A 55,563-nucleotide genomic window follows, 5' to 3' on the forward strand; every position below is an offset into this window, starting at 1 on the left:
CCGACATCGACGCCCTCGGACTGGAGCCGGGCGTGGACGTCGTCTACGCGTCCGACGGCCGCTCGCTGGCGGACGCTGATCTGATCGTGCTGCCCGGGTCGCGGGCGACGCTCGCGGACCTGGAGTGGCTGCGGTCGCGCGGGCTCGACCGCGCCGTGCTCGCCCACGCGGCAGCGGGCCGTCCCGTGCTCGGCATCTGCGGTGGCTTCCAGATGCTGGGCCGGACGGTGCGCGACCCCCACGGGGTCGAGGGCCCGGTCGGTGCCTCGGCCGAGGGACTCGGGCTGCTCGACGCCGACACCGTGTTCGACGCCGAGAAGGTGCTGCGACTCCCGCACGGGTCGGCGCTCGGGGCTCAGGTCGGTGGCTACGAGATCCACCACGGCCGGGTCACGGTCGGATCGGGAGAGTCCTTCCTGGGTGGTGCCCGCGACGGCCATGTCTTCGGCACCATGTGGCACGGGTGCCTGGAGCACGACGACTTCCGTCACGCGTTGCTGACCGAGGTCGCCCGGCTGACCGGGCACCTGTGGACGCCGTCGGGCGTCAGCTTCGCGGCGGCTCGCGAACGCCGCCTCGACCTGCTCGGGGATCTCGTCGAGCACCACCTCGATGTCGACACGCTGCTCGACCTCGCGGTCGCCGGAGCCCCGGCAGGGCTGTCGGTGCTGCCGCCGGGGGACCGGCGGTGAAGGTCCTGGTGCTGGGCGGTACGGCGGAGGCGCGAGCGCTCGCGTCGGCGCTGGTCGACGCCGGGGACGAGGTGACCACGTCGCTCGCGGGCCGGGTCGCCGAGCCGCGGCTCCCCGTCGGGGGTGTGCGGATCGGTGGGTTCGGCGGCGTGGCCGGGCTGGCGGCGTACGCGCTCGACTTCGACGCAGTCGTCGACGCGACGCATCCCTTCGCGGCGCAGATCTCGGCGCATGCGGCACAAGCGTGCGCCGGCGTACCTCTCCTGCGGCTGCAACGTCCCGGGTGGAGCGGCGACTGGGTCTGGGTCGACGACCACGACGGTGCCGCAGACGCCGCGGCCGGGTTGGGCGGACGTCCCTTCCTCACCGTGGGCCGGCAGTCGCTCGACCGGTTCGTGGGCCCGCTGGGCGACCGGGCAGCGTTGGTGCGGGTCGTCGACGAGCCGGACATCGCGCTGCCGACGGCGTGGGAGGTCCTGCGCGACCGCGGCCCCTACAGGGTGGAGGACGAGGTCGCGCTCATGCAGCAGCACGGCTCGGACGTCCTGGTCACCAAGGACTCCGGTGGGTCGCACACCTGGCCCAAGATGGAGGCGGCCGGCGCGCTCGGCATCCCCGCCGTCGTCGTACGCCGTCCGCCCGCGCCTGCCGGGGTCGAGACCGTCAGCGACGTCGACGCCGCAGCGCGATGGGTGCGATCGCGACCAGGGCGCCCAGGCCGACCCGGCTCGCCAGCCGCCGGGCGCGGGTGATGTCGTGGGTGTCCGGAGCGCGGCCGTCGCCGAGCACCTGCCGGTCCTCGACTCGGCCGGCATAGACGTTCACGCCACCGAGGCGCACCCCGAGCGCGCCGGCGAACGCCGCCTCGACCGGGCCGGCATTCGGGCTCGGATGGCCGGGTGCGTCCCGGCGCCAGGCGGCCCACGCGGCTCGGTGGTCCTCGCCGAGGAGTACGGCGAGGGTGGCGGTCAGTCTCGATCCCGGCAGGTTGAGCACGTCGTCCAGGCGGGCCGCCGCCCAGCCGAATCGCTCGTAGCGCGGACTGCGGTGCCCGATCATCGCGTCGAGGGTGTTGGCGGCGCGATAGGCGAGCAGGCCCGGCGTCCCGAGGACGGCGCCCCAGACGAGCGGCGCGACCACGGCGTCGGAGGTGTTCTCGGCGACCGACTCGATGACGGCTCGCGCGACGCCGGCCACGTCGAGCTCACTGGTGTCACGGCCGACCAGGTGGGTGAGTCGCTGACGGGCGCCCGCGAGGTCACCGGCCTCCAACAGGCGTTGCACGGCCTCGGCCTCACGGTCCAGCGAACGGCCGCCCAGCACCGCCCAGGTGCTGACAGCTGTGCCGATCACGCCGGTGCGTCGGACGCCCACGGCGGCTGCGGCACCGACCAGGATCGTCACGTGGACGACCCCGTTGAGCCGGCGGTCGGCGTACGTCCGGCGCTCGAGGGCGGCGGCCGTCGTACCGAACCCCGCGACCGGGTGCCAGCGCGCCGGGTCGCCCCACACGCGGTCGGCGGCGAAGCCGGCCACCAGGCCCAGCAGCCCGGACAAGGGAGTCATCGATGAAGGTCCTGGTCACCGGCGGCGTGCGATCCGGCAAGTCGCGGCACGCCGAGTCGTTGCTGGAGGGGGCGTCGACGGTGCGGTACGTCGCGCCCGGACCGATCCGTGACGACGCGGACTGGCAGGAGCGGATCGCCGCCCACCGGGCACGTCGGCCGTCGCACTGGTCCACTGTCGAGACCGGCGACCTGGCCTCGGCGTTGGCGACGGACGGTGCCGTCCTCGTCGACTGCCTGGGCACCTGGCTGACGCGCCTGGTCGACGACGAGGCGAAGTGGGACGCGGCGATGCCCGACCTGGCGGCGTACGTCGAGGCTGCCGTGGACCGCGCCCTCGAGGCACTGTCGGCGGCGCGTGGCACCGTGGTCATCGTGACCAACGAGGTCGGGATGGGGGTGGTGCCCGAACACAGATCGGGACGGGTCTTCCGGGACCTGCTCGGATCGGTCAACCAGCGGTTCGGGGCCGCGTGCGACGAGGTGCACCTGGTCGTGGCGGGCCGGGTGCTGCGGCTCTGACGTCACAGCCACGCCCAGGTGAGCAGTGTGGCCGCGAGGGCGAGCTCGATGGCGGCGCCGAAGACGTCGCCGGTGACCCCGCCGAAGCGAGCAGTGGTGCGGCGCACCAGCAGCAGCACGACGAGTCCGCCGGTGACGGACAGCAGCACGCCGCCGAGCGCCGCGAGTGGGAGCGGCACAGTGCGGGTGTAGGTGTCGCCGAGCCCACCGGGACGGGCTGACGGGACGCGCTTGCAGCAGGTGATCCAGAGTGCGCACCTCGACAGGCAGACGAGCCCGCCCGCGAGCAGGGCGAGGGCGGCGGTGTCGACGTACGCCGTGAGCGCGGCGGACTGGATGCCGGCGACCACCACGGTGGCCATCACACCTGCCGGGCCGCTGGTGCCGGTCTTCATGACGGCCAGGGAGCGCTCGCGGTCGTACGACGCCGTGAGCCCGTCAGCCACGTCGGAGAGCCCGTCCCAGTGCAGCGCGCGGGAGCCGGCGGCGAGTGCGCCGAGCGCGACGAAGGCGACGGCGAGCGGCGGCACGTCGGTCAGCCCTCCGAGCCACAGGATCGCGGCGACGAGCACGCCGAGGGGGAGCACCGCGAGCGGCGCCAGCAGCATGGCGGCGCGTGCGGTGGTGCGAGTGACCTCCCGAGGCGGTGCCACCGGGAGCGCCGTGAGCGTCCCGGTGGCGAGCCGCCAGGCGTCAGGCATCTGGCCCCGGGTCGGGCAGCAGCTCGGACAGCAGGGCGACGTCGCGCAGCAGGGCGACGGCGCCGCGCAGCACGGGAACGGCGGCGACGGCGCCGCTTCCCTCGCCGAGGCGCAACCCGAGGTCGAGCAGGGGCTCGACCCCGAGCTTGGCGAGCGCGAACGACTGTGCGGGCTCGGTGGACCGGTGTCCGGCCGCGAACCACGCGGCGGCGCCCGGTCCGATCCGGTCGGCGGTGAGCGCACAGGCCACCGCCATCAGGCCGTCGAGCAGCACCGGCACGCCCTGGCGGGCGGCTTCGAGCAGGTAGCCCGTGCTCGCGGCCAGGTCGGCGCTCCCGAGCGCGGTGAGGCAGTCGATCGGGTCGTCGACCCGATCGCCGGCTCGGTCGAGCGCCTGCTGGACCACCTGGGTCTTGTGCTCGAGTGCGGCGTCGTCGATCCCGGTCCCGCGTCCGACGACCTCGCTGGCCGGCAGCCCGAGCGCGGCAGCGACGAGCGCCGCCGCTGGGGTGGTGTTGCCGATGCCCATGTCGCCACTGAGCAGGAGCTGCGCACCGGCAGCGATCTCCTCGCGGGCTACGGTCGCTCCGACCTCGAGAGCCTGTCGGGTCTGCTCGGCCGTCAGCGCGTCTTCGAGGTGGATCGCCCCGGAGGACCGGCGCACCTTGTGCCGTCGTACGTCGTCGGGGACGCCGTCGAGCTCGTCGTCGACGCCGAGGTCGAGCACGCGCACGGCGACACCGTGCGCCTTCGCGAGTGCGGAGACCCCCGCGCGGCCCATCACGAAGGTGCGGACCATGGCGGCGGTGATCTCGGGTGGGTACGCCGAGACGCCGTGCGCGGCGACGCCGTGGTCACCGGCGAAGATCACCAGTCGCACGTTGTCGAGCTCCCGAGGCGGGACGGACCCTTGGGCGGCGGACAGCCAGACGGCGAGGTCGCCCAGTCGCCCCAGCGCCCCGGGAGGGGTCGCGAGGGCAGCCAGGCGCTCGGCGGCTGCTGCTGCCACGTCCGGGGACGGTGATGCGATGACCGGTCGGGTCACAGGCTGGCCGCCAGCTCGCGCCGCTCGGTCCGGGCCGTCTCGGCGCGGTAGAGACGGCCGATCAGACCCGTGAGGCCGATGGCGATCACGGCCCACATCGTCGTCATGGTGATCAACGAGGCTCGGCGGAAGTACCAGAGGACGTCGGCCGGGAAGTCGCCGATCTCGTTGACGGTCGGCATCAGCTGGCCGGTGACGACCATGGCGACGACGTACAGCCCGATGCCGGAGAGGACGCCTGCGTACGCACCGGAGTTGTCGGAGACCCGTACCGCCAGCAGGGTGGAGAGGGCGGCGAAGGCGAGGGAGACCAGCATGAAGGCGAAGTACCAACTGGTCCGGTCGCCGATGGTCTCGCCGTTGCCGACGGCCGGGGGAGTCGCGGGGTACTTCAAGAACGGCACCAGCGCGAACGACACGAAGCCGATCAGCGCGACGGTGGCCGTCGACTGACCCGGTGTCATCCGGCCGAGGCGGCCGACAGCGGCGGCCGCGAGCAGGGCCACGATGCCGCCCAGTGCGGTGCCGACGACCAGGCTCCCGGTGAGCAGGCCCCAGGTGCGCTGGTCGTGCCGCGAGACCGTGGTGCCTTCCTCCTCGTGGGTGTGGCCGTCGGTGGCGGCCTCGTGCTCGGGCTCGGCGGCGGCGCCGGCCTCTTCGAGGGCGATCGCGGTCTCGACGTGGGGTTCGCCGACCTGGTGGGCGACGAGGAACGTGGCGAATCCGGCGAGGAGGCCGACGAGCAGCCCCCTCACGAGCAGAGCTCGTGCGGTCATGTCAGGTACCTGCTCTCAGTGGCAGGGGTAGCCGAGCAGGTGCCGGCTGTCGTGGACCCACTCGTGGATCGCGTTGCCGGACGGGATGGAGACCGCGCCCTGGTCGGCGCTGATGAAGAAGATCGCCAGGATGGCGAGCAGTCCGAAGAAGACTGCCCACGGGGCGATCTCGCGGAAGGGGATCGAGGGAACCTCGACGGCGGACCCGGAGATGGGTGCGGTGGACGACTGCGACACGGTGCCTCCTCAGGGATACGTGCGTCCCTGTTCGAATGGGTGGAAGCGGACCTTTGGGTCTGACTTCACCGCACTCCGAACCAGCCAGTTCCTGGTCGCTCGGAGGCGATGTCACAGTAGCGCGACTGTGCCGGAGTCTCACCGGCTTCCTCGTGCCCGCGTGGTCAGCCTAGGGCATCTGGACCGAGTGCGGACAGAGCATCCAGGAGTGATCTGTTCCGCTCCGGCGGACGTACGGCGATCCGCACCCACGACGCGTCGAGACCGGGGAACGTGTCGGCGCGTCGTACGGCGACGCCGGCGTCTCGGAGGGCCCCGTGCGCGCCGACTCCGACCTGGGCGAGCACGAAGCTCGCCTGCGACGGAATGTGGTGGATCCCCATGGTGGACAGAGACTCCTCGAGATCGCGCCGCCACGTGGCGATCTGCCCAGAGCGTCGTCGCGACTCGACGGCGGCCTCGTCGGTGGAGCAGGCGATCATGGCGGCGGACGCCGTGCTGGCGACCGACCACGGCACCTGCCCGTCGCGGAGCTCGCGGACGAGTCGGGCATCCGCGAGGAGGTAGCCGGCCCGGACCCCGGGGATGCCCCAGTGTTTGGTCAGGCTCCGGATGACCAGCAGTCTCGGGTCGCGGTGCCGGGTCAGGGTGGCGGGTTCGCCGGGGACGGCGTCCATGAACGCCTCGTCGACGACCACTACCCGTCCCGGTCGCAGCAGCGCTGTGATGGCGGGCGCGGGGTGCAGGACGCCAGTCGGGTTGGTCGGATTGCCGATCACCACGAGATCGGCGTCGTCGGGCACGGCGCTGGGGTCGAGCTCGAACGGCTCGGCGAGCACCACCTCGGTGACCGCGTGCCCGGCTTGCAGGAGGGCGGCATGGGGTTCGGTGAACTGCGGGTGCACGACGACGGGTCGCCGCCAGGGCCGGAGCCGGGCGACCAGGGAGAAGGCCTCCGCGGCGCCAGCCGTCGCCAGCACCTCGGACGGATCCCGGCCGTGCCGGGCTGCGATGGCTGCCTCAGCGGCGCCGGCTGACGGATAGCTCGCGGCGTCGTCCAGGCCCGCGCGCAGGGCGGCGTCGAGCCACGCGGGACGCGGCCCGTCGTACACGTTGACGGCGAAGTCGACCAGGCCGGTGCCGACCTCGGCGTCGCCGTGGTGGCGCAGCGGGCGGTCTCCCGGGTCAGCCACGGGCATGGACCGCGTCGGCGAACCGCTGCGCGAGCTGCGGGTGGCCGGCCCAGTGGGTGTGCAGGTACGACGCGTGCAGGGTGTCCGAGGCGAAGCCGACGTCGTGCCCGTCGACCGTCCAGGCCGCCCGGCCGTTGCTCGACGGAGTGACCTGGGTCCGGTGGAACTCGTGGGCCGTCACCGTCTCGCCCGCACGGGTCAGCAGGTTGTCGGTGGCGGCGGTCATCGTGGGGTACCTCAACGTCAGCCGCTCGGTCATCGCGGCCTCCGCCGCGATCGCACCGACCATGGGGGAGGAGTCCAGTGCCTCGCACAGGTAGAGCAGCCCGGCGCACTCGGCCACGGTCGGGACGCCGTCCGCGAGCGCCGCCGCTAGCTCGCGCCGGAGCACCACGTTGTCGGTGAGCTCGCGGGCATGCACCTCGGGGAAGCCACCCCCGAGGTAGACCCCCGCGGTCCCGTCGGGCAGGCGCGGGTCGACCATCGGGTCGAAGCCCACCACCGTGCACCCGGCCGCCCGGAGCAGCTCCTCCGTCTCGGCGTACCGGAACGTGAACGCCCGTCCGCCCGCCATCGCCACCACCGGTGTCCCGGTGGTGGAGGTGCGAGCGAAGCGAGCCTCGAAACCACCTACCTCCGTGATGGGGTCCCATGCCTCGCTGTCCAGGTCAGGCGCGGACCGCGCCAGCGCCAGCACAGCCTCCAGGTCAACGAGCTCGGCGATCCGGTCGGCCAGCGCGTCCAGCGCGTGCCGGGCCTCGTCGCGCTCGGCGGCGGGGACCAGGCCGAGGTGCCGCGAGGGTACGGCGAGGTCGGGGTCGCGGCCGACGGTCCCGAGGATCGGCAGGTCGATCGAGTCGGCCACTTCGCGCGCATGCCGCGGCGAGCCCGCCTGGTTGAGCACGACGCCGGCGACGCGCACAGCGGGGTCCCAGGTCGCCATGCCGTGCACGACGGCCCCGATGGACCGTGACGAGCGCGAGATGTCGACGACCAGCACGACCGGCGAGCGGGTGAGCGTCGCGACGTGTGCGGTCGAGGCGAAGCCCTGTCCGCCGACCTTGCCGTCGAAGAGACCCATCACGCCCTCGACCACGGCGACGTCGGCGCCGACAGCTCCGTGCAGGAGCAGCGGCACGATGCGCTCCTCGCCGACCAGGTGCGGGTCCAGGTTGCGGCCCGGCCGTCCGCAGGCGAGCGCGTGGTAGCCGGGGTCGATGTAGTCGGGACCGACCTTGTGCCCGGACACGACGTGGCCCGCGCGGGTCAGCGCGGCCATCAGGCCCGTGGCGACGGTCGTCTTCCCCTGCCCGGTGGCGGGAGCGGCGACGACCACACGCGGGAGCGTCACCATCGGCGGGTCACCACTCGATGCCCTTCTGGCCCTTCTGGCCGCGGTCCATCTGGTGCTTGACCTTGGTCATCTCGGTGACCAGGTCGGCGGCTTCGATGAGACGCGGGTTCGCGCGGCGTCCGGTGACGACGACGTACTGCCGACCGGGTCGGTTGACCAGCGTCTCCACCACGTCGTCGACGTCGACCCAGCCCCACTCCATCGGGTAGGTGAACTCGTCGAGCACGTAGAGATCGTGGGTCTCCGTTGCCAGGCGGCGCTTGATCTCCGTCCATCCGGACGCGGCGTCCGCGGCATGGTCCTCAGCCTCGCCTGCCTTGCGCGACCAGGACCAGCCGGAGCCCATCTTGTGCCACTCGACCGGTCCGCCCTCGCCGGTCTGGGCGTGGAGCTCGCCGAGCCGTTCGAGCACGGTCTGCTCGCCGATGCGCCACTTGGCGGACTTCACGAACTGGAAGACACCGACGTTCCAGCCCTGGTTCCAGGCACGGATCGCGAGGCCGAAGGCGGCGGTGGACTTCCCCTTGCCATCGCCGGTGTTGACCATCAGCAGCGGTTGGTTGCGGCGTTGGGCGGTGGTGAGGCCGTCGTCGGGTACGGCGGTGGGCTGTCCCTGCGGCATGTCAGGCCGCCCGTCCGCGGATCGCGCCCGTCAACGCCTCGGCGCTGACCTCGGAGATCGGCACGTGCTGGGCGCTCAGGTGTTCGGCGAGCACTGCGGCCAGGCCGAGCCGGAAGCCGCCGCTCTCGCAGTCGACGACCAGGCTGTCGACGCGGGCTTTGGCGAGCAGGCCGGCCGCCTGGCGAGAACGCTCGACCGCGGCGCTGCCGCTCGTCGCGCGGCCGTCGGTCACCACGACGAGGAGCGGGCGGCGGCGCGGATCACGGACGCGTTCGAGGTCAAGCACCCGCGCAGCCTCGAGGAGCCCTTCAGCGAGCGGTGTCCGTCCACCGGCGGGCAGCACCTCCAGTCGGCTCGCCGCGATGTCGACGGAGTACGTCGGCGGCAGTGCCAGGTCGGCGGTGCTGCCCCGGAACGTCACCAGCCCGACCTTGTCGCGGCGCTGATAGGCGTCGAGCAGCAGCGACAGGATCGCCGTCTTCACCTGTTCCATGCGCTTGCGCGCCGCCATCGACCCGGACGCGTCGACGCAGAACAGCACCAGGTTGGACTCCTGGCCCTCGCGTGTCGCCACTCGGAGGTCCTGGGAGCGGAGCAGCAGGCGGCCCGACGTACGCCCGCGAGCCAGCTGGTGCGGCGCCGCCGCGCGCACGGTCTCGGTCAGGTGCAGCGGCCCGCGCTGCCCGGCGCGCGACCCGATCCGGCGCCCGTTGTCGGTGACCGCGCGGCTGCGCTTGCCGGCCTCCCCGGCCCCGGTGCCGCGGACGGTGAACAGCTTGGGTCGGTACGTCGCTCCGGCGCTCACGGTGGTGCTCTGCTCGCCACTCGCACCAGCCGTGTCCGGGACGTCATGCGGTGGGCGTGTCCCCATGCTCTCGCCGTACGACGTCTCGTCGTGGTCGGTCGGGGTCGGGTCCCCACCGCCGTCGTCGCCACCCCCCGGAGGCTCAGGCTCCGGGTCCGGCTCCGGGTCGTCCTCGCCGAGCACCCGGTCGAGCAGCTCCTCGTCGAGCCCGGGAGCGTCGAACGGGTTGCGCCGGCGCCGGTGCGGCAAGGCGAGCCGAGCGGCGGCGCGGACGTCCTCGGTGGAGACCGTGGTGCGGCCGTGCCAGGCGGCATGGGCGACGGCCGTCCGGGCGGTGACGATGTCGGCGCGCATGCCGTCGACCTCGCAGGCGGCGCAGAGCTCGGCGATCTGGAGCAGCGTCTCGTCGGTCAGCTCGACGTCAGCGACCCGGGCCTGAGCGGCCTGGATGCGGTCGGTGAGAGCGCGCTCGGAGTCGGCGTACGTCGCAGCGAACGCGTCGGGGTCGGCGTCGTACGCCATCCGGCGACGTACGACGTCGACGCGCAGAGCCGGGTCGCGGGGTGCCGCCACCTCGACGGTGAGGCCGAACCGGTCGAGCAGCTGCGGCCGGAGCTCGCCCTCCTCAGGGTTCATGGTGCCGACCAGGACGAACCTGGCGGCGTGCTCGACGGACACCCCGTCGCGTTCGACCGTCGAGCGGCCCATCGCGGCCGCGTCCAGGAGCAGATCGACCAGGTGGTCGTGGAGCAGGTTGACCTCGTCGACGTACAGGATCCCGCGGTGGGCCTTGGCGAGCAGTCCGGGCTCGTACTCGGCCTTGCCCTCGGAGAGAGCGCGCTCGAGGTGCAGTGAGCCGAGCACCCGGTCCTCGGTCGCGCCGACGGGCAGCTCCACGAGGCGCACGGCGCGAGTCTCGGCCGCGGCGTCGGCAGGGAAGGGGCCGTCGGGCGAGAGCGGCGCCGGATCACGCGGGTCGCTCGAGAAGCGGTCACCCGCGACGACGTCGATCGGCGGCAGCACCGACGCGAGCGCCCGAACGATCGTGGACTTCGCGGTGCCCTTCTCGCCGCGGACCAGCACGCCGCCGATGTCGGGCGAGACCGTGGTCAGGATCAGGGCGAGCGCCATGTCGTCGGAGCCGACGACGGCACTAAAGGGGTACTGCTGTGGCATGAGAGGCTCCCGCTCGCTCGCCAACGGACATCGGATGATGCGTGGCGCGGGGCCGGTCTTCGGACTTCTCAGCACTCCGTGTCAGAGCGTCGAGTCACCGCAGCGGGCCTGTGCCGGACTTTCACCGGCTTCCCAGATTCTCCCCAGACTTCGGGGCACCTCGTGCCATTGGTCATGCTAGCGGCTGCACGATCTCGCGCAGCCACGGGTCCACCTCCCGGGTGCTGCCCAGCCGCACGATCGTCAGGTCCGGACGCTGAGCGGCGACGACGGGGATCCGCTCGTCGTACAGGTGGCGGGTCCGGATCGACCACCGGACGATGTGCTCGTCGTCGGTGAAGAACGTCCGGAGCGGCGGCTCCTGGTTGCCGTTCCAGAGCTCCTGCCGACGAAGCCGGCGTCGCAGGGTCCGTCGTACGACGCGCTGGAGCACCATCGGGTACGGCGGGTCGAGCCAGACGAGCAGGTCGGCGCGCTCGACCAGGAGAGGCCTCGCGAAGTCGTACTGCCACTCGGTGACCCAGCCGGGTGCGGCTGTGAACGCCTCGACGTCGGCCTCGAACTCGGGCCGCTTCGTCCAGTCGGCACCGTGGAAGAGCCCGTCGATCTCGGTGTACGGCAGGTCGAGGACCTCGGCGATGCGCCGAGAGAGCGAGCTCTTGCCCGAGCCGCTGACCCCGGCTACCGCCACCCGGTGCGGTCGGCGCGGCAGTGGGGCGGTGGCGGTGAGCACCGCGGAATCCTACGACTCGACCTCGCTCGGTGTAACGCGCCGACATGTCAGGGATGACAGCATCTTTTCGAGGAGGACCCATGGCACCCACGGTTCGCGACCAGGACTGGTCGGAGCGGCACGGCGACGCGATCCGCGAAGCCGCGCCCGCGGTCCCGGACCTCACCGAGGGTGAGAAGATCGCCCTCTGGCAACGGATCGAGGCGTCCGACACGCATCGCGCGCGACGCCGTACTCACTGGAAGGCCGTGGTGGCCGGGCTCGTCGCAGTCGGGCTGGTCGGGGTTGCGGGCGCAGCGACGGGCAACGTCTTCAGTGCTCACACCGGCAGAGGTCCGGTGGACGCGGAGGACGTCGAGCTCGGTGGCCCCGGCGAGCGGCTCGATCCGCGCGCGCCCGACTTCGCTGGCGTCATGGACGAGATGACCACCGACATCCGGTTCCCCTCGGTCGCGGCCCGTGACAGCGCGCTGGACTGGGAGCTCGACAACGCGACCCGGGATCGGTCCGACATCACGTCCCTGTCGAGCGGCGCCCTGCGATTGTGGACGGCCGGTCACGCCCTGTGCTCGTGGAGCAACGTGTGGGCGGGTGCGCTCCGCACCGGCGACATCGCCACCGAGCAGCGGGCGGCCGACGTGATCCTCGGTGCCCGCACCTGGCCGTCGATCACCGACACCGATCCCGACATGGCCGACGAGTCGGAGTTCGCCTGGCTCCCGGACCTCGAGCAGGCCATCCGCACCGACGATCCCGCGGCGGCCAGGACGGCGCTCGCCGGCAACCAGTCCTGCATGCCCGGGCTGGCCCCCGAGCTGAGGTTGGGGAAGCGGAGGTGATGCCGGCCTCGTCGCGGGTGGACGTCGAAGAGCTCTACCGCCGACACGCAGCCGAACTGCGCGGCTATCTCTACCGCCGGGCCGGGCAGGCGGGCGCGGACCTCCTGGGTGACGTCTTCGTCGTGGCGCTCCAGCGGGTGGACGACCTGCCCGAGCCTGACGTACGGCGGGCCTGGCTGTTCGGCACCGCCCGGCGGTTGTTGCTGGCCGCGGATCGGGAGAACCGGCGACGTCACCAGGCCGAGCGCGAGCGCGCCCGGTTCGGTGAGACGGTGGCTGACACCTCGGTGGCCGGCGGCTCTGGTCAGGCAGGTGCCGTCCAGGCGGCGCTCGCCTCCCTCCGGGAACCGGACCGCGAGCTGATCCGGCTGACCGAGTGGGAGCGGCTCTCGATCACCGAGGCCGCGGTCGTCCTGGGCCTGCGCCCCGGGACGGCGCGCGTGCGACTGCACCGGGCACGTCGCACCCTGGCCGCACACCCCGCCCTCGCGGACCTGAGCCCCGTGCGGAGCCCCAGCCGCGCGGAGGTGGGCTCTCAGCGCTCGAGCTTGTCGAGACCCCCGCAGGGTTAGGCAGGGCGGTGGGTGCGGCTAGGGAATCCGTTGGCGGACGGGGACGGCCACTTGCTACGTTCGCGAAGGCCGTGCTGGAGACAGAGGAGGTGGTACCCGTGAACGTTTCGACATGGGTGCTCCCCTCGGGGGTCACGGTCGGGCGATAGGTCGTCCGGGAGCGCCGTCCACGAGCACTCCCGAAAGGCACGACCATGCAGTTCACCTCCGAACGACGGCTCGACAGCGGCGTCCTCGAGCGCGAGTTCACCCTCGGCGAGATCCCCGGCATCCTGTGGACTCCCACGGAGGCGCCGGCACCGCTGATCCTGGTGGGTCACCCCGGTGACGTACGCCGGATGTACCCCCGGCTGGCGGGTCGGGCCACCCACGCGGCGCGTGACGGGTTCGCCTCGGTCGCCATCGAGCTCCCGGGGAGCGGTGACCGGCCCCGGTCGCCCGTCGCCGAGCAGGCTCGTGCCGGCCTGCGCCGGGCGCTGGCGGCCGGTGAGCCGGTCGACGAGATCGTCGACGCCCTCGTCCTCCCGCTGGTCGATCAGGCCGTCCCGGAATGGCAAGCCACTCTGGACGCCGTCCTCGGGCTGCCCGAGATCGGCGGCCCGGTCGGCTTCTCGGGCGGAGTCATCGCCATCGGCATTCGGCTGGCGGTGGTCGAACCCCGGATCGCGGCTGCCCTCCTGTTCGCGGGGAGCTTCGTGCCCCGCGCGATGTTCGAGGAGGCCCGCCAGATCACCATCCCGTTGCATGTCCTCCTCCAGTGGGACGACGAGGGGAACGACCGGCAGATGGCACTGGACCTGTTCGACGCCTTCGGCTCCACGGAGAAGACACTGCACGCCAACCTGGGCGGGCACACCGGCGTCCCGGAGTTCGAGGCGGAGGCCTCCGCCCAGTTCTTCGCCCGGCACCTGAGACAGCCGTCTGCCACGCAGCGCTAGGGTCTCTCCCCGTGCCGAGCTCCGACGACCGTCCGCCGCTGATCACCGTGATCGGGATCGGCGCCGACGGCTGGACCAGCGTGCCGGAGACGAGCTGGCGCCGGCTGTTGACCGCAGACGTGATCCTCGGCGGCGCCAGGCACCTGGCGATGCTGCCGGACACCCTCGACGTCGTCCGCGAGCCGTGGCCGTCGCCGCTGCGCGACAACCTGCCGGTGTTGCTCGAACGCCATGCGGGGCTGGACATCGTGGCTCTCGCCTCGGGTGACCCGCTGGTGTCGGGCATCGGGTCGACGCTGATCGCGCTGCTCGGCGCGGGCGCCGTACGCATCGAGCCTGCCCTGTCCTCGGTCGCGCTGGCGCGGGCCCGGATGGGCTGGGCGGCCGAGGCCAGCGCCGTCGTGTCGGTCGTCGGTCGAGACCTGCATGCCGTACTCCGCGAGCTCGCGCCCGGCTGGCGGGTCGTGGTGCTCTCCTCGGACGCGACCACCCCCGACGAGCTGGCGCGACTGCTCGTCGAGAGGGGGTACGGCGAAAGCGTGATGACCGTGCTCGGCGACCTCGGCTCGGCCGAGGAGTCCCGGGTCGACGCGACGGCGGCGACCTGGACCGGACCCGCTCCCGCCCTCAACGTGGTTGCGCTCGACCTGCGCGGTTCGGTCGTGGGCGCCTGGGCGGGCGGCCTGCCTGACACCGCCTTCGAGCACGACGGCCAGCTGACCAAGCGAGACGTCCGCGCCAGTGCCCTCGCCCGGCTCGCTCCGCAACCCGGCCAGCTGCTCTGGGATGTCGGCGCCGGTGCCGGCTCGGTCGGCATCGAGTGGATGCGTGCGCACCCGCGCTGCTGGACGATCGCGGTCGAGTCCGACGGCGCGCGGGCCGAGCGGATCGGCCGCAACGCCGCGCTGCTGGGCGTCCCCAACCTCCGCGTCGTCCACGGCCGCGCCCCCGACTCCCTCGGAGACCTGCCCGCGCCCGACGCCGTCTTCGTAGGTGGGGGAGCGACGGCGCCCGGGCTGCTGTCGGCCTGCAGGGAGCGCCTCTCGCCCGGCGGCAGACTCGTCGTCCACGGGGTGACGCTCGAGACCGAGTCCCTGCTCGCCGCGGCGTACGGCGAGCACGGCGGCGAGCTCACCCGGCTGTCGGTCGAGCATGCCGCGCCGATCGGATCGTTCAGCGGCTGGACACCTGGCCGCGCGGTCACTCAATGGAGCTGGAGCAAGCCATGACCGTCCACTTCGTCGGCGCCGGACCGGGTGCGGCCGACCTGATCACCCTGCGCGCGGCCGCGCTGCTCGCCGCCGCCGACCTGGTCCTCTACCCGGGCACCTACCTCGACGGGGCAGTCCTGGCGCACTGCCGCGACGACGCCCGCCTCGTCGACACCCAGGACCTCGACCTCGACGCGATCCTCGGGGAGCTGGTGGCCGCGCACGAGGCCGGCCACGACGCCGTACGTCTCACGTCCGGGGACCCGTCGGTCTACTCCGCGATCGCCGAGCAGACCCGGCGCCTGGACGCCGCGGGCGTGCCGTGGGACGTGACCCCCGGTGTCCCGGCGTACGCCGCAGCGGCCGCACTGGTCGGCCGAGAGCTGACGGTCCCGCTGGTGTCGCAGTCGGTGGTGCTGACCCGCACGCAGGCGCGTTCGACGGCGATGCCGGAGACCGAGTCGCTGGCGGCGTTCGCGGCGACCCGGGCGACGCTGGTGCTGCACCTCGCGATCACCCGCACGCGTGAGCTGATGGCCGAGATCGAGGGGGAGTACGGCGCGGACTGCCCGGTTGTCGTCGTGCACCGCGCGTCCCAGCCCGGCGAGCTCGTGCTCCGCGGGACGGTCGGCGACATCGCCGACCAGGTGGAGTCCGCCGGTCTGCGGCAGGCGGCCGTGATCCTGGTCGGGCGCGCGCTGGCTGCGGACGGCGGTGAGTCCTGGCTGTACTCCGGGGCCCGCGATCGTCGGCCGACTGTCTAGACCACAAGTTACGGACGGCCGCGTCGGGAAAAGAGACAGTCAGGCGACCCGCCGCGAGACGGAGCGGTCGGGCGCCCCGAAATCGGAAGAGGTCTCATGACCAAGCGCGTACTTTCTGCCGTGGCTGCTGCCGCACTCGTCCTCACCTTCGCGACCGGCTGTGGGGGCGGTGGTGGCGGCCGGCCCTCGGTGGACGAGATCGCCGACGGCATCCAGGACGGCATGGGCGACAGCTTCGGCGGTGACGTCACCGACGACATGGCCACCTGCATCGCCAAGGCGTTCCGCGACTCCGACCTGTCTGACGACGCGCTCCAGGCGATCGCGGACGGCGACAAGGACTACGACGCGAGCAAGGACGACACCGAGGCGCTGTCGTCTGTGTCGACCGAGTCCGTGACGAAGTGCGTCGGCACCGAGGCACCCGACACCGAGCAGTGAGCTGACCGTCAGTCGACCGAGCGCGGTGTCCACACCGCGCCGGTCGGACTGACGGTGGTGCGTGACCCCCCGACGATCAGCAGGCACTTCATGTCCACGGTGTCGGCATCGAGCTCGGCCAGTGTGGTCACGGTCAGCGACTCCTCGGCCCGGCCGACGTCGCGCCCGACGATGACGACGGTGTCGGGGGACCGGTGCTCGAGCAGCACCTTCTGCGCCTCCACCACCTGGTGGGTGCGGGAGCGCGACGCGGGGTTGTAGACCGCCAGCACGAGATCGGCCTGCGCGACGGCCCGGAGCCGCTGCTCGATCACCGACCACGGCTTGAGCCGGTCCGAGAGGCTCAGCACTGCGAAGTCGCCGCCGATCGGCGCACCCGCTCGCGCCGCCACGGCCTGCACCGCGCTGACGCCGGGCAGCACCCGGATCGGCACCTCGGCGTACGCCGGGTCGGCCGCGGCCTCGAACACCGCTGTCGCCATCCCGAAGACGCCGGCGTCACCACCCGAGACGACGGCGACGCGTTCGCCGGCCAGGGCGAGATCGAGTGCGGCTCGGGCGCGATCGAGCTCGACGGTGTTGCCGGACGCATGCCGGCTCAGCCCCTCCCGCTGCGGCACGCGCGCGACGTACGGCGCGTATCCGACCACGTGGTCGACTCCTGCCAGGGCCGCCGTCACCTCGGGCGTGACCCACTCCGCCGGCCCCGGTCCGAGGCCGACCACCAGCAGCTCCGCGACCCGCGGTTTGGTCACCAACCGCGGATCTTCGGCCCCTGGATCTGCGATTGGTGACGAAACCGCGTGCCCCGCGGCCCGACGACCCGCCCCGTGGAGCGAGTCTCCGGCCACCACGATGAGCGAGAAGTACGGCACCGAGTCGGGGTCGACGTCGGCGACGGGCAGCCAGCGTTGAGCGGGCATCGAGGCGCGCTCGACGTAGACGGCGTGCTCGAGCCGCCCGGCGGTCGCCAGCGCGCGTCGTACGGCGGGGAAGGTGCGGCCGAGTTTCATGATGATCGCGCCGTCGGTGTCGGCGAGCCGGCGGGCGAGCTCGGCCTCGGGCAGTGTGCCGGGCAGCACCGTCAGCACGTCGGTCTGGCGCACCAGAGGAGCGGCGACGGCGGAGGCGGCGGCGGCGAAGGCCGGCACCCCGGGCACGATCTCGGTCTCGTAGGTGTCCGCGAGCCGGTCGTGCATGTACATGAACGAGCCGTAGAAGAGCGGGTCTCCCTCGGCCAGCAGCACCACGTCGCGCCCGGCGGCCAGGTGCGCCGCCAACCTTCCGGAGGCCTCCTCGTAGAAGGCGGCCATCGCGCCGGCGTACCCACCGGGATGGGAGGTGTCTCCCGTCGTGACGGGGTAGCGGAGCTCCTCCTCGATGACGTCGTCGGGGATCAGCTCTGCCGCGATCCGGCGCGCGTTCGAGGTCTTCCCGACGCCCGCGTGGTAGGCGACGACGTCGGCCGACGAGATCAGGCGCGCCGCCTTGAGGGTGATCAGCTCGGGGTCGCCCGGGCCGACGCCGATGCCCCAGAACCGTCCTGGTGCCGTGCTCACTCTGCCTCCTGCGCCAGTGCGTTGATCGCGGACGAGGCCATCGCCGAGCCGCCTCGGCGACCCCGGACGGTGACGAACGGCAGGTCGATGCCGTGGTCGCGCCCGAACGACGCGAGCGCCTCCTTGGACTCGGCGGCGCCGATGAAGCCCACTGGACAGCCGACGATCGCCGCCGGCCGCGGGCCACCGTCGAGGATCATCTCGAGGAGGTGGAAGAGGGCGGTCGGAGCGTTGCCGATCGCGACTACTGCGCCGTCGAGCAAGGGCTCCCAGAGCGAGACGGCAGCCGCCGTACGCGTCGTGCCCCACGCCGCCGCGAGCTCCGGTACCTGCGGGTCGGTGAGGAAGCAGCGCACGGGGTTGCCGGCGGGCAGGCGGCCGGCGGTGATCCCCATCGCCACCATCCGGGCGTCGCAGAGGATCGGGGCGCCGACCATGAGCGCGGTGCGCGCCGCGGGCACCAGGTCGGGGTGGATCACCAGGTCGTCGACGAGGTCGACCTGCCCGGAGCCGTGGATCATCCGGACGGCCAGCTTCTCGGCGTCGGTCGGTACGGCGTCGAGGCGCGCCTCCCGCCGGATCGTCGCGAACGAGTCGACGTAGATCGCCGGGCCGTCGTCGATGTACTCGTAGCGGCGCGGCGGCCGCGCTGGTCCGTTCGGCGGCGTGCTCATGCCGGCACCAGGACGCCGCGCCACGGCGTGACGACGAGGTCGACGTCGAGGTCTCCGAGCGCCGGGTCCACGATCCCGTCCGGCGCCGGCACGTGCTCGCCGCCGGGGACGGTGCCGTACGGCAGTGCGTGGGTCGCCGGTGGGATCAGCCGATCGGGCGGCAGCACCGGGGTCAGGGGCGCGATCAGCTCGCTCACGTGCCACTCCGTGGTCCGCGTCTGCAGGAACGAGCGGGCGAGCGCGACCAGCCTCGGTGCGGCGTCGGTGAGCGGGACGACGGCGCCCCAGCGTCCACCCACGACGAGCTGAGCCGACCGGTCGTCGAGCGTCACGAGGCCCAGGTCGACGGGCCTGTCGAGCAGGTCGCCGCGTCCGTCGTCGAGCACGAAGAGGAACCGGCCCGGCAACCCGGCGAGAAGCGGGTCCGCGCACAGCAGCCGGTCGAGCTCGGCTACGAGCGGACGCAGGTCGGCGCGGCCGCCGGCGAGGCCGGTCTGCGGCGAGGTCATCAGGTTGCGCGCCAGCTCGTGGGTGCGCGACGGCAACAGCCCGGTCGCCTCGATCGCGGCCACGATCTCGGGCGTGATCTCGCCGAGACCGCGCAGCTGGAGGTTGGCCCGGCCGGTGACGTGGACGTCGCCGTCGCCGTACGCCGTGGCGAGCTCACTGAGCGCCCGCAGGCTGCCGGCCGGCAGGAGTCCGCCGGCGAGCCGCAACCGGACGAGGTTGCCGTCCGCGGCAGCCCAGGGTCGGAAGACGCCCGGGCACTGGTCGGCTCGGGTGCGGGTGTTGGTCACCTTGGTCCTCCGCGGTCAGGGGCTCGTACGCGGAGCCCGCGGGGTTCCTCGCGACTGGTGTCGTGAGGGCCAGCAGGTCTTCGGACTCGGGATCGACCGGTACGGGACGCCTTCCCGGGCTCTCGTGAGAGCTCCCAGTGGCTTGCATATCCCGCCCGTCACCTTTACCGCTGCGCGTCAGTCCCGGAGTCTCACCGGGTTCCCTGACCACCGAGGTGGCACGACTGGCAGGTCGGACGTTACCAACAACGCTCGCGTCACTGTCATCGCATCCGGATCTGCTACGTTGCGGCCGTCGTGGTGTACGGGAAGTCGGTCTGATGCCGGCGCGGCCCTCGCCACTGTAGCCGTTGAGTGAGACGGCCCTTGCGGAGCAACTCGGGTTGCTGCGGACCACTGGGCGCAAGCCCGGGAAGGTCGGCCATCGAACGTTGAGACGGAAGCCAGGAGACCGGCCACGACGCGTCATATTCCACGAGGGTTTGGAGAAGTACCGTGCGCAGTCGACCCCTGCCCACAACGATGTCCATCGCAGCCGCATCCGTGGTCGCCATGACAGCAGCACTCGTGCTCGCCGGCTGCGCCGATGCGCCCGAGTCCGAGCCGGCCGCCGTGAGCGCCGCAGACAGCAGGGAGGGGCCGGCCTTCCCGGTCGACGTCGCTGCCTGCGGCCACACCTCGACCGTCGAGACGGCGCCGGAGCGGGCCGTCACGCTCAATCAGGGTGCGACGGAGGTGATGCTGGCGTTGGGTCTCGAGGACCGGATGGCCGGCACCGCCTACCTCGACGACCCCGAGCCGCCGACTCGCTGGGCAGACGCGTACGCGTCGGTCCCGGTGATCTCGAAGGAGTACCCGAAGCGCGAGGAGCTGCTCGCCGTCGATCCCGACTTCGTCTACGCGTCGTACGCGAGCGCGTTCGACCCGAAGGTCGCTGGCACCCCCAAGGAGCTGGACGCTCTCGGCGTCGCGTCGTACCTCTCGCCCTTCGGCTGTGAGGACGACAGCCTGCGACCGGAGCCTTCCTTCGAGGCGGTGTGGGAGGAGATCGAGGCTGTCGGATCGGCGTTCGGCGTCTCCGACGACGCCGCGGAGCTCGTCGCTGAGCAGCAGGACGTCGTGGCCGGACTGGCGGACGACGCTGCCGGCGCCGGCACGACGGTCTTCTGGTACGACTCCGGCGACAAGACGGCGCTCGCCGGTGTCGGAGGAGGCGGACCGCAGGTGGTCATCGACGCCACGGGTGCGACGAACATCTTCGGCGGAATCGACGGAGGCTGGGAGGACGTCAGCTGGGAGAAGGTGATCGCCGCCGACCCCGACGTCATCGCCCTCGCCGACGCGAGCTGGTCGACCGCGGACGACAAGATCGCCTACCTCGAGAAGGATCCGGTGCTGTCGCAGCTGCGTGCGGTGCAGGACAAGAGCTACGTCGTCGTGCCCTACTCCCAGTCCACCGCGGGGGTGACCCTGGTCGACGGCGCAGCGTCGCTCGCCGAGCAGCTGTCCCAGCTGTCGTCGTGACCGGCCGGGCCTGTACGCCCGGTGCCGTGTTGGTGGCGATGCTGCTACTCGCCGCCAGCATGGCGGTCGCGCTCGGGATCGGACCGGTGTCGGTGTCGGTGGGCGACGTACTCGCGGTCGTCGCCCGCCGGCTCAACCTGGGGGCGTACGACGTCTCGCCGCTCGACGACCAGATCGTGTGGCAGCTGCGCCTGCCACGGGTGCTGGGCGCCGCCGCGGTCGGCGCCGGGCTGGCCGTCTGCGGTGTCGTGCTCCAGTCGCTGACCCGCAACGACCTCGCTGACCCGTACCTGCTCGGCATCTCCAGCGGCGCGGCGGTCGGGGCGGTCACGGTGATCGTGCTGGGCGTCTCCTTCGCGGGGCTGGTCGGCTCGGCTGCGGTGACAGCAGCGGGGTTCGTCGGCGCGCTGGGTTCGCTGGTGGTGGTGCTGGCGCTCGCGGCCGGCAGACGAGGCTCCCTCTCGCCTACCCGGACCGTGCTCGCCGGCGTCGCCGTCGCCCAGGTCTGCGGCGCCTACACGTCCCTGCTGGTCATCATGACCGGCGACAGCGATGCCGCCCGTCGGGTGCTCACCTGGACCCTCGGCTCGGTCGCGGGGCTGCGGTGGAGCTCTGCGGTCATCGTGTCCGTGGTCGCGATCGTGGCGACCGCTGCCTTCGTCGCCTTCGCCGACCAGCTCGACGCGTTCGCCTTCGGCGAGACCTCGGCCCGCTCCCTGGGCGTCGACGTCAACCGCGTGCGGTGGGCCCTCATGGTCGGCACCGCGCTGGTCACGGCATGCCTCGTCGCCTTCGTCGGCGCCATCGGGTTCGTCGGCCTGGTGGTGCCCCACATCGTCCGGATCCTCACCGGGCCAGGCCATCGGGTGCTGCTGCCGATGTCGGCGCTCGTCGGAGCGGTGCTGCTCGTCTGGGCCGACACGATCGCCCGGACCCTGGTCGACGGCCAGGAGATCCCGATCGGGGTCGTGACCGCGGTGGTCGGCGCACCGTTCTTCGCATGGCTCCTGCGCCGGACGAGGGAGCGGTCGTGACCGGCTCCGCCCTGGTGGCGCGCGACCTCTCGTGGCGGGTCGGCTCCGCGTCGATCCTGCGCGGCGTCAGTCTCACCTGCCGCCCCGGCGTCGTCACCGGACTGCTCGGACCCAACGGCTCCGGCAAGACCACCCTGCTGCACGTGCTGGCCGGGCTGCGGCGCCCGACGGAGGGCGACGTCCGGCTGGGCACGGACGACGTGCACCGGATGCGCGCCCGGGCGCGTGCCAGGGCGATCGCCCTCGTCGAGCAGGAAGCGTCCACGGGCGTCGACCTCACCGTGCGCGAGGTGGTCGAGCTCGGCCGGATCCCGCACCGGTCGCGCCTCCCCGGGCCCGATGGCGAGGGTGCCGACGCGGTCGACCGTGGGCTGCGTGCCGCCCAGGTGGAACACCTCGCCCCTCGGTCCTGGGGCACTCTCTCCGGAGGCGAACGGCAGCGGACCCAGCTGGCCCGGGCGCTGGCCCAGGAGCCCGAGGTGTTGCTGCTCGACGAGCCGACCAACCACCTCGACCTGCGCCACCAGCTCGACTTCCTCAGCCGGGTGCGCGGCCTGGGGCTGACGGTCATTGCCGCGCTCCACGACCTGGAGCTCGCCGCGGCGTACTGCGACGACCTGGCCGTGCTCGACGGCGGCCGACTCGTCACCCACGGTCCGGTCGCCAAGGTGCTGACGCGTGACCTGGTCGCGGAGGTGTACGGCGTGGACGTGACCGTAGAGCCGCACCCCGACCTTCCCCGGCCGCACGTGCGCTGGAACGGCGTGATCTCGTGAGCGAACGCCTGGTCGTGGTGGGGATGGGCGTCGCAGCGCAGGACGCGCGGCTGCACGAGATCGCCCGCCCACTCGGAGCCACCGTGGCCCACCTTCAGCTCGGTGACCCCTCACTCGGCCGCGAGCTGGACCGGCTGACCGACGCCGGCGCGACCAGGGTCGTGCTCGTCGGTGCAGCGTTCGGCACCGCGCCCGGCAACTCCTGGCTGCGCCGGGTCGCGGCGCACTGGTGGCGCGAGCGACCGGACCCGCCCGAGGTGGTCGTCGCTTCCGGCCTCGTCGTGGCTGCCGACGAGGTGGCCGACGTGCTGCGCCGGGCCCGACCGATCACCGGCACCGAGGCTTCGCTGGTGTCGGCCGCCTGGGAGGACGTCCCGGGCCATCGTCACCAGGTCTTCGTCTGCCGCGGTCCCCGGTGCACGGCCCGTGGCGGCGATGCCACGAGCGAAGCCTTGGGGCGTGCCCTGGCCAGGGAAGGTCTCGGCGGCGACGACGTCCTGCTCACCCAGACCGGGTGTCAGTTCCCCTGCAACCACGCCCCCGTCGTCAGCGTCCAGCCCGACGACGTCTGGTACGGCGGGGCAGACACTCAGGTTGCCGAGGCCATCGTCGAGCAGCACCTGGTGGGCGGGCGGCCGGTCGAAGCGAACCGGCTCGCTCGCCGACCCGGCGGAGGCAGCGTTGGATAGCGGCCTGGTGTCGGGGCGGCTCCCCGAACGCCGCGAGCTCCGGATGCTGCTGTGGGGCTACGCCGCAGCGGACGCCAGGACGTCATACGGACAGAGCAAGCGGATGCTCCACCCGCATGACGTCCTGACGCCTACGCCGTGAAAGCGGGTGAAAGCGGCGTGCAACCACGGTGAAAGTGCGGCCTCCTAGCGTCACCCACATGACCACCATCACCACGTCTCCCACGCCCTCGCGGACCTACTCGTCCCTGCGCGCGGCGTGGATCCCGCTTGCAGCCCTGTGTCTCGCGTTCTTCGTCGAGATGGTCGACAACACGTTGCTCTCGATCGCGCTGCCGACGATCGGCCGTGATCTCGGCAGCGGCACGACCGCGCTGCAGTGGGTGACCGGTGCGTACTCGCTGACGTTCGGCGGCCTCCTGCTCACCGCCGGGTCGATTGCCGACCGGTTCGGACGCAGACGGGTGCTGCTGGTCGGGCTCGCCGTGTTCGGCCTGCTGAGCCTGTGCGTCGTGTTCGTGTCCACTGCGGGTGAGCTGATCGGACTGCGTGCCGGGCTCGGCATCGCCGCCGCGTGCATGGCCCCGATCACGAACTCGTTGGTCTTCCGGCTCTTCGACGACAAGGCCCTGCGCATGCGCGCCATGACGGTGATGATCGTGGTGGGTATGTCCGGGTTCGTCCTCGGCCCGCTGCTCGGCGGCACCGCGCTGGCCCACGTGCGGTGGGAGTGGTTGCTGGTCGTCAACGCGCCGATCGCGCTCATCGCGTGCATCGGCGTACGCCTCGGCGTCTCCGCCGATCGTCCCGAGGACCTGACCCACGAGGCACTCGACCTGCCGGGCGCCGTGCTCAGCGTCGCCACGATCGGCCTCGCGTGCTGGTCGCTCACCAGCGGTGTGGAGTACGGCTGGCTCGCGGCCGTCACGCTCGCCTCGATCATCGGTGCGGTGGCAGCGGGCATCGCGTTCGTGTGGCACGAGCGCCGGGCCGCGGCGCCGATGCTCGACCTCGGCCTGTTCTCCAACGGCACCGTTCGTGGGGCCTCCATCGCCCAGCTGGGTACGTCGATCGCGATGGCCAGCGTGATGTTCGGACTCATCCTGCACTTCCAGTACGCCTACGGCTGGAGCCCGGTGAAGGCCGGCCTGGCGAACCTGCCGATCATCGTCACGATGCTGGCCGCGACGCCGTTGTCGGAGCGGCTCGCCAAGCAGTTCGGCCACCGCATCGCCTGCCTGGTCGGCGCGGCCTGCCTGGGTGGCTCCCTGCTCGGTCTCTCGTGGGCCGTCGACCACGGGTACGCCGCGATCGCCGTCTGCATGGTCGTGATGACCATCGGGCTTCGTACCGTCATGACCATCTGCGCGGTCGCGCTCGTCGACGCGATGCCCAGCAACCGGACCTCGATCGGCGCCGCGCTCAACGACACGGCTCAGGAGGTCGGCACCAGCGTCGGCACCGCCGTCGTCGGCACCCTGATCGCCGCTCTCGTCACCACGCAGCTCCCGGCCGGCACGTGGGGGAGCGACCTCGTCGCGTCGTTCTTCCACGGGGAGCGGATCATCTACGGCGTGCTGGCCGCCGTCGTCGGCGTCGTGACTGCGGTCGGTGCACTCACCCTCACCGACTCCCGCTCCACTGAGGAGCACGCCTGAGGTCGTGGTGGTCGCCGCCCAGCGCGAAAGCGGCGGCGGCCTCGGCGTGGGTGCGCATCGAGTCCAGCAGGGGGATCGGGGAGTCCTCGGGGCGGATCAGCAGCTCGATCTCGGTGCAGGCCATCACGAGGGCCTCGGATCCGGACGCGGCGAGACGCTCGATGATCCCGGCGTACGTCGCCCGCGAGCGATCCTCGACCCGGCCCAGGGTGAGCTCGTCGAAGATGATGCGGTCCACGTCGGCGCGGCCAGCGGCGTCGGGCACGTCGACGGTCATGCCGGCGCGGGCGAGCCGCCCGACGTAGAAGTCCTCTTCCATCACCCAGCGGGCGCCGAGCACGCCGAGCCGCGACCAGCCGGACTCGTGGGCGCGGTCGGCGATGGCGTCGGCGATGTGGAGGAGCGGGATGTCGATCGACGCCTGCACGTCGTCGGCCACGCGGTGCATGAGGTTGGTGCAGATCAGCACGACGTCGGCGCCGGACCGCTCGCAGCGCTGCCCCGCGTCGGCCAGCAGCCGACCCGCGGCCGCCCAGTCGCCGCGGACCTGGCAGTCCCGGACCTCGGCGAAGTCGAGCGACTCGAGGACGACCTTGGCCGACGTGTGGCCGCCCAGACGCTCGGCTACGAGCTCGTTGATGACGCGGTAGTAGTTCAGGGTCGAGTGCCAGCTCATGCCGCCGATGAGGCCGATGGTCTTCATGCCCCCATGCTCGGCGAGCATCCGCGCCCGAGGTAGCCCCGACTTCGTTCCAGCATCCATAACAGCCGCTTATGCTCTGGGGATGGACCCCAAGCGATTGTTGATCTTCCGCGCGGTGGCCCGGGCCGGCTCGATCAGCGGCGCCGCCCGGGACCTGGGCTGGACCCAGCCAGCGGTCAGTCAGCACCTCAGGGCGCTCGAGCGGTCGGTCGGCTGCGCGCTCCTGCTCCGCGGTGCTGGCGGGGTCGAGCTGACCGAGCCTGGCCGCGTGCTGCTCGTCCGCGCGGACGCCCTGGCGGTCCAGCTGCACATGGCCGAGGAGGAGCTGGCCGACCTGTCGGCGCTGCGGCGCGGGCGGGTCAGGCTCGCGGCGTACCCGTCTGCGGCTGCGACCCTCGTCCCGCGCGCGATCGCGGGACTCCGGTCCCGGCACCCGGACATCGACGTCGAGCTGACCGAGGCCGAGCCGCCCGAGGCGCTCGACCTGCTCAACGCCGGCGACGTCGACCTGGCCGTCGTGTTCAGCTACGGCGACGACCCGGTCGACACTCCAGGGCTGCGCTGGACTCCCTTGGCGGGCGAGCCCGTGGCCCTGGTGGTCGGCGCGGACCATGCCGCCGGACGCCGCAAGCGACTGACGTTGCGCGATCTTGCCGACGAGCCGTGGATCGTCGGCTGCGCGCGGTGCCGGGCCCACACGCTGTTGCTGTGCGCCGACGCCGGCTTCGAGCCGCGGGTGCGCCACATCAGTGACGACTACGTCGTCGTGCAGAACCTCGTCGCGGTCGGTCTCGGCGTCACCCTGCTGCCGCGGTCGGCGCTCGAGGCCTACCGGCACCCGGACGTGACGGTCCGCGAGCATGCATCGTTCGGCACCCGTACCTACGGCATCGTGCACCGGGAGGGAGCCGAGCAGGTCCCGGCCACCGCGGCCCTGGTGCGCGAGCTGTCGGCGTGATCCAGACCGTCAACGGCGCTGCATCTCCCAAGCAAGGGCGATCGCCATGCGCACGGCATCGGGCTGCGCCTGATCGAGGTAGGCCTCGACCTTGTGGTGAGCCTCCATGCGCGGCGGCACGCCGAAGGTGTCGGGGTAGGCGTCGAGCAGCGACTCCCGCTCGCTCAGCGGGACCCGGATCACCAGTGTGTTCGGGTCGTCCAGGCGTACGACGAGGCGGTCGTTGACGTACCACGCCGGGCGCGACTCGGTGCCCTTCCGCTTGACCTGAGGCAGCGACTGCGCGTAGCGGCCAACCTCGTCTGGCGTCACCCGCACCGCGTAGGCGGCGACGTCCTTCGTGGCTCTCCTACGAGCGGGACCGGAGGCGCCTGGCTCCTCTGTGGTCGCAGGGTGGCCCAGAGGGGGACGACCCGAGCATGTGGCCGCCCACGGCGGCCGCTCAGTCGATCAGGTCCTCCTTGCGCAGCCAGCGCAGGGAGAAGATGCCGAACAGCGATGGCAGGTACGTCGTGCACATCCGCTGACTGACCGCGATGGCGAATGCGGGGCCCGACGGTACGCCGACGGCGACCAGGCCGGCCGCGATCGCCGCCTCGCCGACGCCGACGTTGCCGGGCACCGGGACCAGGCTCGCGAAGAGCGATGCAGCGGCCGCGACGAAGAGAGCCGACCCGTAGGTGATCGACGGGTGCAGCCCCTCGACCAGGCTCTCCAGGCACAGTGCGGTGATCATCAGCGACAGCAGGTTGGTGCCGAAGAGGCCCAGGGCGCGCGTCGGGCTCTGGGTGACCACCTGGAGCGAGTGCCCCAGGCTGCGCACCATCGTCACCACCTGGCGGCGGAGCTTGGGGACCAGCGCGAAGGCGATCGCCGAGAGGACCAGCACCACGACGAACAGCACCAGGATCCGGTCGAGGTTGCCCGGTCCGGACAGCTCCATGCCCTCCGGCAGGCTCTGGGCGAGCAGGACGGCGACCAGGACCACGAGCACGTTGGCCACCGAGGCCGCGAACGAGTCGAGACCGGTCGCGGTGACCGCCACCGCAGGACTCTCGCCGTAGCGCCTGAAGAAGGTCGTGTAGAGCGCGACCCGGCCGAGCGTGGCGGAGATGGCGAGGCCGACCGTCTTCACGGCGTACTGCAAGTGCACCAGGGGGACCAGGGGGAGCCGGGTCTTCACCGTCGAGATCGCGGTCCCGGCGTCGGCGACGGACGTCAGCTGGCAGATGGCGAAACCGATCGCGACCCACGCCCAGGCCGCGCCGCTCCACGTCGACCACACGGTGGCCCAGTCGAGGTCGAGGAGCGTGCTGAGCAGGATGTACGCCGCGAACAGGATGAATCCGGTCTGCAGCAGGTCGCGAGGCCGGACCCGGACGATCTCGGCGGGAGGCGGCGGCTCGGTGCCGGTGCGTTCGGCGATCGTCGTCCGGAGCGACTCGACCAGTGCCTTGGTCTCCTTGATGCCGCGGAGCGACCGGGGCAGCGCCGCGCGCTGGAGGTAGGGCTGCGCGGCCACCACCCGGTCGGCATCCAACCCGTCGAGGGCGGCGTCCACGGCGCGGTCGGGGCCGACCGCGAGCCCCTGGCTGGCGAGCAGGACGGCGACGTCCTGGGCACGCTGAGCCTCGGTGGCAGCGACCAGGCCGTCACCGAACTCCGAGAACACCGGGCCGACGCCGTTGCTGGCGATGTGCTCGAGCGTGAGCTCGCCGTGCGTGAGCCCGGCGTCGTGCAGGTCGCCGACGGACACCCAGACCATCCGGAGCACGTCGTCGTCCAGGTCGGGGGAGTTGACGAGGGGATCGCCGGGAGCGCCGAGCACCAGCACCGCGTCGCCGGAGCTCTCGGCGGCGGCGATGACGTGGTCGACGGCGACGCCGGCGCGTTCGGCCAGGATCGTCACGAGTGCCTCGTGCTCGACGAGCTGGAGTCGGGTGGCCCCCGGTGAGGTCTGGTCGCGGTAGATGAGCGTGCGCCACCAGCGAGCGGCCAGCCGGGCGTCGGTGGCGTCGCGGCCGTACACCTTGATCAGCAGCGGCTCGCCTTGCTCGGAGTCGGCGTAGAGGATCCGGGCCCCCCACGGTTGGCGATCGGCGAGGCGGAGGCCGTCGACGCGGACGCCCATCCGCGCGAGGCTGTCGGCGACCTGGGCGACGTCCGGGTGGCCGGCCGGCGAGCCGAGCACGACGAGCGTGACGCCGGCTGCGGCGATGCCGATCGCCAGGGCGCCGAGCACGTCGGTGGGCCCCGCGATCCCGATCGCCCACGCCGCCAGGCACTGGACGCTGACGACCGCGACGTGGAAGCGGCGCAGCGTGCCCACGACGAACGGGCGCAGCACCAGCAGCACCGCCGTCACCACGGCGACCCGGAGGGTGGGGAAGCCGTGAGCCGACCCGCTCTCGACCCGGCCAGGGTCGATCTCCGGTAGGCCGGCACCGGCGGCGTACGACGCGATCACGGCGCCGCCGATCGCCGCTCCGACAGCCAGCAGGACGGCGACCGGGAGTCGGCCTCGCCGTGGCGCGGTGAACACGACCGCGATCAGGACGCACAGGGCGTACACCGCACCGACGGCGTACGCCGCGTCGAAGAGCGTGGTCGCCCAGCGCGGCAGGTAGTCGGCCACGCCTCGGACGGCGCGGTCGAGGACGCCGCGGTGGGAGGCCGCGCGTGCGCACCCCAGAGCGACAAGGAGTCCGACGACGGCGAGCGCCACGTCGATCGGGCGCCGCGAGCGGGTGCCGGTGCCGGCGACGAAGAACCGCGACGTGGAGTGGGGTGCCTGCTGGGTGCCGGTCACGGCGCTCCTCCTGAGACGTTGCCCCGATCATGGCCGACCAGCTCGGTGCGGTGGCCGCAACCCTCCAGCCAGCCGACCAGCACGTCGTGCAGCGCGTCCGCCCCCACCACCATCTCCTCGGGCATGTCGAGGTCCACCGGGTGTACGACCATGCCCCGGTCCTGCCAGCCGCCGAGTCCGCCGTGGCACGCGACGAGACCCTCGAAGGCGGCGACCTCGTCGAGGTCGTCGAGCAGGCTGTTGACGTAGATGTCGGGCGCCTCCGGCATGGTGGCTGCCCGCAGCACGAACTCGGGCGCGTGTGGGCCGAACTTCGCCAGCGGGTCCACACCTACGACGACGCCCTCGCGGACCCGGTGCTCGCCACCCCGACCCAGGGCGACCGGGCCGTGCTCGACCGTGTCGATGACGACGAACCCGACGCCCGGGTGCTCGACCAGGCCGGGGACCAGTGCGGGGAAGCGGGCCGAGAGCTCGTCGATGTCGAGCCGGTGCCCCTCGCCGGTGACGTAGATCAGCCCGAGGTTGCCGGACCCGAAGACGAGGAACTGCTCCTCGGGCTTCGCGCTGGCGGGCTCGCGGGTCTCGAAGGTGTCCGCCGTGATCCGCACCGAGGCGCGGTCGAGGGCCCGCCCCAGCACGGTGTCCTGGTCGGCGTTGCCGGCGACCATCGAGTTGAGGGCGCCGCTGCCCTCGGCGTTCTCGACCGACGCGATCGCGGTCGTGTCGGAGAGCCGCGAGACGAGCGCGGCCAGGTCCTCGCCGTACCTGTCCGCGAAGATCGTGCCCTGCGACTGGCCGTGGTCGGACAGGACGACGATGTGGTACTTGCGTGGTGCGACGGCTGCGACCTGCTCGAGCTGCGCGAGCACCGCGTCGATGCCGGCGAGTGCGTCCAGCGACTCGGGTTGCAGGATCCCGGCGTGGTGCGCGACGGCGTCGTAGTCGACGTAGTCGACGTACACGCTCCGGTGGCCCTGGAGCATCGCCTCGGCGACCAGGGTCGTGTTGAGGTCGCGGACGACGCCGTTGAGTGCGGCCCGCTCCATCGCGAACGCCCAGCCCCGGTGCACCCGCGGCCGGATGTCGCGACGCCGGGCGCGCGTGGCCTGGAAGCGCTCGCGCGCGATCTCGCTCAGCGCACGGGTCATGCTGCGGGTGAACCCGGCCGGCCGGCTGAGGAAGTTCGAGATCGTACGCCGAGACCGCCGGGTCGCGTGGCCACGCCCGACGGCGCTCATCGTCGCGTACGCCGTCGGCGCATCGCCCGTGAAGAGGTTGCTGACCGAGACACCATCGTCGGCCAGCAGCCCGAGCCCGTCGGAGTGCATGGCCTCGATCAGCGCGGCGTCGGCGGGCCGGTTGGCGACGTACACCTTGCCCGACGGGCGGTCGAGCCAGCGGAAGGCCGGGATGCCGTCGATGGTGCCGTGCAGGATGCCCATCTGGCTGGCCGGCGTGGTGGCCGGGAGCTTGGGGCGCCACTCGACCGCGTGGTGCGAGCCGCTGCGGATCCACCGGGAGAGGGTCGGCAGCGTGCCGGCGCGCACGCACCAGTCGAGCACCGGGTAGGGGACCCCGTCGGCCTGCACGTAGACGATGCCCGGGACGTCGGGGTCGTCCAGCGTGACACGCTGTCGGCGCGCTCGCCGCAGCAGCGAGGCGGTCACCGCGTCGTCGGTGCCGGCGGTCGCGACCCAGACGAAGAGCGTGGAGACGAACGCGACGATCCAGGAGGCCAGCAGCGCCCAGCCGAGGTCGGCCGCGGTCAGGCCCTTCGGTGCGTAGACGACGAGCCACACGGCGAGCGCCTGGCCGAGGAGTCCGAGCAGGATGCTCCCGACCCAGCCGAGCCGGATCGCGCCCTCCACCAGCAGCACCCGCAGGACGGCACCGATGACCGCCACCAGGACGGCCGTGCGGAGTGCGTCCTCCCAGCCAGTGAGGTTGAAGCCGGGCAGCACCCACGACGCGAGCACCAGCCCCAGGGTGGCGCCGATGATGCCCAGCACCGCACGACCCAGGTCGCCCCAACGCAGGTGCCACCGGGAGTGTGCGCCCGCGGCGGATCCAGCCATGTCGCGACCGTAGCGGAATCGGGACCCCGCGTAATGGCCCGTTGCGGGTGACTCGCGATCATCCTCCGGTGGCTGTGGGAGGCTGCGGACGTGGTCGACGCCGAGATCGTGCCGGGGGACCGGGCGGGGACGTTCGTCCTGCGGATGTCGGGCATGGACCAGTCGTGCGTCGACCTCGAGGACCCGACCCGGATCGTCTTCGACTACGTACGCCGGCTTGCTGATGTCGTGGACGCCGTCGCGCCGGCATCCACGCCCGTGCGCGTGGTCCACGTCGGAGGCGCCGGGCTGACCCTGCCGCGGTACGTCGCCGCCACCCGCCCGCGCTCGGCGCAGGTGGTCCTCGAGCCGGCCGCCGCGGTCACCGAGCTGGTCCGGCGGGAGCTCCCGTTGCCGCGGCAGAGCGGCATCAAGGTGCGTGACGTCGATGGTCGCAGCGGCGTCGCCGGTCTGCGCGACTCCTTCGCGGATCTCGTGGTGGTCGACGCCTTCGCCGATGCCCGGGTGCCCGGGTCGCTGGTGACGGCGTCGTTCGCGGCCGACCTCCTGCGGGTCGTCGGGTCTTCCGGGTTGGTGGTGTTCAACCTCACCGACCGGGCTCCGTTCGGGTGGACCCGGCGGGCGGTCGCCTCGATCCGTACGGCGTTCCCCCAGCTGCTGCTGACCGCGGAGCCGGCGACGTTGCGGGCCAGGCGGCTCGGCAACCTGGTGGTCGTCGCCTCGGCCGGAGCCGTCCCGCTCGCGGCGCTGCAGGCCCGGGCCACCACCGCCGTCTCGCCGTATCGGGTCCTCGACGGTCGCGCGGTGTCCGACGGCTTCGGGGGCGGCACGCCGTTCAGCGATGCGGACGCGGAGCCCTCGCCCGCGCCCGCGTGACCGCACTGCTCAACCGAGGTCCAGTCCCTCGACGGCCGACTGCGGTCGGAGGTCGGGAAGCCGGGCGATCCGGAACGACAGCACCAGCCCGGTCAGGGCGGCGATGACGGGCACCAGCAGGCCGATCTGGAGTGCGATCGGCCGCGCGTCGGTGTTGATCCGGATCATCTCGTCCTGGACGTCCTGTGGCTCGCCGGCCAGCTGCGCGTCCAGCTGGGTGTTGCTCATCACCTGGGCGTCGTCCTCCAGCGCCTGAGCCACCCGGTCCTGGTCGGCCGTGGGCAGTACGTCGGAGTCCTGGGCCATGGCGGTGAAGATGGTGGACAGAGCCGCGAGCATGATCGCGCCGGCGAAGGCGAGGCCGAAGGACAGGCCGAACGACCCGGCAGCCGAGTTGACTGCCGCTGCTTCGCTGACCCGCTCCTCCGTGATCGGGGCGAGGGTGAAGTTGTTGAGCTGCGAGACGAGCAGACCAAGCCCCGAACCCGCGATGACCAGCGCGGGAGTCAAGGCCCAACCCGAGTCGGCCCTGGGCACGACGAGTCCGACCACGACGAGCCCGACCAGCAGCAGCGTGAACCCCCAGCGGATCAGGGTGCCCGCTCGCACGTGGGAGAACCTGCGGCCCACGACCAGCGACACGCCGAACATCGTCAGCGACAGCGGCGCGAGCGACAGACCGGCCTCGAAGGCGTTGTACTCCAGCACCATCTGCAGGTAGATCGGCAGCGTGATCATCGCCCCGCCGAGTGCGATCTGCTGCAGCATCTGGCTGGAGATGCCGAGCCGGAAGTGGGCGGACGAGAAGAGCGCGGGGTCGACGAGCGCTGGACGTCCGGTGCGCTTGCGACGGACCAGCCAGTAGGCCAGCGAGCCGAGGCCGGTCAGGCCGACTGCGGTCAGGGCGGCGACCGCCTCGCCGCCCTCCTGCCACACGAGGATGCCGAGGACCAGTCCGCCCATGCCGAGCACCGACAGGAGGGCGCCGACGACGTCGACGTGGCGTGGGCCCGAGTAGGGAACGTCCTTCACCAGGCCCAACCCGCTCAGCACGACCAGGATGATGACGGCCTCCAGCATGAATCCGACCCGCCAGGAGAGGGCTGTCGTCAGGAAGCCGCCGATCAGTGGCCCGACCGCTGCCGCGATCGCTGCCGACGCGCCGACGAGTGCGTAGACGCGCTTCTGCGCCGCGCCCGCGAAGTTGCCGTGGATCAGTGCCTGCATGCCGGGCAGGAGCAGGGCCGCTCCGATGCCGCCCACCACGGCCCAGAAGACGATGATCGGCACGATGCTCTGGGCCAAGGTCATGGCGATCGCGCCGACGCCGTATCCGCACAGGCCGAGCGTGTAGGCGCGCTTGCGTCCGATCAGGTCGGCCACCTTGCCGCCGATCAGGATGAACGCGGCGGACACCAGCGCCTCGAGCGCGATCGCGGACTGCACACCGCTGACAGTCGCGTCGATGTCGTGGACAACCGCGGAGATCGACACGTTCATCAGCGAGGTGTCGACGACGAGCACGAACATCGCCATCGCAAGCAGGATGGCGAGGCGACGGTTGAAGGGCGCGGCCACGGGATCCGGTCCCGGATTCATGCCTTCACGCTAGGAGCGGTCGGGGTGGGATCCGGGGTGGGATCCGGGGTGGTTAGGCGTACGACGTCCCGCGTGGCTCGCGGGTCCAGAGCACGCCGTCACCGGCGACCGGGCCCTCCGCGGCCAGCGTTCGCTTGAGCACCTTGTTGGTGGCCGTCCGCGGGAGCGTCGAGACCACCCGCACGTACGCCGGCCAGCCCTTGCGCGACAGATCCGGCTGATCGGCCAGGAACGCCTCGAGATCGCCGGGCGAGAGCGCGCCGCGGACCACCAGCGCCGCCATCACCTGGTCGCCGACCGACGGGTCCGGCACGGCGTACACGGCCGCCTCCTCCACGGACGGATGCCGCAGCAGGATCCGTTCGATCGGTGCGGCGGCGAGGTTCTCACCGTCGACCCGCAGCCAGTCCGCCGTACGGCCGGCGAAGTAGACGAAGCCGTCGGCGTCCCGGTAGGCGAGGTCGCCTGACCAGTACATCCCGCCCCGCATCCGCTCAGCCTCGGCGTCGGGGTCCTTGTAGTAGCCGGCGAACGCGCCGGCGCCGCCGGTGTTGACCAGCTCGCCGGTGGCCTCCTCGCCGTTCAACAGCTCGCCGTTCGGTCCGAAGGAAGCGTCCGGCACCTCCTGCATCGTCTCGGGGTTGAGTACCTTCACGTTGTCGACGGGCCGGCCGAGGCTGCCGGGAGGCATCTCCGGCACCCGCTGCACGATCACGGCGTTCTCGGTCGAGGAGTAGGAGTCCACGACGACGCAGTCGAAGCGGCGCCCGAACCCCGCGATGTCGCGGTCGTTGGCCTCATTGCCGAAGACCAGCCGCAGCGGGTTGTCCGCGTCGTCGGGCCGCTCCGGCGTCGCCATGATGTAGGTCAGCGGCTTGCCGACGTAGTTGGCGTACGTCGCGCCGTGTCGTCGTACGTCGGGCAGGAAGCCCGACGCCGAGAAGCGACGCGCCAGGGCGATCGTCGAGCCCGCCGCAAGCGCCGGGGCCCAGCCCGCCATGATCGCGTTGGAGTGGAACATCGGCATCGAGAGGTAGGCGACGTCGGCTGGCCCGAGACCGAACCGCTCGGACAGGAACTTCCCGGGGTAGGCCACCTTCGCCTGGGTCACGTTGACCGCCTTCGGGTCGCCCGACGTGCCCGAGGTGAAGATCAGCATCATCAGGTCGTCCGGCCCGACGTCGGCCGTGGGCACCGGCGCCGCGGCGTGCTCCTCCAGCAGCGCGAGCCAGTCCGGGCAGTCGATCGGCAGGACCGGCACGTCGACGTCCGCCAGGAGGTCGGCGTGGGCCGCGTCGGTGACGACGACCTGCACGTCGGCCCGGCGTACGTCGGCTGCGAGCGCCTCGCCGCGCCGGGTCGGGTTCAGCCCGACGACGACCTGGCCGCCGAGCGCCGCACCACCGAGCACGAAGGCGAACTCCGGCACGTTCTCCAGCAGCACTCCGACGTGTGGCGGCTGACCGGACGGGAGCAGCGTCGCCAGTGCGGACGCCCGCACGCTCGACTCGCGCAGCACCTCGGCCCACGTCCAGGACTCGTCCTCGAACAGCAGCCCGGGTGAGCCGTCCTCCACTCGCGCCAGGAGCTGCTCGCGGACCGTGGGCATGGTGGTCTCGAGGCTCGGGCCCAGGGGCCCTCGCACCTCAACCACCGGCCATCCTCATGCCGGCTCGGCCGCCAGGATCCGGCCGACGTTCAGCGCCTGCTCGGTGGCACCACCGTGCAGGAACTCGAAGCGCTTCGCCGACGTGAAGTAGCGGTGCGCCTCGCCGTCCAGGTCGATGCCGACACCGCCGTGCACGTGCACGGTCGTGTGCGCGAGCCGGTGGCCGGCGTCGGCCGCCCAGAGCTTCGCGATCGCGACCTCGCTCTCCGCGGGCAGCCCCTCGTCGAGCCGCCACGCGGCCTGCCAGAGCGTGAGCCGCTGGCCGAGCACGTCGATGTAGCCGTCGGCGAGACGCTGCGAGACGGCCTGGAAGGTGCCGATCGGGCGACCGAACTGCTCGCGCGTCTTCGCGTACGTCGACGTCAGCTTCAGTGCGCCCTCGGTGATGCCGAGCTGCTCCGCGGAGCCGGCGAGCACCAGCAGCTGGCGCAGGCGCAGGTCGGCCGCACCGTCGGCGGGACCGACGAGGCGGTCCGCAGGCAGCACGGCGCCGTCGAGGTCGAGGCGCGCCACGCTGTCGCCGTCCGAGAACGTCTGGGCGACGACGGTGACGCCCGCGTCGCCGGGCTCGACCAGGAAGACGCCGACACCCGACGGGGTCTCGGCCGGCACCAGGAATACGTCGGCGTACGGACCGGCGGGCACGATCGCCTTGCTGCCGGTCAAGACGTACGACGAGCCGTCGGGCGTGGCCTTGGTGGTCGGCCGGACGGGGGAGTAGGCACGCTCTTCCGCGACCGCCGCGGTCAGCACGTTGGCGCCGGACGCCGCGCCGCGCAGCCACTGCTGCTGCTGGGAGTTCGAGCCGAGCTCGGCGATCAGCCGCGAGGCCGGGCCGTGCGCGGACAGCGGGACCGGGGCGACCGTGCGCCCGACCTCGACCAGCACCCGGCAGAGCTCGATGATGCCGAGCCCGGCGCCGTCGTACTCCTCCGGCAGCGCGAGCCCGAGCAGACCGGCCGAGCCCAGCTCGGCCCACAGCTCGCGGTCGAACCGGTCGCCGGTGGCCTCGACCGACTTGAGCCGCTCGTTGGTGACGCGGTCCTTGAGGATCCCGGCCGCCAGCTCGGCGGCCTCGTCCTGCTCCTGGGTGAACCTGAAGTCCATCGTTCAGCTCCCTGTCTTTGAATTCAACGCCGTGCTGCGGGGAGGCCGAGGCCGACGTACCCGATGATGTCGCGCTGGATCTCGTTGGTGCCGCCGCCGAACGTCATGACGAGGGCGGAGCGGTAGAAGCGCTCCAGGCGACCGGCGAGCACCGCGCCCTCGGAGGCTCCCGTGATGCCGGCGTTGGGCCCGACGATCTCCATCAGTGACCGGTAGACCTCGGTCGCGAGCTCCGAGCCGTAGATCTTGGTGGCCGACGCCTCGGCGGGCGACAGGTCGACCCCGGCGTCGGCGTCGGCGGCGAGCTTCCAATTGATGAGCGCGAGTGCCGTCGTCCGTGCGTGCGCGCGGCCGAGCGCGATCTGCACCCACTCGGAGTCGATCACCCGCTGGCCGTCGGGGTTCTTGGTCTCCTGCGCCCAGCGCCGGACCGTGTCGATCGAGTAGGTCAGCGGCGCGGCTGAGGTGAGCGCGACCCGCTCGTGGTTGAGCTGGTTGGTCATCAGCGACCAGCCGCCGTTGAGCTCGCCGACCAGGTTCGCCGCGGGGACGCGGACGTCCTCGTAGTACGTCGCACTGGTGCTCACGCCGGCGACGGTGTGGACCGGGGTGTAGGAGAAGCCGGGGGAGTCCGCGGGCACCAGGATCATCGACAGGCCCTTGTGGCGGGGCAGGTCGGGATCGGTGCGGCAGGCCATCCAGAGCCAGTCGGCGTACTGGATGAGCGACGTCCACATCTTCTGGCCGTTGATCACCCACTCGTCGCCCTCGCGGACCGCACGGGTCTTGAGCGAGGCCAGGTCGGTGCCGGAGCCGGGCTCGGAGTAGCCGATGGAGAAGTGCAGCTCGCCCTTGAGGATGCGGGGGAGGAAGTAGTCCTTCTGCTCATCCGTGCCGTAGCGCATGATCGTCGGACCGACGGTGTTGAGCGTCAGGTAGGGGATCGGTACGCCGGCGATGGCGGCGACATCGGTGAAGATCAGCTGGTCGACCATGGACCGCGCCTGTCCGCCGTACTCCTTCGGCCAGCCGATGCCCAGCCAGCCGTCGGTGCCGAGCTGGCGGATCACCTTCTTGTAGACCGCGTCGTCGCCGAACTCACCGGTGGCGGCGGCCAGGCCGGCCTTGACCTCGGGGGTGACCAGGGCGGCGAAGTACTCGCGGAGCTCCTCGCGGAGCCTCTCCTGATCGGGCGTGAGGGCGATGTACATCTGCAGCTCCCGGTGGGAAGGGTGAGGGGCGACTGGAATCGGCGTCCCAAAAACTATAACCTGTTCTCGTTTTGGTCCACCTGTTGTCTGGAGGCACGCCATGAGCGACACCACCACGAGTGTTCGAGCGCTCGACCACGGCACCCCGCCCGAGCGGTTCGCTCGCGGCTGGCACTGCCTGGGCCTGGCCGACACGTTCCGGGACGGCAAGCCCCACGGCATTGACGCCTTCGGCGGCAAGATCGTCGTCTGGGCGGACAGCAAGGGCGAGATCAACGCGCTCGACGGCTACTGCCGCCACATGGGCGGCGACCTGACCCAGGGCGAGGTCAAGGGCGACGAGATCGCCTGCCCCTTCCACGACTGGCGCTGGGGCGGCGACGGCAAGTGCAAGGCGATCCCCTACGCGCGGCGGGTGCCGCTGCGCGCGCGGACGCAGCGCTACGAGACCGCGATCGTCAACGACCAGCTGCTGGTCTGGCACGACGCCGAGGGATCGAAGGCCGACTACGACATCCTCCCGCTGCAGCTGCCCGGCCTCGCCGAGGGCGAGTACACCGACTGGGTCTGGGTGGCCGAGGAGATCGAGGGCTCGCACTGCCGCGAGCTGATCGACAACGTCGTCGACATGGCGCACTTCTACTACGTGCACTTCGCGTTCCCGACGAGCTTCCGCAACGTCTTCGAGGGCCACATCGCGACCCAGTTCATGGAGTCCAAGGGCCGCCCCGACAAGACCGGCGGGTACGGCGACGCCGAGCTCTTCCTCAAGTCCGAGGCGACCTACTACGGACCGTCGTACATGATCAACTGGCTCGACACCGACTACAAGGGCTTCAACACCGAGGTCGTCCTGGTCAACTGCCACGTGCCGACCGGGCCGAACTCGTTCCGCCTGCAGTACGGCATCACCGTCAAGAAGCCCGAGGGCCTCGACGACAAGACCGCCGACTTCATCGCCAAGAAGTACGCCGAGATGTTCGGCAGCGGCTTCCTCCAGGACGTGCACATCTGGAAGAACAAGGTGCCCGTCCAGAACCCGCTGCTGTGCGAGGAGGACGGCCCGGTCTACCAGCTGCGTCGTTGGTACGAGCAGTTCTACGTCGACAAGGCCGACATCGCGCCCGAGATGGTCGAGCGCTTCGAGTTCGAGGTCGACACCACGAAGGCGAACGAGTACTGGCAGGAGGAGGTCGCCGACAACCTCCGCAAGAAGGCGGAGGAGGAGTCGGCGAGCAGCGAGCCGGCCGACTCTCCCCAGATGATGTCGGGCACCTGAGCCATGCCCTCCTTCGTCCCCACCAGTGCCGACACGATCGAGGACCAGCGCCTCTACACGGCGGCCCGGCTGGTCGAGGTCGCCTGCCTGGACTGCCTCGCCCGGGTGGGTGTCAAGAAGAACAGTGAGCACCACACGTCGATCCAGTGGACGACTGAGGCGCGCCGGCACTGCCCGGAGCTGGCCCGGCACACCAGTCCACGCGACATCAAGGAAGGCTGTCCGCGTCTGCTGTCGAGCATCGACGCCGCCGTACGCGACGGGCAGATCCCCATCGGAGCCGAGGACGGTTACTAGAGCTTATGTCCGACGATGCGTTTGAGCTGAAGGTCGTGGACGTGGTCGAGGAGACCGCGGACGCGCACTCCATCTCCTTCGAGGTCCCCGCCGGTGCCGAGGAGCAGTTCGCCTACAAGCCGGGGCAGTTCCTGACCCTGGCGGTGCCGAGTGACCAGACCGGCGTCGCCGCGCGCTGCTACTCGCTCTCCAGCAGTCCGGTCGGCGGTGGTCCGCTCACCATCACCGTGAAGCGCACGGCCGAGGGCTACGCGTCGAACTGGGTGTGCGACCACCTGCGCGAGGGCGACAGCATCCACGTGCTGCCGCCGAGTGGCATCTTCACGCCCGCGTCGTTGAGCGCCGACCTGCTGCTCTTCGCCGGCGGCAGCGGCATCACGCCGGTCATCTCGATCGCGCGTACGGCGCTCGATCAGGGCACCGGCCGGATCGTGCTCTTCTACGCCAACCGCGACGAGAGGTCGGTGATCTTCGGACGCGAGCTCGCCACACTCGCCGCCGAGCACCCGGACCGGCTGATGGTGGTGCACTGGCTCGAGTCGGTGCAGGGGCTCCCCAGCCAGGACCAGATGCGCGCGTTCGCATCGGCGTACTCGTCGTACGACGCCTTCGTCTGCGGCCCGGCGCCGTTCATGAAGATGACGATCGCCGCCCTGAAGGAGCTGGAGTTCCCCCGGGAGCGGCGGCACCAGGAGAAGTTCATCTCCCTTGGCGGCAACCCGTTCGGCGACCTGCACGACAAGGAGGTCGCAGAGCACGAGATCGAGGACGCCGAGAGCGACCCCGACGACGTGACCGAGGCCGCCCCGGGAGGCCCGGGACCGGAGGGGCCCGTCAAGCTCGAGGTCGAGCTCGACGGCGAGAACTACACGTTCGACGACTGGGCGCCCGGCACCAAGCTGCTCGAGCACCTCGAGGCCAAGGGCATCAAAGCGCCGTACTCCTGCCGCGAGGGGGAGTGCTCGGCGTGTGCCATCCGGCTCATCGAGGGCGAAGTCAAGATGCTGCACAACGACGTCCTCGACGACGAGGACATGGCGGAGGGCATCCGACTCGGCTGCCAGGCTGTCCCGGTGACGGACACCGTGAAGGTGACCTACCACTAGCCGCGGAGCCGTCGGCTTGGCGGATCGTTCTGCAAGGTTCGCGCAAGAATATGTGGTCTAGTCAGGCGGATCTTTCGGTACCTAGAGGTATGAGGCTGATCTCTTCAGGGAAGTTCCAGCTCTACGGAGCTCACTGACTGACAAGGGAAACCGCCATGTATCTCGGACTGTGCCTGATCAGCGTGATCGCCGTGGTGTGGGCGATCACCGCCATGCCCTCTCGGCCCCGGGTCGAGACCGTCCGTCCCCGTGATCTCGAGCGCCGCGACGCGCAGCTCCGGGCCTGTCCCGACCGCGTGACCAAGGCCGACGTGGACCGCGCGCTGCGTGCCTATGCGCTCCCCGATCCGACGATCGCTCGGGTGCTCGGCACGGCCGCCGAGCGTGGCATCAGCGCCCGCACGATGTGGTGCTGGATGGACCGCTTCGGCGTCGACAAGCTGGTGCTGGCCCTCGACGCCGACGTCGCCGAGCGGCGCCTCAACCGTTACCTCGATGCCGGCACCACGCCGGACTGGGCCTCGATGTCGGTCTTCGCGGGGCTCAACAACGACGTCCGTCCCGGCGCCATGCCGCTCGACGAGATCCTCGACCTGGATGTCGTACCGAACTCCGACGAGCTCCGCTTCGACCTGTCCGAGTGGGAGACCCCGGACCTCCCGGCCGTCACCATCACCGACGTCGACCTGAGCCAGTTCGACCATTTGCCGCCGATCTTCGACCCAGGTCTGCCCGTCATCCGGTCGGCGATGCCGCCCGCCGACCGGACCTCCGACCGCCGTGCCGGCGGCGACGACAACTGGCCGCGGGTCGCCTGACACCGCTGCCCGCAATCTCGCCGATTGGTCCCCAACCGCAGAGACGGGGCGCCGGGATCTGCGGTTGGTGACCAACCGCATCCCCTCACCAACCGCGCGAACGCCACTCCGGCAGGGCGGCCCGCTCCGCGCCGAGCGTCGAGTCGCCACCGTGTCCGGGGTAGAACCAGGTGTCGTCGGGCAGCGTGTCGAAGATCTTCGACGAGACCTCGTCGATCAGCTGGGCGAACGCATCCTTGTCGCCGAAGGTGTTGCCCACGCCGCCCGGGAAGAGTGAGTCGCCGGTGAAGAGGTGCGGGTGGCCGTTGTCGTCACGATAGAGAAGCGCGATCGAGCCCGGCGTGTGCCCGGCGATCGCGATCACCTCGAGGGTGGCCTCGCCGACGGTGATCGTGTCCCCGTGAGCGACGGTGCGGGTGACGGGTACGCCGGTCTGCTCGGTGATCGCCGCGGCGTCGGGTGCGCCGGCGACGACCTCGGCACCGGTCGCGGTCACGATGTCGGCCAGGGCTCGGTGGTGGTCCCAGTGCTGGTGCGTGGTGACGACGGCCTGCAGACCGCGGCCGCCGATGAGCGGCAGCAGGGTCTCGGCCGAGTCGGCCGCGTCGATGAGCACCTGGTCGCCGGTGTAGTCGCAGCGCAGCAGGTAACAGTTGTTCGACATCTTCGGGTCCACGGCGACCTTGGTGATCGTCAGGTGGGCGAGGTCGCGTACGGCGGCGTCGCCGCCCGGCTGTACGTCGCCGGTGTAGTCGTCGGTCATGGTCACCACGTTCCGATCTGCGGCAGGGTGCCGCTGTCGCTGGTCAGTCCCTCGCCCGTGCCTCGGCCGGTGAGCCACCAGCCGAGGTCGGCCCCGGAGCCGGATACGGTCGGTCCTCCCTCGCCGAACCTCCAGGTGCGGTCGAGGTCGGTCGCTCGGGCATGGAAGGAGCTGTCGGCCGAGACGCCCTTCTCGCTCCGTCCGTCGAGCATCAGGAGGACGTACGCCGCCGACCAGTCGCCACGACTGTAGGCGCACGCCAGGTCGGCGTGGTGGATCTCGACCTCGCCGAGCCGCATCAGGGGCACGTCCCCCGCGGTGAAGGTGCGGCCTCCGGGCACCCGGTCGATGGTGGTGTCCCACTGGTCGTCGGGCACCGCGTCGAGCGCGTCGGCCAGGTCGGTGGTCGCGCCCAGGAGCCGGTTGCGGATCACGGACGGGGTCGCGCTGCCCAGCTTCGCGATGTCGTCGTCTCGGGCCTGCTGTGACGCGTACATCGAGACGCGCTCTCCCTCGACGATGCCGCCCAGCGCGCCGGCCAGCCCCTCGGCGTTCAGGGACAGATGGGCGAGGACGTGGCCGCGGGTCCAGTCGGGGAGCCCGCTCGGCGCGCCGTACTCGTGGTCGGCGATGGAGTCGGCGGTCCGGATCAGCCGCCGGGTCGCCTCGGGGAGGAGGCGCTCCATGATGGCCTGGCTGTTCTGCTCGGGCATGAGCCCATCCTGCCCGACGACCCACCCCCGAGGGACTGTCGGCTCCCCGTGAGATCGTGGGGAACACCGGCGCGTCCGAGGTCGTTGTCCTCACCTTGTGCCGGTTAGGATGACGAACACATGTTCGAAGACGAGGGGTAGCAGTGATCGATCAGCTCATCATCCGAGGGGCTCGGGAGCACAACCTCAAGGACGTGTCGATCGACCTTCCCCGCGACTCGCTGATCGTGTTCACCGGGCTCTCCGGCTCGGGCAAGTCGTCGCTTGCGTTCGACACGATCTTCGCTGAGGGCCAGCGGCGGTACGTCGAGTCGCTGTCGGCGTACGCCCGCCAGTTCCTCGGCCAGATGGACAAGCCCGACGTCGACTTCATCGAGGGTCTGTCGCCCGCGGTCTCGATCGACCAGAAGTCGACCTCCAAGAACCCGCGATCGACCGTCGGCACGATCACCGAGGTCTACGACTACCTCCGCCTGCTCTACGCGCGAGCGGGTCGACCGCACTGCCCGACCTGTGGTGCGCCGATCGAGCGCCAGACGCCGCAGCAGATCGTCGACAAGATCCTCTCGCTCGAGGACGGCCGCCGCTTCCAGGTCCTGGCCCCGGTGATCCGCGGCCGCAAGGGTGAGTACATCGAGCTCTTCAAGCAGCTCCAGACCCAGGGATTCTCCCGGGCCCGGGTCAACGGCGAGACCTACGGCCTCGACGAGCCACCCAAGCTGGACAAGCAGAAGAAGCACACGATCGAGGTCGTCGTCGACCGGCTCGCGGTGAAGGAGTCCTCGAAGCGTCGACTCACTGACTCCGTTGAGACCGCGCTGCAGCTGGCCGGCGGGCTGGTGCTCTTCGACTTCGTCGACCTGGACGCCAAGGACCCGGGTCGAGAGCTGCGGTTCAGCGAGAAGATGGCGTGCCCCAACGAGCACGCCATCGACACCGACGAACTGGAGCCGCGGTCGTTCTCGTTCAACTCGCCGTTCGGCGCCTGTCCCGCCTGCCACGGCCTCGGCACCCGGATGGAGGTCGACCCCGAGCTGGTGGTCCCCAACCCGCAGGCGACGCTGGGCGAGGGCGCCATCCAGCCCTGGAGCCAGGCCCACGTCGCCGACTACTTCCTGCGGCTGATGGGCGCCCTCGGCGAGGAGCTCGGCTTCGACCTCAACACGCCCTGGCAGGACCTCTCCACCAAGCAGCAGAACTCCGTCCTGGACGGCCACTCGACCAAGGTGCACGTCGTCACCCGCAACCGCTACGGCCGCCAGCGCGCCTACTACGCCGAGTTCGAGGGCGTCCGGCCCTACATCGAGCGCCGGCACCGCGAGGCGGAGTCCGACACCAGCCGGGAGCGCTTCGAGGGCTTCATGCGCGAGGTGCCCTGCCCGGCGTGCGGCGGCAGCCGGCTCAAGCCGGTCTCGATGTCGGTGACCCTCGGCGGATCGATCCAGGACGGCGGCAAGAACATCGCCGAGGTCTGCCGGATGCCGATCAACGAGACGGCCGACTACCTGCGCAGCCTCGAGCTGACCTCCCGCGAGCGTCAGATCGGGGAGCGGGTGCTCAAGGAGATCCAGGAGCGCCTCAACTTCCTGCTCGACGTCGGCCTCGACTACCTCTCGCTGGACCGGCCGTCCGGCTCGCTGTCCGGCGGCGAGGCGCAGCGAATCCGGCTGGCGACCCAGATCGGTGCCGGCCTGGTGGGCGTCCTCTACGTCCTCGACGAGCCGTCGATCGGCCTCCACCAGCGCGACAACCACCGGTTGATCGAGACCCTGGTCCGGCTGAAGGACCTCGGCAACACCCTGATCGTGGTCGAGCACGACGAGGACACGATCAGGGTCGCCGACTGGGTGGTCGACATCGGTCCCGGCGCTGGCGAGCACGGCGGACAGGTCGTCCACAGCGGCAGCGTCGACGACCTGCTGACCCACCCCGACTCGATGACCGGGCAGTACCTCTCCGGACGCCGCGAGATCCCGGTCCCCGCCGTACGACGCCCGCGCACGACGGGCCGCGAGCTCACCGTCCACGGTGCCCGCGAGCACAACCTGCAGGACGTCGACGTCTCCTTCCCGCTCGGCCTGTTCGTGGCGGTGACCGGAGTGTCCGGGTCGGGCAAGTCGACGCTGGTCAACGACATCCTCTACACCTCGCTGGCCAAGCAGATCTACAACGCGCGCGCGGTCCCCGGCCGGCACCAGAAGATCACCGGCCTCGAGCACGTCGACAAGGTCATCCACGTCGACCAGTCGCCGATCGGCCGCACCCCGCGGTCCAACCCGGCGACGTACACCGGGGTCTTCGACCACGTCCGCAAGCTGTTCGCGTCGACCCCCGAGGCGAAGATGCGCGGCTACCTCCAGGGCCGGTTCTCGTTCAACGTCAAGGGCGGCCGCTGCGAGGCGTGCGCAGGCGACGGCACGATCAAGATCGAGATGAACTTCCTGCCCGATGTCTACGTCCCGTGCGAGGTCTGCCACGGTGCGCGCTACAACCGCGAGACGCTCGAGGTACACTACAAGGGCAAGACCATCGCCGAGGTGCTCGACATGCCGATCGAGGAGGCCGCCGAGTTCTTCGCCGCGGTGCCCGCGATCGCCCGGCACATGAAGACGCTCGTCGAGGTCGGCCTCGGCTACGTCCGGCTCGGTCAGCCGGCGACCACTCTCTCCGGTGGTGAGGCGCAGCGGGTCAAGCTCTCGTCGGAGCTGCAGAAGAGGTCGACCGGTCGCACGGTCTACGTGCTCGACGAGCCCACGACCGGCCTGCACTTCGAGGACATCCGCAAGCTGCTCCTGGTGCTCGGCCGACTCGTCGACCAGGGCAACTCGGTGCTGGTGATCGAGCACAACCTCGACGTCATCAAGACCGCCGACTGGCTGATCGACATGGGGCCCGAGGGCGGCTCGCGCGGTGGCCTGGTCGTGGCGGAGGGGACCCCGGAGACCGTGGCGGCGACGCCAGCGAGCTACACGGGCCAGTTCCTCGCGCCATTGCTGGAGGGTCGGGCAGCCAAGCAGCCCGCCCGCAAGGTCGCGCCCAAGAAGGCGCCGGTCCCGCCGCCGACCACCAAGGCTGCCAAGAAGGCAGCTGAGAAGGCAGCTGAGAAGGCCGCAGTGAAGAAGGCCGCCGCGAAGAAGACGGCTGTGAGGAAGGCTCCGGCGTCGAAGTCCCCGGCGAAGAAGGCGGCCGCGAAGCGCGCGGCCAGCTGACCACGCCGGTTCTCACAGAACTCTCATCGGCTGCGCACAGCGATCCGAGGTTTCCCTGGCTAGGGTGAAACTTCAACGACACCAGCTGAGAGGACCACCGTGAGCATCGACGGGATCACCCGCCGCAAGACGTTGACCGGAGTTGCCGCCGTGGGCGTGGGGGTCCCGCTGCTCGCCGCGTGCGGCGGCGACGGCTCCGGCGACACCGCTACGGAGCCGCCGGCCGCGGGCGAGGAGCTCGGGTCGACGTCGGAGGTCCCGGTCGGTGGCGGCAAGGTGTTCGGCGACCAGAGGATCGTCGTGACCCAACCGACCGACGGTGACTTCAAGGCGTTCTCGGCGGTCTGCACCCATCAGTCCTGCCTGGTCTCCCAGATCGCCGACGGCACGATCGACTGCCTGTGCCACGGCAGCAAGTTCTCGGACCAGGACGGCTCGGTCGTCAACGGCCCCGCGACCTCGGGGCTCGCCGAGGTCACCATCAAGGTCGACGGCGACACCATCAGCACCGCCTGACGGCGGTCCTTCTCGGGAGTAGCGCATGACGGACGCAAGCATGACCCGGCGACACACCCTGACCGGAGCGGCCGTCGTGGGCGTCGGGCTCCCCTTCCTCGCCGCGTGCGGTGACGACGGCGGCACCGCGACCGATCCGGCCGCGAGCCCGAGCGCAAGCGACTCGGGTACGCCGTCGGCCACGCCCTCGGAGACGGCCAGCGCCGCGGGCTCCGAGCCAGCGGCCGACGCCCTCACCAGCACCGGCGCCGTGCCGCAGGGCGGCGGCAAGATCTTCGCGGACGAGCAGGTCGTGGTCACCCAGCCGACGGCGGGGGAGTTCAAGTGCTTCACCGCGGTCTGCACGCACCAGGGCTGCGTGGTGTCGAGCGTCGAGGACGGCTCCATCAACTGCGCCTGCCACGGCAGTAGGTTCTCGATCGCCGACGGGTCGGTCGAGAACGGGCCCGCGTCGTCGCCCCTGAGCGAGGTGCCGATCTCGGTGCAGGGGAAGTCGATCAGCCTCAGCTAGCTCCGGTCGTGGTCGGCTGAGCCGCCGTACGCCATCTCCGGTCGCGCGGGGACTCGCGCCGGTCCAACCGGTCGTCCAGCAGCTGCCGGGCCTCGTCGAGGCGACCGGACCGCAGCAGTGCGGAGATGTGGGCCTCCTCGATGACCTCGCGCTGGGCGTCCGATCCGCCCAGGCGCCACGTCTGCGCATCGAGAGCGGAGAGCTGGTCGGCGGCCGCGCTGTAGCTGCCGGTGGCCATGCTGCGCAGTGCACGCGCCAGCGGAGCGACGACCTCCCGGTGGGTGGGGTGGTCGTGGCGTGCGGCCCACGCCTCGAGGTCGCCGAGCGCGACCGCGTCGTCCTGCGCGAGATGCAGCACGGCGGCGTGCATGGCCAGGAACGGCGTCGCCGGGTGCCGCAGGGTGGAGTCCGGCGTCGCGTCGGCGACGGCGCGCATGGCGGGCACATCGTGGGCGTCGGGCGTCAGCGCCCAGCGGAAGAGCAGCGAACCCGTGTCGACGAGGGCACGGCACCCGAGCGCGCCGTCCGGTCGGAGCTGCGAGTCATAGCGCCGGCGTACGGCGTCCAGGTCGCCGAGCGAGAGCTCGTGCAGCGCCGCGTGCCAGGAGAAGTGGCTGAGGCTGTCGGTGGCGGCGCCGTCGCCGCGCACCCACTCGTCCATCCAGGCGAGGCCGGCGCCGTGGTCGCCGGTCTCGTAGTGCGCGTGCGCGCGGGCGTGCGCCGAGTGCCCGGCCGCGGGCTCCTCGGCCAGGGAGCGGCAGGAGAGATCCATGGCCTCGTCGAAGCGGCCCTGCTCCTGGCGGATGAAGGCGAGCAGGCCGGTGAACCACCAGTCGTCGCCGTACGCCGGGATCGCCCGCTCCACGATCTCCCAGGCCTGTGACGGCACCTCGGTCACGCCGGCGAACGCGATCGTCGGGACTGCGGTCGACAGCAGGACGGCGTCACGCGGGTAGGTCTCGAGGTGCCGGATGAGTGGTCGGGAGTCGCCGGTGAGGTGAGAGGCGACTGCCTGCACATGGCTGCGTTCCCGCTCGGTGGTGCGCGCGGCGAGCGTCAGTGCGTCCCTCATCCGCGAGTCGACATCCACGGCGACACACATCTCGTGACCGAGGAGCGCCAGCGTCGCGTGTCCCAGTGCGAACGTCGGGTCGAGGGCGAGCGCGGTCGCCACTCCCTGCTCGGCGCCGCTGCTCAGTCGGAGCAGCCCCTCGACGCCTCGGTTGAAGGCGGAGGCAGCTTCGGGGGAGCAGGTGAGCTCGTAGCCGTAGGGGTCCCGACATCGCATGAAAGGATACTAAGGCACTTGACATAAATCTGTTGGATTCGGTCCGACCCGTCGGCCGGTGTCGGGCATGTGACCGTCGGGCAGTGACTGTCGGCATGGGCCCGTAGGGTTGTGGCGTGCCTCCTGCTCCGCCCCCGCGCTCGTCTCGAGGCCCGCTGTCCTACCGTCCCGAGCCCGGCTCGATCCCGACGCTGCCGGGGGTCTACCGGTTCCGTGACCCGAAGGGCCGGGTCATCTACGTCGGCAAGGCGAAGAGCCTGCGCCCCCGACTCTCCTCGTACTTCCAGGACGTCGGCAACCTGCACCCGCGCACCGCCACCATGGTCACCACCGCCGCGAGCGTCGAGTGGACGACCGTGAAGACCGAGGTCGAGGCGCTTCAGCTGGAGTACTCCTGGATCAAGGAGTTCGATCCGCGGTTCAACGTGAAGTACCGCGACGACAAGTCCTACCCGTGGCTCGCGGTGACCGTCGGCGAGGAGTTCCCGCGGGTGATGGTCGGCCGCGGCGCCAAGCGCAAGGGCACCCGCTACTTCGGGCCGTACGGACACGCCTGGGCGATCCGCGAGACCGTCGACCTGCTGCTCCGGGTCTTCCCGATGCGGTCGTGCAGCAACGGTGTCTTCAAGCGCTCCAGCCAGATCGGCCGGCCCTGCCTGCTCGGCTACATCGACAAGTGCGCCGCCCCGTGCGTGGGCAACGTCACCGCCGAGCAGCACCGCGAGATCGTCGACGACTTCTGTGACTTCATGGCCGGCCAGACCACGGCGTTCGTGCGCCGCGTCGAGAAGGAGATGTACGCCGCCTCGGACGCGCTCGACTTCGAGAAGGCCGCTCGCCTGCGCGATGACCTCGGCGCCCTCAACAAGGCGCTCGAGAAGCAGGCCGTGGTGCTCGGCGACGGCACCGACGCCGACGTCATCGCGCTCGCCGAGGACCCGCTCGAGGTGGCGGTGCAGATCTTCTACGTGCGCGGCGGCCGGATCCGCGGTCAGCGCGGCTGGGTCGCCGACCGCGTCGACGAGGGCGGCACCGACAAGCTGATCGACGACTTCCTGCTCCAGCTGTACGCGGGGGCGACGGCCGACGAGATCCCGCGCGAGATCCTGGTGCCGGCGCTGCCGCCGGACGTGTCGACGTACGAGACGCTCCTCAGTGACCTGCGCGGGTCCAAGGTCGCGATCCGGGTGCCGCAGCGTGGCGACAAGCGGACGCTGCAGGAGACCGTCGCGCAGAACGCGGCGCAGTCCCTGATGCTGCACAAGACCAGGCGCGCGAGCGACCTGACCACCCGCAACCGCGCGCTGGAGGAGATCCAGGAGGCGCTCGGGCTGGACGAGGTGCCGCTGCGCATCGAGTGCTACGACGTCTCCAACCTCCAGGGCACCGAGGTGGTCGCCTCGATGGTGGTCTTCGAGGACGGTCTGCCCCGCAAGGGCGAGTACCGCCGCTTCGTCATCCGCGGAGTCGACGGCCAGAACGACGTCGCGTCCATGGACGAGGTCATCACCCGTCGGTTCCGTCGGCTGCTCGACGAGCAGGCCACCAGCACGGAGGTTTCGGGAGACAACGGACCGATGCTGGTCGACCCCGAGACCGGCCGCCCGCGCAAGTTCGCCTACGCTCCCGGGCTCGTCGTCGTCGACGGTGGGCCGCCGCAGGTCGCCGCCGCCCAGCGGGCTCTCGAGGAGCTGGGCATCGTCGACATCCCCGTGTGCGGCCTCGCGAAGCGCCTCGAGGAGGTGTGGCTGCCGGGTCAGGAGGACCCGGTCATCCTGGCTCGGTCCAGCGAGGGGCTCTATCTGCTGCAGCGGATCCGTGACGAGGCGCACCGCTTCGCGATCACCCACCACCGGTCCCGCCGGTCGAAGTCGATGGTGGAGAGCCTCCTCGACGGCGTACCCGGCCTGGGAGAGGTACGCCGCAAGACGTTGCTCAAGCACTTCGGCTCGCTGAAGAAGCTGCGCGCCGCGTCGATCGAGGAGATCGCCATGGTCCCGGGCATCGGGGAGCGGACCGCCACGGCGATCAAGGACGCCGTTGCCGAGCAGGGTGCGGCCGGGACCGGTCACACTGGGACTCGCATCGTCAGCGTCAACACCGCCACCGGCGAGATCGAGGAGGACTAGCGCCATGTCAGCCGACGCCCAGGAGCACGGCGAGCTCGTCGTGGTCACCGGCATGACCGGTGCCGGTCGGAGCACCGCGGCCAAGGAGCTCGAGGACCTCGGCTACTACGTCGTCGACAACATGCCGCCGAGCCTGCTGCGCGACGTGGTCCGTCTCGTCGATGAGAGCCGGGGCATCAAGCAGCCCGTGGCGGTCGTCGTCGACGTACGCTCCGGCTCCTTCTTCGAGACCCTGCAGGCCAACCTCGCCCAGGGCGCCACCGGCCGGCAGGCGACGCTGGTCTTCCTCGAGGCCACCGACGATGTGCTCGTACGCCGCCAGGAGGCTGCCCGCCGGCCGCACCCGTTGCAGGGCACGGGTCGCCTGCTCGACGGCCTGCAGCGCGAGCGCACCGTGCTGGCCGAGCTGCGCAGCGACGCCGACCTCGTGATCGACACGACGGCGCTCAACGTGCACCAGCTCACCGATCGGATCGCCGAGGCGTTCGGGACGCCCGACACCCGGCGGCTCAAGGTGACCGTCACGAGCTTCGGGTTCAAGTACGGCATCCCGGTGGACGCGGACTTCGTCGCCGACATGCGCTTCCTGCCCAACCCGTTCTGGATCCCGGAGCTGCGGAGCGGCACGGGCAAGGACCCCGAGGTTTCCGACTACGTGATGTCCCAGCCGGGCGCGGCCGAGTTCCTGGACGGCTACGTGCCGGTGCTCGAGGGTGTCGCGGAGGGCTACCGCCGCGAGGGCAAGCGCTTCATGACCGTGGCGATCGGCTGCACCGGCGGCAAGCACCGCAGTGTCGCGATGACGGAGGAGATCGCGCGCCGGCTCAGCGCGACCGGGTTCGAGGCACGTCCGACGCACCGCGACCTCGGCCGCGAGTGACCGGCCGATGATGGCATCACACGAGCGCGCCCAGTCCGTCGTCGCCTTCGGCGGCGGCCACGGGCTGTCGGCCTCCCTGCAGGCACTCCGCCTCCTCGTCGCCGACCTCGTCATCGACGACCTGACGGCCGTGGTCACGGTGGCCGACAACGGTGGCTCCTCCGGTCGCCTGCGCGGTGAGTTCGGCGTGCTGCCTCCCGGCGACCTGCGGATGGCCCTGGCCGCGCTGTGTGGCGAGCACCAGTGGGGCGACACCTGGGCCCGAGTGCTCCAGCACCGGTTTGCCGGCCAGGGCGAGATGAACGGCCACGTCATCGGCAACCTCCTGATCGTCGGGCTGTGGGAGCAGCTGGGCGACCCGGTGTCGGCTCTCGACTGGGTGGGGCGGTTGCTCGGCACGACGGGCCGCGTGCTGCCGATGGCGCTGACCCCGCTCGACATCACCGCGCAGGTCCGCGGGCTCGAGGTGACCGACCCGGCCGCCCTGGCGACGGTGCGCGGCCAGGTCGAGGTCGCGACCACCTCCGGCGAGATCGTCTCGATCGCGCTGGACCCGCCCGATCCGGCGCCGTGCCCGGAGGCGCTCGCCGCGGTTGACGAGGCCGACTGGGTGGTGCTCGGCCCTGGATCGTGGTTCACGTCGGTGATGCCGCACCTCATGGTGCCGCAGCTCCGGGACGCGCTCGTGCAGACCGACGCCAGGCTCGTGGTGGTGCTCAACCTGGTCGACGAGGCCGGTGAGACCTCCGGCTTCGGGCCGGCCGACCACCTCGCGGCGCTGGTCGAGCACGCGCCCGACCTGCGCATCCACAGCGTCCTCGCCGACAGTGACAGCGTCGGCGAGGGCGCTGCCGATCTCGAGGCAGCGGTCGCGTCGTACGGCGCCGTCCTGCATCTCGCGGACGTCGCGCTCCACGACGGCAGCCCGCACCACGATCCGGCGCGGCTCGCGGCGGCGTACACCCGGATCATGACCGGGGCCTGACGCTTATCGTCACACCAGGGTCGTGACCACGGTCGTTGACGCGCGTGGCAGGATCGGGCCATGGCGATGACGGCACAGGTGAAAGCAGAGCTGTCGAGCACCCCGGTGACGAAGACGTGTTGTCGCAAGGCCGAGGTCGCGTCGATGCTGCGATTCGCCGGTGGTCTGCACATCGTGAGCGGGCGCATCGTGGTGGAGGCGGAGTTCGACACCGGCGCCGCCGCGCGTCGCCTGCGCACCAACATCGCCGAGGTCTACGGCCACCAGTCCGACGTCGTGATGGTGCAGGGCAACGGCATCCGCAAGGGCAGCCGCTACATCGTCCGCGTCGTCCGCGACGGCGAGGCGCTCGCGCGCCAGACCGGGTTGCTGGACCAGCGAGGTCGACCGGTGCGCGGACTGCCGCCTGCTGTCGTCTCCGGCGGTGGCTGTGACGCCGTCGCCGCCTGGCGTGGTGCGTTCCTCGCCCATGGCTCGCTGACCGAGCCCGGCCGTTCGTCTGCCCTCGAGGTCACCTGCCCCGGACCGGAGGCCGCGCTGGCCCTGGTCGGTGTCGCCCGGCGGCTCGGCATCCACGCCAAGGCCCGTGAGGTGCGCGGTGTCGACCGGGTCGTGATCCGCGACGGTGATGCGATCGGCCAGCTGCTGACCCGGCTCGGCGCCCACGAGTCACTGATGGCCTGGGAGGAGCGCCGGATGCGCCGCGAGGTGCGTGCGACGGCCAACCGCCTCGCGAACTTCGACGACGCCAACCTCCGCCGCTCTGCGCGTGCCGCTGTTGCGGCCGGTGCCCGCGTCGACCGGGCGATGGAGATCCTCGGCGACGACGTTCCCGACCACCTCAAGCTCGCCGGTCAGCTCCGGCTCGAGCACAAGCAGGCCTCCCTCGAAGAGCTCGGCCAACTGCACGACCCGGTGCTGACCAAGGACGCGATCGCCGGCCGGATCCGCCGCCTGCTGGCGATGGCCGACAAGCGCGCCGAGGAGCTGGGCATCCCGGACACCGAGGCCTCGCTGACGCCGGAGATGCTCGCTGAGGATGGCTGAGGTCTCGAACTCCTTGTGTGTCGAGGGTTACCCGCACGTAGGTCGGACACGGTCGTCGAACGACCGCCAGCGGGGGATAGGGTCGAGCCGTCCCCTTGCACCAGCCGACTGACAAGCAGGAGCCACCGCAGTGACTGTTCGAGTAGGTATCAACGGGTTCGGCCGGATCGGCCGCAACTTCTTCCGCGCCGTCGTCGCCTCCGGCGCCGACATCGAGATCGTCGCCGTCAATGACCTGACGGACAACAAGACTCTGGCGACGTTGCTGAAGTACGACTCCACCCTCGGTCGCCTCGACGGGGACGTGTCGCACACGGACTCCGACATCACCGCAGCCGGCCAGACCTTCAAGGTCTACGCCGAGCGCGACCCGGGCGCCCTCGACTGGACCGGCGTCGACATCGTCATCGAGTCGACCGGCTTCTTCACCGACGCCACGAAGGCCAAGGCCCACATCGACGGTGGCGCCAAGAAGGTCATCATCTCCGCGCCCGCCAAGAACGAGGACGTCACCATCGTGATGGGCGTCAACGAGGGTGACTACGACGCCGCCAAGCACACGGTGATCTCCAACGCCTCGTGCACGACCAACTGCCTCGCGCCGATGGCCAAGGTCCTCAACGACGAGCTCGGCATCGTCAAGGGGCTGATGACGACCATCCACGCCTACACCGGTGACCAGAACCTGCTCGACGGCCCGCACAGCGACCTGCGCCGTGCGCGCGCCGCCGCGCTCAACATCGTGCCGACCTCGACCGGTGCCGCCAAGGCGATCGCCCTCGTGCTGCCCGAGCTCAAGGGCAAGCTCGACGGCTACGCGCTGCGGGTCCCGGTCCCGACCGGCTCCGTCACCGACCTCACCTTCGAGGCCGGGCGCGAGACCACCGTCGAAGAGGTCAACGCGATCGTCAAGGCGGCCGCGGACGGCCGCATCCTCAAGTACAACGAGGACCCGATTGTCTCGGCCGACATCACCACCGACCCGGCGTCCTGCATCTTCGACGCGCCGCTGACCAAGGTCATCGGCAACCAGGTCAAGGTCGTCGGCTGGTACGACAACGAGTGGGGCTACTCCAACCGCTTGGTCGACCTGGTCAACCACGTCGGCGCCTCGCTCTGATCGTGAGCGACTACAGCACCCTCGGCGACGTGGCCGGCAAGCGGGTCCTGGTCCGCTCCGACCTGAACGTCCCCCTCGACGGGAGCACGATCACCGACGACGGCCGGATCCGCGCGAGCGTCCCGACGATCCGGGAGCTGGCTGCGGCCGGCGCCCGGGTCGTCGTGACCGCCCACCTCGGTCGACCGAAGGGGGCGCCCGAGGACCGCTACTCCCTGCGCCCGGTCGCTGCTCGACTCGGCGAGCTGCTCGGCCAGGACGTCGCGTTCGCGACCGACACGGTCGGCGAGAGCGCGCAGGCCACGGTCGCCGGCCTCGCCGACGGCCAGGTCGCGGTGCTGGAGAACGTCCGATTCAACCCGGGCGAGACCAGCAAGGACGAGTCGGAGCGGGCGGCGTTCGCCGACCAGCTCGCGGCGCTCGCCGACGCTTTCGTGTCCGACGGATTCGGCGTCGTGCACCGCAAGCAGGCATCCGTGTACGACGTGGCGCTGCGGCTGCCGCACGCGATGGGCCAGCTGGTCGCCACGGAGATCGGCGTCCTGCGCCGGCTGACCGAGGAGCCCGCGCGTCCGTACGTCGTGGTGCTCGGTGGCTCCAAGGTCTCCGACAAGCTCGGTGTCATCGACAACCTGCTCGGCAAGGCCGACCGCCTGCTGATCGGTGGCGGCATGGTCTTCACCTTCCTCAAGGCGCAAGGCCACGAGGTCGGCAAGAGCCTGCTCGAGGACGATCAGCTCGACGTCTGCCGCGCCTACCTGGAGCGGGCGCAGCAGACCGGGGTCGAGATCCTGCTGCCGACCGACATCGTGGTCGACACCGCGTTCCCCAACGGGGACCGCACGCCAGAGCCGCGCGTCGTACCCGCCGGTGAGATCCCGGCCGACGCCCTGGGTCTGGACATCGGGCCGGACTCTGCGGCGGCGTTCGCCGCGGCCCTGGCCGACGCACACACCGTCTTCTGGAACGGCCCGATGGGCGTCTTCGAGGTCGAC

General features: G+C 71.4%; 54 protein-coding genes and 3 riboswitches (2 of these 57 cut by a window edge). Of the genes, 30 read left to right on the plus strand and 24 right to left on the minus strand.

Features of this window, described 5'->3' with window-relative positions; translation table 11 throughout:
* Both ABEA33_RS15675 and ABEA33_RS15680 read left to right on the plus strand, forming a co-directional pair.
* A protein-coding gene (locus tag ABEA33_RS15675; RefSeq protein WP_345527752.1) for a cobyric acid synthase crosses the window boundary here: on the plus strand, positions 1 to 692 show its 3' portion. The gene continues 802 nt to the left of window position 1, outside the view; the window shows 692 of its 1,494 coding nt (coding positions 803-1,494); the start codon falls outside the window, past its left edge; its stop codon occupies positions 690 to 692.
* Positions 689 to 1,444 carry a cobalt-precorrin-6A reductase gene (locus ABEA33_RS15680; RefSeq protein WP_345527753.1) on the plus strand — a complete coding sequence of 252 codons (756 nt, stop codon included), beginning with the start codon at positions 689 to 691 and terminating at the stop codon, positions 1,442 to 1,444. Before ABEA33_RS15675 ends, ABEA33_RS15680 begins: the two co-directional genes overlap by 4 nt.
* Here the strand turns inward: ABEA33_RS15680 and ABEA33_RS15685 are convergent.
* A complete protein-coding gene (locus ABEA33_RS15685) occupies positions 1,356 to 2,258 on the minus strand; it encodes a cobalamin biosynthesis protein (RefSeq protein ID WP_345527754.1) in 903 nt (300 codons plus the stop codon). The genes ABEA33_RS15680 and ABEA33_RS15685 overlap by 89 nt on opposite strands.
* A gap of 2 nt (positions 2,259 to 2,260) precedes the next feature.
* Here ABEA33_RS15685 and cobU point away from each other — a divergent pair, with 2 nt between their 5' ends.
* The gene (gene cobU / locus ABEA33_RS15690) at positions 2,261 to 2,779 is read left to right on the plus strand and encodes a bifunctional adenosylcobinamide kinase/adenosylcobinamide-phosphate guanylyltransferase (RefSeq protein WP_345527755.1); all 519 of its coding nucleotides are present in this window, start codon (positions 2,261 to 2,263) and stop codon (positions 2,777 to 2,779) included.
* A 2-nt stretch (positions 2,780 to 2,781) separates the two neighbouring features.
* On the opposite strand, the gene ABEA33_RS15695 is transcribed toward cobU, so the two are convergent.
* The 9 genes from ABEA33_RS15695 to ABEA33_RS15735 all read right to left on the minus strand — a co-directional run bounded on the left by ABEA33_RS15695 (position 2,782) and on the right by ABEA33_RS15735 (position 11,421).
* Positions 2,782 to 3,480, minus strand: a complete 699-nt coding sequence (locus ABEA33_RS15695; protein WP_345527756.1) for an adenosylcobinamide-GDP ribazoletransferase — start codon at positions 3,478 to 3,480, stop codon at positions 2,782 to 2,784.
* Positions 3,473 to 4,525: a nicotinate-nucleotide--dimethylbenzimidazole phosphoribosyltransferase gene (gene cobT / locus ABEA33_RS15700; protein WP_345527757.1), complete on the minus strand. Its 1,053-nt coding sequence runs from the start codon at positions 4,523 to 4,525 to the stop codon at positions 3,473 to 3,475. Before cobT ends, ABEA33_RS15695 begins: the two co-directional genes overlap by 8 nt.
* On the minus strand, positions 4,522 to 5,301 hold the full coding sequence (locus tag ABEA33_RS15705) for a CbtA family protein (protein ID WP_345527758.1): 780 nt from the start codon (positions 5,299 to 5,301) through the stop codon (positions 4,522 to 4,524). The genes cobT and ABEA33_RS15705 overlap by 4 nt, the downstream gene beginning before the upstream one ends.
* Positions 5,302 to 5,316: 15 nt before the next feature.
* The gene (locus ABEA33_RS15710) at positions 5,317 to 5,538 is read right to left on the minus strand and encodes a CbtB-domain containing protein (protein WP_345527759.1); all 222 of its coding nucleotides are present in this window, start codon (positions 5,536 to 5,538) and stop codon (positions 5,317 to 5,319) included.
* Positions 5,539 to 5,702: 164 nt separating this feature from the next.
* Complete coding sequence (gene cobC / locus ABEA33_RS15715) at positions 5,703 to 6,731, minus strand: Rv2231c family histidinol phosphate aminotransferase CobC (protein WP_345527760.1); 1,029 nt, start codon at positions 6,729 to 6,731, stop codon at positions 5,703 to 5,705.
* Positions 6,724 to 8,082 carry a cobyrinic acid a,c-diamide synthase CobB gene (locus ABEA33_RS15720; protein WP_345527761.1) on the minus strand — a complete coding sequence of 453 codons (1,359 nt, stop codon included), beginning with the start codon at positions 8,080 to 8,082 and terminating at the stop codon, positions 6,724 to 6,726. Before ABEA33_RS15720 ends, cobC begins: the two co-directional genes overlap by 8 nt.
* A gap of 10 nt (positions 8,083 to 8,092) precedes the next feature.
* A complete protein-coding gene (gene cobO, locus ABEA33_RS15725) occupies positions 8,093 to 8,707 on the minus strand; it encodes a cob(I)yrinic acid a,c-diamide adenosyltransferase (RefSeq protein WP_345527762.1) in 615 nt (204 codons plus the stop codon).
* A gap of 1 nt (position 8,708) precedes the next feature.
* Entirely contained in the window at positions 8,709 to 10,688 is a 1,980-nt protein-coding gene (locus tag ABEA33_RS15730) for a magnesium chelatase subunit D family protein (protein ID WP_345527764.1), read from the minus strand.
* Between the two features lie 33 nt (positions 10,689 to 10,721).
* Positions 10,722 to 10,866: riboswitch (cobalamin riboswitch) on the minus strand.
* Entirely contained in the window at positions 10,861 to 11,421 is a 561-nt protein-coding gene (locus ABEA33_RS15735) for a P-loop NTPase family protein (RefSeq protein ID WP_345527766.1), read from the minus strand. (Overlaps the previous riboswitch by 6 nt.)
* Before the next feature lie 80 nt (positions 11,422 to 11,501).
* Between ABEA33_RS15735 and ABEA33_RS15740 the strand changes: the two genes are divergently transcribed.
* The 6 genes from ABEA33_RS15740 (at position 11,502) to ABEA33_RS15765 (ending at position 16,186) form a co-directional block, all read left to right on the plus strand.
* The gene (locus tag ABEA33_RS15740; RefSeq protein ID WP_345527767.1) at positions 11,502 to 12,260 is read left to right on the plus strand and encodes a hypothetical protein; all 759 of its coding nucleotides are present in this window, start codon (positions 11,502 to 11,504) and stop codon (positions 12,258 to 12,260) included.
* The gene (locus ABEA33_RS15745) at positions 12,260 to 12,832 is read left to right on the plus strand and encodes an RNA polymerase sigma factor (protein WP_345527768.1); all 573 of its coding nucleotides are present in this window, start codon (positions 12,260 to 12,262) and stop codon (positions 12,830 to 12,832) included. Before ABEA33_RS15740 ends, ABEA33_RS15745 begins: the two co-directional genes overlap by 1 nt.
* Positions 12,833 to 13,026: 194 nt before the next feature.
* On the plus strand, positions 13,027 to 13,770 hold the full coding sequence (locus ABEA33_RS15750; protein ID WP_345527769.1) for a dienelactone hydrolase family protein: 744 nt from the start codon (positions 13,027 to 13,029) through the stop codon (positions 13,768 to 13,770).
* An 11-nt stretch (positions 13,771 to 13,781) separates the two neighbouring features.
* Complete coding sequence (gene cbiE / locus ABEA33_RS15755) at positions 13,782 to 14,999, plus strand: precorrin-6y C5,15-methyltransferase (decarboxylating) subunit CbiE (protein WP_345527771.1); 1,218 nt, start codon at positions 13,782 to 13,784, stop codon at positions 14,997 to 14,999.
* The gene (locus ABEA33_RS15760; protein ID WP_345527773.1) at positions 14,996 to 15,745 is read left to right on the plus strand and encodes a cobalt-precorrin-4/precorrin-4 C(11)-methyltransferase; all 750 of its coding nucleotides are present in this window, start codon (positions 14,996 to 14,998) and stop codon (positions 15,743 to 15,745) included. Before cbiE ends, ABEA33_RS15760 begins: the two co-directional genes overlap by 4 nt.
* Positions 15,746 to 15,841: 96 nt before the next feature.
* Entirely contained in the window at positions 15,842 to 16,186 is a 345-nt protein-coding gene (locus ABEA33_RS15765; protein WP_345527774.1) for a hypothetical protein, read from the plus strand.
* A gap of 8 nt (positions 16,187 to 16,194) precedes the next feature.
* Here the strand turns inward: ABEA33_RS15765 and ABEA33_RS15770 are convergent, their stop codons facing one another.
* Genes ABEA33_RS15770 through ABEA33_RS15780 form a run of 3 tightly spaced genes read right to left on the minus strand, consistent with a single transcriptional unit; the run spans position 16,195 to position 19,216 of the window.
* Positions 16,195 to 17,745, minus strand: coding sequence for a precorrin-2 C(20)-methyltransferase (locus ABEA33_RS15770; protein WP_345527775.1), 1,551 nt, complete (start codon positions 17,743 to 17,745; stop codon positions 16,195 to 16,197).
* Complete coding sequence (locus ABEA33_RS15775; protein WP_345527776.1) at positions 17,742 to 18,419, minus strand: precorrin-8X methylmutase; 678 nt, start codon at positions 18,417 to 18,419, stop codon at positions 17,742 to 17,744. The genes ABEA33_RS15770 and ABEA33_RS15775 overlap by 4 nt, the downstream gene beginning before the upstream one ends.
* Positions 18,416 to 19,216, minus strand: coding sequence for a nitrite reductase (locus tag ABEA33_RS15780; protein WP_345527777.1), 801 nt, complete (start codon positions 19,214 to 19,216; stop codon positions 18,416 to 18,418). Before ABEA33_RS15780 ends, ABEA33_RS15775 begins: the two co-directional genes overlap by 4 nt.
* Before the next feature lie 54 nt (positions 19,217 to 19,270).
* Positions 19,271 to 19,460: riboswitch (cobalamin riboswitch) on the minus strand.
* A 37-nt stretch (positions 19,461 to 19,497) separates the two neighbouring features.
* A riboswitch (cobalamin riboswitch) is annotated at positions 19,498 to 19,690 on the plus strand.
* A gap of 78 nt (positions 19,691 to 19,768) precedes the next feature.
* On the opposite strand from ABEA33_RS15780, the gene ABEA33_RS15785 reads away from it, so the two are divergent.
* Genes ABEA33_RS15785 through ABEA33_RS15810 form a run of 6 tightly spaced genes read left to right on the plus strand, consistent with a single transcriptional unit; the run spans position 19,769 to position 24,897 of the window.
* A complete protein-coding gene (locus ABEA33_RS15785) occupies positions 19,769 to 20,740 on the plus strand; it encodes an ABC transporter substrate-binding protein (RefSeq protein ID WP_345527778.1) in 972 nt (323 codons plus the stop codon).
* Positions 20,741 to 20,778: 38 nt separating this feature from the next.
* Positions 20,779 to 21,774 (plus strand): FecCD family ABC transporter permease, encoded by a 996-nt coding sequence (locus ABEA33_RS15790; RefSeq protein ID WP_345527995.1) that lies wholly within the window; start codon positions 20,779 to 20,781, stop codon positions 21,772 to 21,774.
* Positions 21,741 to 22,550 (plus strand): ABC transporter ATP-binding protein, encoded by an 810-nt coding sequence (locus ABEA33_RS15795; protein ID WP_345527780.1) that lies wholly within the window; start codon positions 21,741 to 21,743, stop codon positions 22,548 to 22,550. The genes ABEA33_RS15790 and ABEA33_RS15795 overlap by 34 nt, the downstream gene beginning before the upstream one ends.
* Entirely contained in the window at positions 22,547 to 23,239 is a 693-nt protein-coding gene (locus ABEA33_RS15800) for a (2Fe-2S) ferredoxin domain-containing protein (protein ID WP_345527781.1), read from the plus strand. Before ABEA33_RS15795 ends, ABEA33_RS15800 begins: the two co-directional genes overlap by 4 nt.
* On the plus strand, positions 23,232 to 23,381 hold the full coding sequence (locus ABEA33_RS15805) for a hypothetical protein (protein ID WP_345527782.1): 150 nt from the start codon (positions 23,232 to 23,234) through the stop codon (positions 23,379 to 23,381). Before ABEA33_RS15800 ends, ABEA33_RS15805 begins: the two co-directional genes overlap by 8 nt.
* A 58-nt stretch (positions 23,382 to 23,439) precedes the next feature.
* Positions 23,440 to 24,897, plus strand: coding sequence for an MFS transporter (locus ABEA33_RS15810; RefSeq protein WP_345527783.1), 1,458 nt, complete (start codon positions 23,440 to 23,442; stop codon positions 24,895 to 24,897).
* Here the strand turns inward: ABEA33_RS15810 and ABEA33_RS15815 are convergent.
* Positions 24,863 to 25,600 carry an aspartate/glutamate racemase family protein gene (locus ABEA33_RS15815; RefSeq protein ID WP_345527784.1) on the minus strand — a complete coding sequence of 246 codons (738 nt, stop codon included), beginning with the start codon at positions 25,598 to 25,600 and terminating at the stop codon, positions 24,863 to 24,865. The two genes, ABEA33_RS15810 and ABEA33_RS15815, sit on opposite strands and share 35 nt — an antisense overlap.
* 82 nt (positions 25,601 to 25,682) lie before the next feature.
* Between ABEA33_RS15815 and ABEA33_RS15820 the strand changes: the two genes are divergently transcribed.
* Entirely contained in the window at positions 25,683 to 26,558 is an 876-nt protein-coding gene (locus ABEA33_RS15820; RefSeq protein WP_345527785.1) for a LysR substrate-binding domain-containing protein, read from the plus strand.
* Positions 26,559 to 26,567: 9 nt separating this feature from the next.
* Here the strand turns inward: ABEA33_RS15820 and ABEA33_RS15825 are convergent, their stop codons facing one another.
* The 3 genes from ABEA33_RS15825 to ABEA33_RS15835 form a co-directional block, all read right to left on the minus strand.
* The gene (locus ABEA33_RS15825) at positions 26,568 to 26,870 is read right to left on the minus strand and encodes a hypothetical protein (protein WP_345527786.1); all 303 of its coding nucleotides are present in this window, start codon (positions 26,868 to 26,870) and stop codon (positions 26,568 to 26,570) included.
* Between the two features lie 130 nt (positions 26,871 to 27,000).
* Positions 27,001 to 29,367, minus strand: coding sequence for a lysylphosphatidylglycerol synthase domain-containing protein (locus ABEA33_RS15830; protein ID WP_345527787.1), 2,367 nt, complete (start codon positions 29,365 to 29,367; stop codon positions 27,001 to 27,003).
* Positions 29,364 to 31,445 carry a phage holin family protein gene (locus ABEA33_RS15835; protein ID WP_345527788.1) on the minus strand — a complete coding sequence of 694 codons (2,082 nt, stop codon included), beginning with the start codon at positions 31,443 to 31,445 and terminating at the stop codon, positions 29,364 to 29,366. The genes ABEA33_RS15830 and ABEA33_RS15835 overlap by 4 nt, the downstream gene beginning before the upstream one ends.
* A gap of 144 nt (positions 31,446 to 31,589) precedes the next feature.
* Between ABEA33_RS15835 and ABEA33_RS15840 the strand changes: the two genes are divergently transcribed.
* On the plus strand, positions 31,590 to 32,321 hold the full coding sequence (locus ABEA33_RS15840) for a spermidine synthase (RefSeq protein ID WP_425577438.1): 732 nt from the start codon (positions 31,590 to 31,592) through the stop codon (positions 32,319 to 32,321).
* 9 nt (positions 32,322 to 32,330) lie between these two features.
* On the opposite strand, the gene ABEA33_RS15845 is transcribed toward ABEA33_RS15840, so the two are convergent.
* Genes ABEA33_RS15845 through ABEA33_RS15860 form a run of 4 tightly spaced genes read right to left on the minus strand, consistent with a single transcriptional unit; the run spans position 32,331 to position 37,907 of the window.
* Positions 32,331 to 33,920 carry an MFS transporter gene (locus tag ABEA33_RS15845; RefSeq protein WP_345527790.1) on the minus strand — a complete coding sequence of 530 codons (1,590 nt, stop codon included), beginning with the start codon at positions 33,918 to 33,920 and terminating at the stop codon, positions 32,331 to 32,333.
* 52 nt (positions 33,921 to 33,972) lie between these two features.
* Positions 33,973 to 35,574, minus strand: coding sequence for a long-chain-fatty-acid--CoA ligase (locus tag ABEA33_RS15850; protein ID WP_345527791.1), 1,602 nt, complete (start codon positions 35,572 to 35,574; stop codon positions 33,973 to 33,975).
* A 9-nt stretch (positions 35,575 to 35,583) separates the two neighbouring features.
* The gene (locus ABEA33_RS15855; RefSeq protein WP_345527792.1) at positions 35,584 to 36,696 is read right to left on the minus strand and encodes an acyl-CoA dehydrogenase family protein; all 1,113 of its coding nucleotides are present in this window, start codon (positions 36,694 to 36,696) and stop codon (positions 35,584 to 35,586) included.
* 23 nt (positions 36,697 to 36,719) lie between these two features.
* Entirely contained in the window at positions 36,720 to 37,907 is a 1,188-nt protein-coding gene (locus ABEA33_RS15860; protein WP_345527793.1) for an acyl-CoA dehydrogenase family protein, read from the minus strand.
* 100 nt (positions 37,908 to 38,007) lie between these two features.
* On the opposite strand from ABEA33_RS15860, the gene ABEA33_RS15865 reads away from it, so the two are divergent.
* The 4 genes from ABEA33_RS15865 (at position 38,008) to ABEA33_RS15880 (ending at position 41,407) form a co-directional block, all read left to right on the plus strand.
* Positions 38,008 to 39,186: a 3-ketosteroid-9-alpha-monooxygenase, oxygenase component gene (locus ABEA33_RS15865; protein ID WP_345527794.1), complete on the plus strand. Its 1,179-nt coding sequence runs from the start codon at positions 38,008 to 38,010 to the stop codon at positions 39,184 to 39,186.
* Positions 39,187 to 39,189: 3 nt separating this feature from the next.
* Entirely contained in the window at positions 39,190 to 39,483 is a 294-nt protein-coding gene (locus ABEA33_RS15870; RefSeq protein ID WP_345527795.1) for a hypothetical protein, read from the plus strand.
* A 5-nt stretch (positions 39,484 to 39,488) separates the two neighbouring features.
* A complete protein-coding gene (locus tag ABEA33_RS15875) occupies positions 39,489 to 40,589 on the plus strand; it encodes a 2Fe-2S iron-sulfur cluster-binding protein (protein WP_345527796.1) in 1,101 nt (366 codons plus the stop codon).
* A gap of 155 nt (positions 40,590 to 40,744) precedes the next feature.
* Positions 40,745 to 41,407, plus strand: coding sequence for a hypothetical protein (locus ABEA33_RS15880; protein WP_345527797.1), 663 nt, complete (start codon positions 40,745 to 40,747; stop codon positions 41,405 to 41,407).
* Positions 41,408 to 41,492: 85 nt separating this feature from the next.
* On the opposite strand, the gene ABEA33_RS15885 is transcribed toward ABEA33_RS15880, so the two are convergent.
* Entirely contained in the window at positions 41,493 to 42,170 is a 678-nt protein-coding gene (locus ABEA33_RS15885) for an MBL fold metallo-hydrolase (protein ID WP_345527798.1), read from the minus strand.
* Positions 42,171 to 42,172: 2 nt separating this feature from the next.
* Positions 42,173 to 42,883, minus strand: coding sequence for a maleylpyruvate isomerase family mycothiol-dependent enzyme (locus ABEA33_RS15890; protein WP_345527799.1), 711 nt, complete (start codon positions 42,881 to 42,883; stop codon positions 42,173 to 42,175).
* A gap of 143 nt (positions 42,884 to 43,026) precedes the next feature.
* Between ABEA33_RS15890 and uvrA the strand changes: the two genes are divergently transcribed.
* The 3 genes from uvrA to ABEA33_RS15905 all read left to right on the plus strand — a co-directional run bounded on the left by uvrA (position 43,027) and on the right by ABEA33_RS15905 (position 47,119).
* Positions 43,027 to 46,092 (plus strand): excinuclease ABC subunit UvrA, encoded by a 3,066-nt coding sequence (gene uvrA, locus ABEA33_RS15895; RefSeq protein ID WP_345527800.1) that lies wholly within the window; start codon positions 43,027 to 43,029, stop codon positions 46,090 to 46,092.
* 99 nt (positions 46,093 to 46,191) lie between these two features.
* Positions 46,192 to 46,608, plus strand: a complete 417-nt coding sequence (locus tag ABEA33_RS15900; protein WP_345527801.1) for a Rieske (2Fe-2S) protein — start codon at positions 46,192 to 46,194, stop codon at positions 46,606 to 46,608.
* Between the two features lie 25 nt (positions 46,609 to 46,633).
* On the plus strand, positions 46,634 to 47,119 hold the full coding sequence (locus ABEA33_RS15905) for a Rieske (2Fe-2S) protein (protein ID WP_345527803.1): 486 nt from the start codon (positions 46,634 to 46,636) through the stop codon (positions 47,117 to 47,119).
* Here the strand turns inward: ABEA33_RS15905 and ABEA33_RS15910 are convergent.
* Complete coding sequence (locus tag ABEA33_RS15910; protein ID WP_345527804.1) at positions 47,112 to 48,407, minus strand: tetratricopeptide repeat protein; 1,296 nt, start codon at positions 48,405 to 48,407, stop codon at positions 47,112 to 47,114. The two genes, ABEA33_RS15905 and ABEA33_RS15910, sit on opposite strands and share 8 nt — an antisense overlap.
* A gap of 116 nt (positions 48,408 to 48,523) precedes the next feature.
* On the opposite strand from ABEA33_RS15910, the gene uvrC reads away from it, so the two are divergent.
* The 6 genes from uvrC to ABEA33_RS15940 form a co-directional block, all read left to right on the plus strand.
* Positions 48,524 to 50,536, plus strand: coding sequence for an excinuclease ABC subunit UvrC (uvrC, locus tag ABEA33_RS15915; protein WP_345527805.1), 2,013 nt, complete (start codon positions 48,524 to 48,526; stop codon positions 50,534 to 50,536).
* 4 nt (positions 50,537 to 50,540) lie between these two features.
* Positions 50,541 to 51,416, plus strand: a complete 876-nt coding sequence (rapZ, locus tag ABEA33_RS15920) for an RNase adapter RapZ (protein WP_345527806.1) — start codon at positions 50,541 to 50,543, stop codon at positions 51,414 to 51,416.
* A gap of 7 nt (positions 51,417 to 51,423) precedes the next feature.
* Positions 51,424 to 52,401 (plus strand): gluconeogenesis factor YvcK family protein, encoded by a 978-nt coding sequence (locus ABEA33_RS15925; RefSeq protein WP_345527807.1) that lies wholly within the window; start codon positions 51,424 to 51,426, stop codon positions 52,399 to 52,401.
* Positions 52,402 to 52,461: 60 nt separating this feature from the next.
* Positions 52,462 to 53,448, plus strand: coding sequence for a DNA-binding protein WhiA (gene whiA, locus ABEA33_RS15930; protein WP_345527808.1), 987 nt, complete (start codon positions 52,462 to 52,464; stop codon positions 53,446 to 53,448).
* 130 nt (positions 53,449 to 53,578) lie between these two features.
* Positions 53,579 to 54,568 (plus strand): type I glyceraldehyde-3-phosphate dehydrogenase, encoded by a 990-nt coding sequence (gene gap / locus ABEA33_RS15935; protein ID WP_345527809.1) that lies wholly within the window; start codon positions 53,579 to 53,581, stop codon positions 54,566 to 54,568.
* Positions 54,569 to 54,570: 2 nt separating this feature from the next.
* Positions 54,571 to 55,563: the 5' portion of a phosphoglycerate kinase gene (locus ABEA33_RS15940; protein WP_345527810.1), read on the plus strand. It continues 207 nt past the right edge of the window; 993 of the gene's 1,200 nt are visible here — the first part of the coding sequence; the start codon lies at positions 54,571 to 54,573; the stop codon falls past the right edge of the window.

The sequence above is a fragment of the Nocardioides endophyticus genome (assembly GCF_039543845.1).
Lineage (GTDB): Bacteria > Actinomycetota > Actinomycetes > Propionibacteriales > Nocardioidaceae > Nocardioides > Nocardioides endophyticus.

Excerpts from the sequence above, each read along its gene's own strand:
- ABEA33_RS15765 (WP_345527774.1), top strand. The coding sequence starts at position 15,842 with ATGACCAAGCGCGTACTTTCTGCCGTGGCTGCTGCCGCACTCGTCCTC.
- ABEA33_RS15775 (WP_345527776.1), bottom strand. The coding sequence starts at position 18,419 with ATGAGCACGCCGCCGAACGGACCAGCGCGGCCGCCGCGCCGCTACGAG.
- ABEA33_RS15860 (WP_345527793.1), bottom strand. The coding sequence starts at position 37,907 with ATGTACATCGCCCTCACGCCCGATCAGGAGAGGCTCCGCGAGGAGCTC.
- ABEA33_RS15880 (WP_345527797.1), top strand. The coding sequence starts at position 40,745 with ATGTATCTCGGACTGTGCCTGATCAGCGTGATCGCCGTGGTGTGGGCG.
- whiA (WP_345527808.1), top strand. The coding sequence starts at position 52,462 with ATGGCGATGACGGCACAGGTGAAAGCAGAGCTGTCGAGCACCCCGGTG.
- ABEA33_RS15740 (WP_345527767.1), top strand. The coding sequence starts at position 11,502 with ATGGCACCCACGGTTCGCGACCAGGACTGGTCGGAGCGGCACGGCGAC.
- ABEA33_RS15840 (WP_425577438.1), top strand. The coding sequence starts at position 31,590 with ATGTCGGGCATGGACCAGTCGTGCGTCGACCTCGAGGACCCGACCCGG.
- ABEA33_RS15925 (WP_345527807.1), top strand. The coding sequence starts at position 51,424 with ATGATGGCATCACACGAGCGCGCCCAGTCCGTCGTCGCCTTCGGCGGC.
- ABEA33_RS15885 (WP_345527798.1), bottom strand. The coding sequence starts at position 42,170 with ATGACCGACGACTACACCGGCGACGTACAGCCGGGCGGCGACGCCGCC.
- ABEA33_RS15810 (WP_345527783.1), top strand. The coding sequence starts at position 23,440 with ATGACCACCATCACCACGTCTCCCACGCCCTCGCGGACCTACTCGTCC.
- rapZ (WP_345527806.1), top strand. The coding sequence starts at position 50,541 with ATGTCAGCCGACGCCCAGGAGCACGGCGAGCTCGTCGTGGTCACCGGC.
- ABEA33_RS15910 (WP_345527804.1), bottom strand. The coding sequence starts at position 48,407 with ATGCGATGTCGGGACCCCTACGGCTACGAGCTCACCTGCTCCCCCGAA.
- cobO (WP_345527762.1), bottom strand. The coding sequence starts at position 8,707 with ATGCCGCAGGGACAGCCCACCGCCGTACCCGACGACGGCCTCACCACC.
- ABEA33_RS15870 (WP_345527795.1), top strand. The coding sequence starts at position 39,190 with ATGCCCTCCTTCGTCCCCACCAGTGCCGACACGATCGAGGACCAGCGC.
- ABEA33_RS15745 (WP_345527768.1), top strand. The coding sequence starts at position 12,260 with ATGCCGGCCTCGTCGCGGGTGGACGTCGAAGAGCTCTACCGCCGACAC.
- ABEA33_RS15905 (WP_345527803.1), top strand. The coding sequence starts at position 46,634 with ATGACGGACGCAAGCATGACCCGGCGACACACCCTGACCGGAGCGGCC.
- ABEA33_RS15875 (WP_345527796.1), top strand. The coding sequence starts at position 39,489 with ATGTCCGACGATGCGTTTGAGCTGAAGGTCGTGGACGTGGTCGAGGAG.
- ABEA33_RS15845 (WP_345527790.1), bottom strand. The coding sequence starts at position 33,920 with ATGAATCCGGGACCGGATCCCGTGGCCGCGCCCTTCAACCGTCGCCTC.
- ABEA33_RS15760 (WP_345527773.1), top strand. The coding sequence starts at position 14,996 with ATGACCGTCCACTTCGTCGGCGCCGGACCGGGTGCGGCCGACCTGATC.
- ABEA33_RS15705 (WP_345527758.1), bottom strand. The coding sequence starts at position 5,301 with ATGACCGCACGAGCTCTGCTCGTGAGGGGGCTGCTCGTCGGCCTCCTC.
- ABEA33_RS15815 (WP_345527784.1), bottom strand. The coding sequence starts at position 25,600 with ATGAAGACCATCGGCCTCATCGGCGGCATGAGCTGGCACTCGACCCTG.
- ABEA33_RS15795 (WP_345527780.1), top strand. The coding sequence starts at position 21,741 with ATGGCTCCTGCGCCGGACGAGGGAGCGGTCGTGACCGGCTCCGCCCTG.
- ABEA33_RS15685 (WP_345527754.1), bottom strand. The coding sequence starts at position 2,258 with ATGACTCCCTTGTCCGGGCTGCTGGGCCTGGTGGCCGGCTTCGCCGCC.
- ABEA33_RS15835 (WP_345527788.1), bottom strand. The coding sequence starts at position 31,445 with ATGGCTGGATCCGCCGCGGGCGCACACTCCCGGTGGCACCTGCGTTGG.
- ABEA33_RS15750 (WP_345527769.1), top strand. The coding sequence starts at position 13,027 with ATGCAGTTCACCTCCGAACGACGGCTCGACAGCGGCGTCCTCGAGCGC.
- ABEA33_RS15890 (WP_345527799.1), bottom strand. The coding sequence starts at position 42,883 with ATGCCCGAGCAGAACAGCCAGGCCATCATGGAGCGCCTCCTCCCCGAG.
- ABEA33_RS15855 (WP_345527792.1), bottom strand. The coding sequence starts at position 36,696 with ATGGACTTCAGGTTCACCCAGGAGCAGGACGAGGCCGCCGAGCTGGCG.
- ABEA33_RS15865 (WP_345527794.1), top strand. The coding sequence starts at position 38,008 with ATGAGCGACACCACCACGAGTGTTCGAGCGCTCGACCACGGCACCCCG.
- cobU (WP_345527755.1), top strand. The coding sequence starts at position 2,261 with ATGAAGGTCCTGGTCACCGGCGGCGTGCGATCCGGCAAGTCGCGGCAC.
- ABEA33_RS15695 (WP_345527756.1), bottom strand. The coding sequence starts at position 3,480 with ATGCCTGACGCCTGGCGGCTCGCCACCGGGACGCTCACGGCGCTCCCG.
- ABEA33_RS15785 (WP_345527778.1), top strand. The coding sequence starts at position 19,769 with ATGACAGCAGCACTCGTGCTCGCCGGCTGCGCCGATGCGCCCGAGTCC.
- ABEA33_RS15790 (WP_345527995.1), top strand. The coding sequence starts at position 20,779 with ATGCTGCTACTCGCCGCCAGCATGGCGGTCGCGCTCGGGATCGGACCG.
- ABEA33_RS15820 (WP_345527785.1), top strand. The coding sequence starts at position 25,683 with ATGGACCCCAAGCGATTGTTGATCTTCCGCGCGGTGGCCCGGGCCGGC.
- ABEA33_RS15730 (WP_345527764.1), bottom strand. The coding sequence starts at position 10,688 with ATGCCACAGCAGTACCCCTTTAGTGCCGTCGTCGGCTCCGACGACATG.